Here is a 50,292-nt window from a genome sequence, read left to right on the forward strand (position 1 = left end):
GGTCCGGGTAGCGAAGGATTGGAAGTAAAGCCATTGAATGGGGATGCCAGTAGGAATGCTTGTTCGAGAGTTTAATTCATTAGAGTCTTGATTTCTAATAGTTTTCGGCTAATTCCGGCATTGCGGACATTGCTACGGCACCCATTTTTCAGGCATTCCAGCGACGGGCTCACTAGACGCATATCCATCCACCCGTCGCCCGCGGCCGCGCGCGGCGCATGCGACACTCTCGGACCCCCGGCGCCTTTTCCGCGTCCTTTTCCGCCCGTTTCATGCCGCTGACGCAAACCTCCGAAGAACTCGCCGCCTGGCTGCGACTGTCCCTCGAACCCAACATCGGTTCGGCCACCGCCTGCATGCTGCTCAGCGCGCTGGGTCTGCCCGACCAGATCTATGCGCAACGCGCCACCGCGCTGTCGCGGCACGTGCCCGAAGCGCTGGCGCGGCAATTGGCGGCGCCCATGCCGGCCGACATGGCGGAACAGGTGGAGCGCGCGCTGGAATGGGTGCAGGCGCCCGGCCGCCACATCCTGACGCTGGCTGAGCCCACCTATCCGCAAAGCCTGCTGACGATCGCCGATCCGCCGATCCTGCTCTACGTCGCGGGCGATCCCTGCTTTCTGCAGGGACCGTCGCTGGCGGTCGTGGGCGCGCGCAACGCCACGCCCGGTGGCCAGGAAAACGCGCGCGCCTTTGCCCGGCATCTGGCGGGCAACGGCTGGCGCGTCGTCAGCGGCCTGGCGCTGGGCATCGACGCCGCCGCGCACGAGGGCGCGCTGGATGCCGGCCCGCAAGGCGCCGGCACCGTGGCGGTCATGGGGACGGGCATCGACCGCATCTATCCGGCCAGCCATCGCGATCTGGCGCATCGCATCGCGGCGCACGGCGCGCTGGTGTCCGAGCTGCCGCTGGGCACCGGCGCGCGGCCCCAGCATTTTCCCAAGCGCAACCGCATCGTGGCGGGCCTGGCGCGCGGCGTACTGGTGGTGGAGGCAGCCAAGCAGAGCGGATCGCTGATCACGGCGCGGCTTGCCGGCGAATGCGGGCGCGAGGTCTTCGCCATCCCGGGTTCGATTCATTCGCCGCTGTCGCGCGGCTGCCATGCCTTGATCCGCCAAGGCGCCAAGCTGGTCGAAACCGCCATGGACATCACCGATGAACTCGGCGGCGGGCCCACGCCGGCGCGGCCCTCGCCCAAGGAGGCCGTGCCTGCCGCCCCCCCGTCGCATCCGGTGCTGGACGCGTTGGGGTTCGACCCGCTGCACCTGGATGCCATCCAGGCGCGCTGCGGGCTGGAAACCGCCGCCCTGCAGACGCAACTGGTCGAACTGGAATTGCAGGGCCACATCGCCCGGCTGGACGATGGCCGCTACCAGCGTTTGCACTAGCACTGCAACGGGGCCGGATGCGATGGCGCTAATATGTTCGGCAGCGCCGCAGCCTTGTAGCGCCGGTCACCCAATACCGATACAGGAAGAGACATGGCATTGCCCTCCCGCGTGAAGATCGTCGAGGTATCGCCTCGCGACGGACTGCAGAACGAAAAGGAATTCGTCCCCACCGACATCAAGGTGGAACTGGTCAACCGCCTGGCCGCCGCGGGCTTCCCCAATGTGGAAGCCGCGTCGTTCGTGTCGCCCAAATGGGTGCCGCAGATGGCCGACGGCGCCGACGTGATGGCGCGCATCGAGCGCCGTCCCGGCACCATCTATTCGGTGCTGACGCCGAACATGAAGGGCTTTGAAGCGGCGCTGGCCGCCCGCGCGGACGAAATCGTGATCTTCGGCGCCGCCAGCGAGGCCTTTTCCCAGAAGAACATCAATTGCTCCATCGCCGAATCCATCGCGCGCTTTGAACCCGTGGTGCAAGCCGCGCGCGAAGCCGGCATCCGCGTGCGCGGCAGCATCAGCTGCGCGCTGGGCTGTCCCTACCAGGGCGAAGTCCCCGTCGAAGCCGTGGTGGACGTGGCGCAACGCTACCTGGCGATGCAGGTGGACGAGATCGACGTGGCCGACACCATCGGCGTCGGTACGCCCAAGCGCGTGCGCGAAGTGATGGCCGCCGTCACGCGCGTCGTGGACCCGGCGCATGTGTCCGGCCATTTTCATGACACCTATGGCCAGGCGCTTGCCAACATCCTGGCAGCGCTGGAGAGCGACATTTCCATCTTCCACACCTCGGTGTCCGGCCTGGGCGGCTGCCCCTACGCCAAGGGCGCCACTGGCAACGTCGCGACGGAAGACGTGCTGTACATGCTGCGCGGCCTGGACATCGACACGGGTGTGGACTTCGACGCCGTGGTCGACATCGGGCAATGGATGTCCGCACATCTGAACCGCAAGGGTTCCAGCCGCGCCGGCAACGCCATTGCCGCCAAGCGCGCAGCTTGATCCCGGCTGCATGACCCGCACCGCATGACCACACAGAATGCCCCCTCCGCGCCCGAAGACCTCGCGGCGCTGCTCCGCGCCATCGGCCCGTTGCCCCTGTCGGGCCAGGCCTGGCCGGACTGGGTGCGCATTCTGACGTGGGTGTTGCTCGCCGTGCTGGGCGTGCAGGTGGTGACCACCGCGATCCGCGCGCCCTCGCAGCCTTTCGACACGCTATTGGCAGTGGCCGTGGTGCTGTGCTTCGTGGCGCTGCTGTTCGTGTCGTGGCACATGCAGACGTCCATCACCACGATCGACGACCGCGGCATTAGCCAGACCTGGTTCACCCGGCGCGAAGTGGCCTGGGAAGACGTGCGCCTGGCGCGGTTTGTGCCGATGGTGTTTTCGAAGCGGCTCGTGGTGTTCACGCACCGGGGCAAGCCGGTGATTTTTCAGGGCGGCACGCGGGAACTGCGGGCGGCCTTTGTGAAGATCGCCCAGTTGTATAAAAGTTCTTAAGCCCTGCGTGTCTGACAAGCCCCATTTTCTGCGTGTCTGACACCTTGCGTGTCTGACACCAGCCATACCTAAACTCTGCGTGTCTGACACCTTGCGTGTCTGACACCAGCCATATCTAAACAACCGTCAAGACAAAGACGACCGTCAACACCATGACGGCCGTCCAAAGTTAGCCGGTGTCAGACACACAAGGTGTCAGACACGCGGGGTTATCTGATAGGCAACGCGTACATCAACCCGCCTTGCGTCCACTGCGCATTCAATCCGCGCTTGATCTTCAGCGGACTTCCCTCGCCCACGTTCCGCTCAAAACTCTCGCCGTAATTACCCACCTGCTTGACGATGTTGTAAGCCCACTTCTCGTCCAGCCCCAGATTGGCGCCGCTACCCGGCGTAACCCCCAGGATGCGCTTGATGTTGGGGTTGGCGCTCTTGGCCTGTTCGTCCACGTTCTTGGACGTCACGCCGTATTCCTCGGCTTCGATCATGGCCGACAGCGACCAGCGCACGATGTTCAGCCACGCGTCGTCGCCCTGGCGCACGAAGGGGCCCAGCGGCTCCTTGGAGATGATTTCGGGCAGCACGACGTAATCGTCGGGATTCTGCAGCTTGGAAATCCGGATCGACGCAAGGCCCGACGCATCGGTCGAAAACACGTCGCAGCGGCCGGACGCGAACGCGTTGACGACTTCGTTGAAGGTTTCGATGACGACCGGCTTGTAGGTCACGTTGTTGGCGCGCGCCCAGTCGGCCAGGGTGTTTTCGTTGGACGTGCCGGTCTGCAGGCAGACCGTGGCGCCGTTGATTTCCTTGGCGCTTTTGACGCCTAGTGACTTGGGCACCAGGAAGCCCTGGCCGTCATAGAAGTTGATGCCGGCGTGGATGATGCCCAGCGCCGTGTCGCGCTGCTGCGTCACGGTGGTGTTGCGCGTCAGCACGTCGACCTCGCCGGACTGCAGCGCGGTGAAGCGTTGCTGCGAATTGAGCGGGACCACCTTGATCTTGTTCGCGTCGCCGAACACCGCGGCGGCAATGGCGCGGCACAGGTCCACGTCCAGGCCCTGCCACTTGCCCTGCGCATCAGGGGCGGAAAAACCCGCAAAACCCGTGGTCGTGCCGCAAGCCACGGCGCCGCGCTGTTTCACGACGTCCAGCGTTGCCGCCTGCGCGCCCTGCGCTGCCGCCATCAAGAGCGCCGCGCCCACCAACCCTTTTGCAATGTTCATGACCTCAATTCCTTTCTGCTACCGGGCGCGAAAGCCCGCCAAGGCAAGAAGCTTATAGACATGAAGCGCCCCCGCCAAATAACGAGCGCTTATTTAGGTATGCCGCCGGCGGGTGCCGGCGGCCTGCGCAGAAAGGATAGCAATGCGGGGCGGGCGTGGCGCTGCGCGCCGTCAAGCCGCCAGCGAGATCGACACCGGTTCGTTGGCCTGGCACGCGTCCAGCGCGCGGCCCAGGCGGACCATGCCCTGCGCGATCTGGCTTTCGTTCATGGTGGCAAACGACATGCGCATGGCGAAGAGATCCGCCTTCGCCGCGTCGGCGTAAAACGCCTTGCCGGGCACATAGACCACCTCGTGCTCGATGGCGTAGGGCAAGAGACGCGTCGCATCCACATCGCCCGTCAGCCGCGCCCAGAAGAACATGCCGCCCTCGGGCTTGCTGAACGTGATGCGGCCGTCGAGCTCCCGCGCCAGCGCGTCGGCCATGGCAGCGCAGCGCAGGCCATAGGCGGCGCGGATGCGCGGCACGTGTTCGTCGTAGCGGCCGTTGGCCAGATATTGGGCGACGATTTCCTGGATCCAGGCCGAGGACGCCATGTCGTCAGCCGCCTTGGCGCCAACGCAGCGGCGGCGGATCTCGGGCGGCGCGACCAGCCAGCCGATGCGCAGCGCGGGCGCCATCGTCTTGGACATGCTGGCCATGTACACCGCCCAGTGGCGGGCTTCGCCCTCGGCCAGCGCCGCGATGGGCGGCACGGCTTCGCCGGCAAAGCGCAGTTCGCTGTAGGGGTCGTCCTCGACGATCAGGAAGCGGTGCTTGACGGCCAGCTCCAGCAAGCGCAGCCGGCGCTCGCGCGTCAGGGTGGCGCCGCAGGGATTCGAGAACGTGGCGACGACGCACACCATCTTGGGTTTCACGCGCGATGCCAGTTCGTCCAGCGCGTCCACGTCGATGCCATCGGGGCCCGACGGCACGGTATGCACCGTGGCGCCCGTGTAGCGCAAGGCCTGCACGGAGTTCGGGAACGCCGGCGACTCGATGATGGCGTGGTCGCCCGGCTGCAGCATCACGCGGGTCAAGAGCGCCAGCGCCTGCTGCGAGCCGCCCGTCACAACCAGTTCCGTGTCGGCATTGCAGTGCAGGCCGCGCGCCGCGGACAGGCGCGCCAGCTCGTGCCGCAGGCTGGCCTGGCCGTCGATGTTGGAATATTGCAGGCAAGCGCCCAGCCGGGCCGTGACCTGCGACGAAGCGATCGACAAGCCGTCGACGTCGAACAATTCCTGGGCCGGATAGCCGCCGGCCAGCGAAATGGTGCCCGGACGCATGGCGTAGGGCATGAGCGATCGGATGGGCGAGGCGGGGGGATTCAGGAAGGGCGTGGCAAAGACGTATTCGGGCGCTGCACTGGACATGGCGTGGGGGCTGAGTAGGAGGGAAACGTGTCGCCCGAATGGGCGGCGCCGGACGGCATAGAACTTTGAAATATAAACAAATCTCCGCAAATTCTAAGCCTGCCAATCAGACAGGGTCAACGGCGGGTTTGAAGGCGGCGGATACCCGTGCGGCAGCAGGCCCGAAACACGTCCTACACTATGGGACTTCCTGTTTTTGCCAGAGAACCGCATGACCGCCGAAGACACCATGGCCGGGCGCCTCGCCCAGATCCAGCAACGCATCCGAGAGGCCTGCGAGCGCGCGGGCCGCGCCCCCGGCAGCGTGAATTTGCTTCCCGTCAGCAAGACCTTTGGCGAGGACGCCATCCGCGAGGCGATGGCGCTGGGCCTGAAGCGCTTTGGCGAAAACAAGACACAAGAGATCCGCCAGAAGGCCGCCGCGTTCGAAGGCGACGGGCTGCAATGGGTACTGATCGGCCACCTGCAGACCAACAAGGCCAAGGACGCCGCCCGCGACGCCGCCGAAGTGCAATCCCTGGACCGCGTGGAGCTGGCCGACGCCCTGCACCGGCGTCTCCAAAATGAGGGTCGCACCCTGGACGTGCTGGTGCAGGTCAAGACCTCGTCCGAGCCCAGCAAGTTCGGCATGGAGCCCCAGGAGGTATCCCCGTTCCTGCGCCGCATTGCCTCGGAATACCCGACGCTGCGCGTGCAGGGCCTGATGACCCTTGCGGTCAACTCGCCTGATGCCAACGAAGTCCGCGCGTGCTTTCGCGCGCTGCGCGAGCTGCGGGATGGACTGGTCCGGGAGAACATTCCCGGCGTGTCGCTGGATCGCCTGTCGATGGGCATGAGCGGCGACTTTGAACTGGCTATCGAGGAAGGCTCGACGGAGGTCCGCATCGGTTCGGCCATCTTCGGCGCACGGCATTATCCCGACCCGCAATAGGGCAGACGGGCGGTGAGCGGAAGGGGCCCAATGCACGGGCCCCTTTTTGCGTAGGCGCGAGGCATAATAGCGACGCAAAAAATGCGGCGAAAGTTGACGTCGATCAACACGCGGACGCCGCGCTCACGATACCCCGCACGAGGAGACACTTCATGCACAAGCACGCAAAGCGCCTGCTGGCGCTTGCCGCCCTGTCGCTGGCCGCCACCGCGGCCGCAGCCCAATCCTGGCCCACGCAACCGGTCCGCTGGATCGTTCCCTACCCCGCCGGCGGCGGCACCGACGTGGTCGCACGCACGGTCGCGAGCAGCCTGGAAAAGACGCTCGGCCAGACCATCGTGGTCGAGAACCGTCCGGGCGCCGGCACGATCATCGGCGCCACGGCCATCGCCCAGGCGGAACCGAATGGCTACCTGGTGGGCACCGCCGACTCCGGCACGCTGGCGTTCAATTCGTCGCTGTACGCCAAGCTGTCCTACGACCCCGCCAAGTTCACCTACATCGGCGGCATCGCCAAGTTCCCGCTGCTGCTGGCCGTGAACGTCAACTCGCCGTACAAGACGGTCGAAGACGTGCTAGCCGCGGCCAAGAAGGAACCGGGCAAGCTGACGTCGGCCTCCGCCGGCGCGGGCTCGCCGCATCACCTGGCGCTGGAGCTGTTCAAGCAGCGCACCGGCGCTAACGTCCTGCACGTCCCCTACAAGGGCGCCGCGCCCGCCATCCAGGATCTGCTGGGCGGCCAGGTGGACATGATGTTCATCGATCTGGGCTCGGGCCTGCCCAACGTCAAGGCCGGCAAGCTGCGCGTACTGGCCGCCGCCACGCCCGAACGCGTGACGGTGCTGCCGGATGTCCCGACGATGGCCGAACAGGGCGTCGCCAACTTCACGGCCTACGCCTGGCAAGGCCTGGTTGGCCCGACCGGTCTGCCTGAAGCGGTGGTGAAGAAGCTGTCCGCCGATCTGGACGCCACGCTCAAGTCGCCCGCGGTGTCGCAGAAGATGCTGGACATGGGCGTCATCCCCATGCCGATGTCGGCGCAGGACTTCAAGACGTATGCCGATCAGGAGCGCAGCGCCTGGGCGGACGTCATCAAGAAGGCGAACATCAAGCTGGAGTGATCGCCCCCGGCGTCATCCGGCAAGGCAAAAAGCCGCGGTCAGTCGACTGCGGCTTTTTCGTGGGCGTGCTTGGGACGGTGTCAGACACCCGGCGGAGACGGTCGTCAAATTGTGACGCCATCTCAACGGGTGTCTGACACCTGGGTCGCAAATGACGCCCTGATGCCCGGATCAGCCAGCCACTACAGGAATCTGCCGCGGCTGTGCCTCACGCACGCGCGGGATGCGCAGCGTCAGGAGGCCCTGCTTCAGGCTGGCGCTGATCTGCGCGCGGTCAAACTCCTGCCCCAGCCGGAACGACCGGCGATAGAGCGGCGCACGCATTTCGCCCAGCACCAGCCGCAGGTCGCTCGGCGTGTCGACCGAGGCTTCGCCTTCTATCTGCAGCACGTCGGCCTCGACGTTGATGCGCAGCCTTTCCTTGGACACGCCGGGCAGGTCCGCCAGCAGCGTGATGCCTTCCTTGTCCTCGAAGATATCCACGGTTGGCACGGTCACGCTGCGCCCGTCGCGCTTCTCGGAAACGGCCGCTTCGGCGGGCACGGTCAGGTCTTTGCGTTCATTCATGATCGATACTCCTATGCGGTTGCGTTAGCGGGTCACTGCACGGTCACGGTGCGCGGCTTGGCCGATTCGCGGCGCTTGATGGAAATGGCCAGGCAGCCATCCGTATAACGCGCCTGCACATTGTCGGGATCCGCGTCCGCGGGCAGTTCGATGATGCGCGTGTAGCGGCCCTGCGTGCGTTCCCGCGCGTAATAACGGGCGCCTTCGGGCAGCGCCTGCGGCTTGCGTTCGCCGCTGATGGTCAGCAGGCTCTTCTCGATGGACACGTTCAGGCCTTCGGGTTCCATCCCGGGCACAAAGGCCACGACTTCTATGGAATCGCCCGACACGCCCACGTTGACTGGCGGAAAGTACGCCTGCGGCGTGGCCCGCAAGGCGGCAGGCACGCCGGCATTGCGCAGCACGCGGCCCATGTGTTCCTGGATCGCGTCGAACGCGCTGGCAAAGCCACTATCGTTGAAGGGAAAGTTGCTCATGAAGATCTCCTCGAACGAAAAAAGGGACCGACGCAGACCCATCACAGCCGCGATGCCGGCGACCGCAGGTCTGATCGCTTCAGTCCGAGTATGGGATCGGTTTTTGGCGTTTCAAGAGGTCTATGCGACCCGGCTGAACACGCGACGCCCGCTGCCCGGAAGCACAAAAAAAACCGCGGCCATCGCTGGCCGCGGTTTCTGTTTGGCGCGTGCTGACGCCTACACCAGGACCCGTTCGATCCCGCCCGCGTTCGCACGGCGCACGTAGTCTTCCATCCAGCCTTCGCCCAGGATGTGGCGGGCCATCTCAACCACGATGTAGTCGGCCTCCATCTTGGTGTCGCCCTCGTAGCGCGACAGGCCCTGCAAGCACGACGGGCACGAAGTCAGGACCTTCACGTCCCCCGTGAAGCCATCGCTGCGCATCGCGGCGTCGCCCTTGAGCAGTTCTTCCTGCTTGCGGAAGCGCACCTGCGTGGAAATGTCGGGACGGCTGACCGCCAGCGTGCCCGACTCGCCGCAGCAGCGGTCGCTCTTGACCGCGCCATCGCCCACCAGCGCGCGCACCGTCTTCATGGGCTCCTGCAGTTTCATCGGCGTGTGGCAGGGGTCGTGGTACATGTAGCGCACGCCCTTGGCGCCTTCCAGCTTGATGCCCTTTTCCAGCAGGTATTCGTGGATGTCGATCAGCCGGCAGCCCGGGAAGATCTTTTCGAACTCATACCCGGCAAGCTGGTCGTAGCACGTGCCGCAACTGACCACCACGGTCTTGATGTCCAGGTAGTTCAGCGTGTTGGCCACGCGATGGAACAGCACCCGGTTGTCGGTGATGATCTGCTCGGCCTTGTCGGTCATGCCGTTGCCGCGCTGGGGATAGCCGCAGCACAGGTAACCCGGCGGCAGCACGGTCTGCACGCCCGCATGCCACAGCATCGCCTGCGTGGCCAGGCCGACCTGCGAGAACAGGCGTTCGGAACCGCAGCCCGGGAAATAGAACACCGCTTCCGTGTCGGCCGTGGTGGCCTTCGGGTCGCGGATGATCGGCACGTAGTTCGCGTCTTCGATATCCAGCAGCTTGCGCGCGGCCTGCTTGGGCAATCCGCCGGGCATCTTCTTGTTCACGAAGTGCACCACCTGCTCGCGCAGCGGCGGCTTGCCCACCGTGGCCGGCGGCTTGGCGGTCTGCTTCTTGACCAGGCCGGAGAACAGGTCGTGCGCGGCGCGCTGCACCTTGTAGCCCACGCCCACCATCGCCTTGCGGGTGGCGTTGATGGTGGCCGGATCCTTGGCGTTCAGGAAGAACATGGCGCTGGCCGTGCCCGGATTGAACGACTTGCGGCCCATGCGGCGCAGCACGGCGCGCATGTTCATCGACACGTCGCCGAAGTCGATATCGACCGGACAGGGGTTGTAGCACTTGTGGCAGACGGTGCAGTGGTCGGCCACGTCCTCGAACTCTTCCCAGTGCTTCAGGCTGACGCCGCGACGGGTCTGTTCTTCGTACAGGAAGGCCTCGACCAGCAGCGACGTCGCCAGGATCTTGTTGCGGGGCGAATACAGCAGGTTCGCGCGCGGCACGTGGGTGGCGCACACGGGTTTGCACTTGCCGCAGCGCAGGCAGTCCTTGATCGACTCCGAGATGGCGCCGATGTCGCTCTGCTGCATGATCAGCGACTCGTGGCCCATCAGGTTGAAGCTGGGCGTCCAGGCGTGGCGCAGGTCCGCGCCGGGCATGAGCTTGCCGGCGTTGAAGTGGCCGTTGGGGTCCACACGCCGCTTGTAGTCCTGGAACGGGGCCAGTTCGGCTTCGGTCAGGAACTCATACTTCGTCAGGCCGATGCCGTGCTCGCCCGAAATCACGCCGTCCAGGTCGCGCGCGATCTGCATGATGCGCTCGACGGCGGCATGCGCCTCGCCCAGCATTCCGTAGTCGTCCGAGTTGACCGGAATGTTGGTGTGCACGTTGCCATCGCCGGCGTGCATGTGCAGCGCGACGAACACGCGGCTCTTGAGCACGCGGCCATGGATGGCGACGAGCTCGTCGACGATCTTCTTATAGGCCGCGCCCGAGAAGGCGCGCTGCAGGCCGGCCAGCACTTCGGTCTTCCACGACACGCGGATGGTGCGGTCCTGCACCACGTCGAAGACGCGGGCGGCGGGTTGAGCGGCCAGGCGTGCGGTCAGCGTGGCGTGAAGCTCACCCAGGCCAAGGCCTTCGAGCTGCGGCAGCGCGTCGCCCAGCGGCAGGTCCAGATTGTCCAGCAGCCACTGCCAGCGCTGGCGCGTCGCGGCGATCAATTCGATCGCCTGACGCGTGCGCTCGGCCAGCACCTCGGCGCGCGTGGTTTCGATGTCGGCGTCGTCGATCTTGCCGACCGGCAGCGGCGTGCACAGGTAGGCATCCAGCTCGCCCAGCAGCTTGAGCTTGTTGCTGGTCGACAGTTCGATGTTGATGCGCTCGATGTGATCCGTGTATTCGCCCATGCGGGGCAGCGGGATCACGACGTCTTCGTTGATCTTGAAGGCGTTGGTGTGACGCGCGATCGCGGCGGTGCGCGAGCGGTCCAGCCAGAATTTCTTGCGCGCCTCGGGGCTGACGGCGACAAAGCCCTCGCCGTGGCGCGTGTTGGCCAGACGAACGACTTCGCTGGCGGCCGCGGCCACCGCGTCGTCGTCATCGCCGACGATGTCGCCGATCAGGACCATCTTGGGCAGCACGCCGCGCTTGCTCTTGGTGGCGTAGCCCACCGCGCGCAGATAGCGTTCGTCCAGGTGCTCCAGGCCGGCCAGGATGGCGCCGCGCGCCTTGCCCTCGCCGTCCAGATAGCCCTTGACCTCGACGATCGACGGGATGGCGTCGCGTGCCTGCCCGAAGAATTCCATGCAGACGGTGCGCGTGTGGCGCGGCATGCGGTGCAGCACCCAGCGCGCCGACGTGATGAGACCGTCGCAGCCTTCTTTCTGGATGCCGGGCAGACCCGCCAGGAACTTGTCGGTGACGTCCTTGCCCAGGCCTTCCTTGCGGAACACGCGGCCCTGGATTTCCAACGTTTCGGTCTTGAGGAGGCGCTCGCCGGGCTTGCCCTTGCCGTCGAACCACTTGAGCTCGAAGCGGGCCAGCTCCACGTCATGGATCTTGCCCATGTTGTGGTCCAGGCGCGTGACTTCCAGCCAGTTGCCGTCCGGATCGACCATGCGCCACCAGGCCAGATTGTCCAGCGCGGTGCCCCACAGCACGGCCTTTTTGCCGCCGGCGTTCATGGCGATGTTGCCGCCCACGCACGAGGCCTCGGCGGACGTCGGGTCCACGGCGAACACGAAGCCGGCCGCCTCGGCCGCCTCGGACACGCGCTTGGTGACCACGCCGGCGCCGGCGTGGATGACCGCAACGGGCTCGGTGAGCCCGGGCAAAATACAGGACTCGACCTTGCCCAGCTTGTCGAATTTTTCGGTGTTGATGACCGCCGACTTCCAGGTCAGCGGAATGGCGCCGCCGGTGTAGCCGGTGCCGCCGCCGCGCGGCACGATGGTCAGGCCCAGTTCAATACAGGCGGTGACCAGCGCGGCGATCTCATCCTCGGAGTCGGGCGTCAGCACGACGAAGGGATACTCCACGCGCCAGTCGGTCGCGTCCGTTACGTGCGATACGCGCGACAGGCCGTCGAACTTGATGTTGTCGCGCGCCGTGATGCGGCCCAGCACCTTCTGCGCCTGCTTGCGCATCATGGCCGTCTGGTCGAATTCGCCTTCAAAGGCAGCGATGGCGGAACGCGCGCGGGCCAGCAGACCGACGACCTTTTCGTCGCGATGCGGATCGTGGCCGGCTTCAGCCGGCGCGCTGGGGTCCCGGCGCTTGTCGATTTCGCCCAGACGGTGATGCAGCGCTTCAATGAGCTGCTTGCGGCGCTTGGGATTGTCGAGCAGGTCGTCCTGCAGATACGGATTGCGGCGCACGACCCAGATGTCGCCCAGCACTTCGTACAGCATCCGGGCGGAGCGGCCGGTGCGCCGTTCGCCGCGCAGGTCACTCAGCAGGCTCCAGGCGTCTTCACCCAATAACCGGCCCACGATTTCGCGGTCGGAAAACGACGTGTAGTTGTAGGGGATTTCGCGCAGTCGCGCGGGTGCGGCGGGCGGCATCGCCCCGTTCAAGATGTGGCTGGCGAGTGGGGCGTTCATGGCGGCAAGAAGGGGGCCCTTAAAAAAGTATTTTATGCCATTGTCCCGACTTGACCCCTAATAAGTCTGGAAAGGCGTCCAAAAGCGCGACGGGGTCGGCATGTAACGTCCCCGTTTAAGACCGGTGTCAGGGCTAGATTTTTCCGGGAAAGAACCAGAGCAGCCCGGCGGTCATGAACAGATAGCGCATGAATTTGCCGATGGCCATGTAGAAAACGCAGGGCCAGAACGGCAAACGGAGCCAGCCGGCAACCGCGCACAGGGGATCGCCCACGGCGGGCAACCAGGACAACAGCAGCGCAGGCGGTCCCATCCGGTGCAGCCAGTCATGGGCGCGCTCGTTCCAGCGCCCGCGCATGCGGCCGCCTTCCGTCGCATCGGGATGCGGATGGGGGTGTTTTTCCTTCCAGCGCTCGACCGCCTTCTCGGCGCCCAGGCCCATGGCGTAGCTGATGGCGCCGCCCACGGTATTGCCTGCGGTGGCCACCAGGATGGCGGGCCAGAACATGTCCGGCGAAAGCTTGATGTAGCCGAACACCGCCGGCTCGGAGCCCAGCGGCAGCAGCGTCGCGGACACGAGCGAAACGGTGAAGATGGCCGACAGGCCCACCGAGGGCAGCGCCAGCACCCCCAAGAGCCAATGAACTGCGGATAAGAGACTTTCTTCCATGGTTGCGGCAGTGTAGCCGCGGGAAACCCGGAAGGCGACACGCATTCCCTGCAATAATCCAGGCCAGTCCCCACTCTTGCCCTGTCGCGCGGTCCATGTCCACTGATTATCTGAAACGCATCCTGACTTCCAAGGTTTACGACGTCGCGGTCGAATCCCCGCTCGAGGCAGCGCCCCTGCTGTCGCAGCGGATGTCGAACACGATGCTGCTCAAGCGCGAGGATACGCAGGCGGTGTTCAGCTTCAAGCTGCGTGGCGCGTACAACAAGATGGCCAACCTCGCTCCGGCGGCGCGCAATCGCGGCGTCATCGCGGCCTCGGCCGGCAACCACGCGCAGGGCGTCGCCCTGGCGGCCGCCCGCCTGGGCTGCCGCGCCGTGATCGTCATGCCCACGACCAGCCCTCAGGTCAAGATCGACGCCGTGCGCCGCCTTGGCGGCGAAGTCGTGCTGGCCGGCGAAAGCTTTTCGGACGCCTACGCGCATGCGCAGGTGCTGGAAAAGAAAGAAAAGCTGACCTTCGTCCATCCCTTCGACGATCCCGACGTGATCGCCGGTCAGGGCACCGTGGGCATGGAAATCCTGCGCCAACATCCCGGCCACATCGACGCGATCTTCGTGGCGATCGGCGGCGGCGGCCTCATTGCCGGCGTGGCGGCCTACATCAAGCAGTTGCGGCCCGAGATCAAGATCATCGGCGTGCAGACCGAGGACTCCGATGCCATGCTGCGCAGCGTGCGCGCGGGCCGGCGCGTTCAGTTGAACGACGTGGGCCTGTTCTCGGACGGCACGGCGGTCAAGATGGTGGGCGCTGAAACCTTCAAGCTGGCGCGCAAGTACGTGGACGATTACGTGGTGGTCAACACCGATGCGATCTGCGCCGCCATCAAGGACGTCTTTCAGGACACGCGCAGCGTGCTGGAGCCGGCCGGCGCCATGGCCGTGGCGGGCGCCAAGCAGTACGTTGCCGAACACCACCTGAAGAACAAGACGCTGGTGGCCATTGCGTGCGGCGCCAACATGAACTTCGACCGGCTGCGCTTCGTGTCCGAGCGCGCCGAGGTCGGCGAAATGCGCGAGGCCGTGTTCGCCGTCACCATGCCCGAGCAGCGCGGGAGCTTTCGACGCTTCTGCGAATTGGTGGGCGAACGCAGCGTCACCGAATTCAACTACCGCATCTCGGATGCGGACCGTGCCCACGTGTTCGTCGGCATCCAGGTCTCTTCCGCCGCGGAACCCGACAAGATCGCGGCGAACTTCCGCCGACACGGGTTCGACACGCTGGACCTGACCCACGACGAAATGGCCAAGACCCACCTGCGGCACATGGTGGGCGGCCGCTCGGCGCTGGCGCGCAACGAACTGCTGTACCGCTTTGAGTTCCCCGAGCGGCCGGGCGCGCTGATGCGCTTTCTGAACGCGATGAATCCCGACTGGAACATCAGCCTGTTCCATTACCGCAATCAGGGCGCGGACTATGGCCGCATCCTGATCGGCATCCAGGTGCCGCCGGCGGACAAGAAGCAGTTCCGCAACTTCGTGGCGGAACTGGGCTATCCGCATTGGAACGAAACCGACAACCCGGCGTACAAGCTTTTCCTGTAACGGGCGGGATTCAGCTGTCCTGAATGCGAGAGGGCCTCCTTGCGGAGGCCCTTCCCTTCTGTGCGCGAGGCGCGCCCGGCTGAACCCGATCTAGGGGGGGGTTCGCTGTCACTCAGCGGGCCACGGAGAATGGCCCGCACATTCAGCAAGGTTCAGCCGGACGTCCCGTTGCTTAGAAACGGTGACGCAGGCCGACGGCGACAGCCGTGTCGGTCGCGTCGTGCTGGAACGCGTAGTTGTCGCCATACGAGGCGTACGCGTACAGGTTCGTGCGCTTGGTGAAGTCGTACGTGTAGCCAAGGCTGTACACGTTGAACGTCGCGTCGTCGCCCGTCAGCTTGTCGTTGCTGGCGGTGGCGCGCTGCCACGAACCGAACACGGCGTGGCGGCCCAGCGGCACGGTGGCGCCGATCATGTACGAGTTGGCGCGGAAACCATCAGCCAGCTTGAACGAACCCAGCTTGTTCATGCCGTCGGGCGTGGTGCCCATGTTCTGACCGACGAACCAGCCGTCGCGGGTCTGACCGAACGCAGCCGCGACCTTCACGACTTCAAAGTCGTACGAACCGCCGACGATGTATTCCTGGATGCGCGCCGCGTCCTTGCCGCCAACGCGGTCGTTGGACGGATTGAAGCGGTCGTAAGCAGCCGCCAGGTTCAGCGGGCCGTTGACGTATTGCACACCGGCGGTGATCACGCGGTTGTTGTCGCCCGTGGCGAAGCCCTTCTGCGTCGTATCCGTGACGGTGTCGTCCGCGCTGAACGCGTAGCCGAGGCCGACCTTCAAACCGCCCAGGCTCGGGGTTTGATACAGGACCATGTTGTCCAGGCGCATCGTGTTGGCGCTGCCGAACGTGGTACCCATGTTGGCGTTGTTGTAGCTGATCGAGAACGGGTCGATCGAGCCGAAGTACTTCGACGCCAGGTTCGTCTGACGGCCGAATTCCAGACGGCCCCACGAATCGCTGTCCAGGCCAACCGTTGCTTGGCGGCCGAACAGGCGGTCGTTCTGCAGCGAGTTGCCGTTCAGGGGACCAAAGCCGCCTTCCAGCGTAAACACGGCGCGCAGGCCGTCGCCCAGATCTTCCGTGCCGCGCAGGCCAAAGCGCGAACCGCTGCTCACGCCCTGAACCGCACCGATACGGCTTTGCGAGTTGCCCTTGAACTTCACTTTTTCGTAGCCGAGGCCAGCATCGATCAAGCCGTACAGCGTCACGGAATCGGCGGCCTGCGCGGCGCCGGCAAAGCCGGTCAGCAACGCGACGGCCAAAAACGTCTTCTTCATTTGAATCCCCAAAATGGCGAGATGAAAGGCGCATTGCGGGGCGCCGGCAAACACCGCGAGCCCTCGCATGCCGCAACGTTGAATCGAGCGGCGATGCACTGGGCGTAGTGTCCGGCTTGTAGCAGTTCGTAGTAACCCGGATTTCGACGAACTACTTTCCATGGTTGGGATAATGACGCGAAGCTGAAGCCCCGGCTTGATCCAAAACGCTTGCTAAGGCCTTGATCTCAAATATGAATCATTGCTCGCATCACGGAACAGTAAGGCCGGATGCGGCGTTCGGCGCCATGCCCACCGCCAACACATGTGGCGCAGGCGGAATAATTTTTGCGGCGTAAACGCCACACTGTTTCGGCAGGCGACAAAAACGCGAGGCGCAAAAAAACCCCTCGGCGTCACAAGGGGTTCTTTCGGTGACCTGCCGGGCGGCGCTGCGCGCCAGCGCTGGAACTCAGCGGCCCTTGGGCGGGTAGTCCAGTTCGCCAAACGTGTATTCGCCGCGCGCCTTGGCGTCGGCCAATTCCTGGCGGACTTCTGCACGGCTCTTGCCGGCGGTCTGCGCCACGGCCTTGGGCGGGTAATCCAGTTCGGCGCTCGTCACCTGGCCTGCGGCCTTGGCGCTTTGCAGTTCCTGCTGCACCTGTTCGCGCGACAGGCTGGTGGTCTGGGCGACGGCGGGCGGATAGTCCAGCTCGCCAAAGGTGACGGTGCCGGCGGCCTTGGCGGCTTGCAGTTCCTGCTGGACCTGTTCACGCGTCTTGCCATCGGCGTGAGCGGCGGACATGCCGACGAGGGTAGCGGTAACCATGAGTGCGGTTGCTAGGGCTTTCATTTTGATGACTCCATCCTAAACGTTGCACATCGTCTTGCGCCGGGTTGGCGGCATTCGATATGACAATTTGATGCTGGGACGAAGTATCTGGTTATTAGCGCCTAGTAAAAACCCTTAATTTGGTGAACATATTTGCACGGATGGGACAATTGCAAGTCGTATCCGCGGCGGGCGCCGCGCATGAAGGCCTTTGCGTGCGCATGCACTATGGTGAAGGCCCTTGCCGCCATTCAGTTTCCCGCAAGCTAGGTAACGCAATCGCAACGCGCCACGCAAGGGCCCTGTTGTGCAAGGTGGAGAAATAGACATTTCTACTGGCGGGACAATAATTCCATTTATGATACGAATCTGCCAGAAATGGAAATTTGAGTCTCGAGGGCATTCATGGACATCCAGCTTAACGACATCGCGCTATTCGTCGAGGTCGCCAAGCGCAAGAACTTCAGCCACGCCGCCGAAGCCCTGAATATCCCGACCTCCACGCTGTCGCGCCGGGTCAGTGAGCTGGAACGCAGCGTTGGCATGCGGCTGCTCAATCGCAGCACCCGCAAGATCGACCTGACCGAAGCGGGCGCCATTTATTTCGAACGCTGCCGGCACATCGTCGAAGAGGCGCGCATCGCCCATGACCAATTGCTGGACATGGCCGTGCAGCCCAAGGGCCGCCTGCGGATCTCGCTGCCCACCAGTCTTGCGCAATTGTTCCTGCCCGCCGTGATCCGCGAATTCCGCGAGCAGCATCCCGACATCGAGTGCGACTTTGACCTGAGCATGCGCCCGATCGATCCCATCAGCAATCCGTTCGACCTGATCCTGCGCTTCGGGCAACAGCCCGATTCCAGCCTCATCTCGCGCAAGATCGTGCTGATGGCGCACCAGCTCTATGCGTCGCCGGAATACCTGGCCCGCCACGGCGAACCGCGTGTGCCGGCGGACCTGACGCACCACGAATGCCTGCGCCCGACCATGCGCGAGGAGTCATCCTTCTGGATGCTCCATTCGGGCGACAAGGTCGAGCGCGTGCAAGTATCTGGCCGTCTGTCGGCCAATAACGTTGGGATGCTGGGGCGATTGGCCGGCCAAGGGCTGGGCATCACGCCGCTGCTGGTGTTTGATGCGATGGAGCGCGCCATCAAGCAGACGGGCCTGGTTCGCGTGTTGCCGGAATGGAGCCTGACTCCCCTGCCCTTGTTTGCGCTGCTGCCTTCGCGCATGCTGCCCGCCAAGACGAAGGCGTTTCTGGATTTCATCCAGCCTCGCCTGTCCGACGCGTAAGCCAGGGAAGTCGTCAGGGACGGCGTCGAGTTACGGCGTCGTGTCCGCGCCGTACTGACAGACCGTGTAGAGCGGCGTGCCGGTGGCGGCCACCTTGGCGGAACCGCCGAGATCCGGCAGGTCGATGATGGCGGCCGCTTCCACCACGTTGGCGCCCAGGCGCTGCAGCAGCTTGATGGCCGCGAGCATGGTGCCGCCGGTGGCGATCAGGTCGTCCACCAGCAGAACGCGCTGGCCCGTGCGGACCGAATCGGTGTGCATCTCGACGGCGGCATTGCCGTATTCCAGGGAGTATTCCTCGGCCACCGTGCGGTAGGGCAGCTTGCCCTTCTTGCGCACGGGCACGAACCCGAGGTTCAGTTCATAAGCCAGCACGCTGCCCACGATGAAGCCACGCGCGTCCACGCCCGCCACCAGATCCAGGCGCTGGCGCATGTAGCGATAGACGAAGAGATCGATCAGGACACGGAACGCACGGGGGTCCTGCAGCACCGGCGTGATATCGCGGAACGTGACACCGGGTTGGGGCCAGTCCGGAACGCTGCGGATGGTGCGCCGGATGAACTCGGCGTTGTCGGTCTGCATGGATACGGCCCTGAAGAATTGAAGCAAGGCGAACTATAACCGCGCCGCCGCGCTTAAGCCAGGATTGCCGCGCGCGATGACATGTCATGCAATTGCCCGTCACGCAACACATGGCAACGATGCACCGCGCCTTCAGGCAACGCCGCATGCGTGGCCAGCACAACCGTGCGCCCGCGCACCGCCTGTTCCAGGTCCGCGAAGAACGCGGCTTCAGCCGCGGCGTCCAGTCCCGCGGTCGGCTCGTCCAGCACGATGACCGCGGCAGGCGCCAGCAAGGCTCTGGCCAGGCACAGGCGCCGCGCCTGTCCGGCCGACAACTGCGAGCCCGTCTCGCCCGCCCACGTGTCCAGGCCGTCGGGCAGGCCGCGCACGAATTCGCCGAGCCTTGCCGCATCCAGGGCGCGCCACAGGGCGGCATCGTCGGCTGTGGCATCGCCGATCAATAGATTGGTGCGCAGCGTGCCCAGGAACACGGGCGCATCCTGCGACAGCAGAACGATCCGCCGATGCCAGTCCGCCTGCGCGCATTCGCGAGCATCGCAACCGCCGAACCGCACGTGTCCACCCTGCGGATCCTCCAGCCTGAGGATCAGATGCAGCAGCGTGGACTTGCCCGCGCCGCTTGCACCCACGATCGCCACGCGTTCACCCGGTTCGATGCGCAGGTTGATGTCCTGCAGCACCGGCGCGCTGTCGCCAGCCGCGCGCGCCGGGTAGGCAAAGCGCACGCCTTCCAGTTCCAGCGCCCCGTGATTGGGCAGCGGGCGCGGCACAACCGGATCCTGCATGTCGGGTTCGCATTGCGTGATCTCTCGGATGCGCGCGGCTGCCGACATCGCGGATCCCATCCGGGAAGCGCCGCGCATGATGGGGCCCGCAACCTCGAAGATGCCGATGACGGCCAGCAGCAGGCCGGCCAGGACGGGGCCTTCGATCCGCCCCGCCTCATGCTCGGCCAGACCGAACCACAGCAGCGCCATCACCGCGGCGCCCGCGGCCACCTGCAGGAACCATTGCCCGCGCACAGCCACCCGCGCCTGACTGCGCCGCGCCAGGGCGCTGGCTTCGCACAGGCGCTCGAAGTGCGCCAACGTCTGGTCCTGCGCATGCAGCGCGACCATGTCCGCGTGGCCGTCCACCGCGTCCAGCGTGGCGGCGCGCAGCCCTGCCGCGCTTTCCTGTGCTGCCACGCCGGGCTTGCGCGCCGCGCGCAACAGCCACAACGGCACCACCGCGCACGCCGTCAGCAGCGCCAACGCAAAGACCAGCGCCGCGGCGGGCACCCATTGCCCCAGCACGGCGGTGAGCACCGCGCCGGCAATGATTGCGGTGGCCAGCGGCGCGAGCACAAACAGAAAGACCGTATCCAGCGCGTCGACGTCATTCGTCATGCGGGCGACCAGGTCGCCGCTTCGATAACGCGCCAACTGGCGCGGTGTCAGCCGGATCAGCGCCGCGAACACCATGGCGCGCAGATCCGCCAGCAGACGCAAGGTGGCGGCATGCCCGACCACGCGGTCGGCGTAGCGCGACACGATGCGCAGGAACGACAGCCCGCGCACCAGCGCGGAAGGCGCGAACAGGTTGAAGACGCTGCCTGCGCCGGCCAGGAACGCGCCGGTCAGGAACCAGCCCGACACGCCCAGCAGACCCACGCCAGCGGCAACGGTGGCCAGCGCGCAGAACAATGCGAGCAAAAGCCCGCCTTTTCGGCGCGCGTACAGGGGCAGGAGCAACAACAGGTTCTTCATGCGTCTATTACCGTGCCGTTGGCGACGCGCGCCACGCGGCCAAATCTTGCCGCCACCGCGGGCGAATGCGTCGCCAGCACCAGGGTGCGGCCGGCGGAAAACTGCAGAATCTCGTCCAGCACGCGGGCCTGCGTTGCTTCGTCCAGATGGGCGGTGGGTTCGTCCAGCAGAATCAGGCCGGGGTCGCGCAGGAACAGACGGGCCAGCGCCACGCGCTGCGCCTGGCCGCCGGACAGACCATGGCCGCGGCTGCCGAGCGCAGTGTCCAGGCCTTGCGGCAGGTCCTGCGTGAATTCCAGCACGCACGCGCGGCGCGCGGCGTCCTGCACCTGCGCATCCGTGGCGCCCGGCTGCCCCAGCCGGATGTTGTCAGCGATCGAACCGGCCAGCAACTGCGGCCGCTGGCCGATCAGCGCCACGCGCTGGCGCAAGGCGGCCTCATCCCATTGCGCCAGGGGCAGGCCATCGATGCGGATGTCGCCGTCGGCTGGCCGCAGACGCGCGATGGCCTCGATGAATGTGGATTTGCCGACGCCGCTGGGTCCCATCAGCGCCACGTGTTCGCCCGGCGCCAGATCAAAAGCGGCATCCGCCAGCACTGGCTGGCCACGGCCCGGCGCCTCGACGCGCAGACCGCCGATGGCGAGCGCAGCGCCCGGGCCGGCGTGCGCGGGCCGGCCGCGCAATGCGGACGTGTCCTCGGCTTCGGCTTGCGGCAGGCCATCGAACAGCACGGCGATCTGCGTCACGGCGGCAAGCGCTGTCGCGCGATCGTGATAGTGGGCCGCAAACTGGCGCAGCGGGGCATAGACCTCGGGCGCCATTAGCAGGCAGAAGAGCCCGGCCTGCAAGGTCAGAGGCGACCAGCGCACGTCCAGGAATCCCAGGTAGGTCAGGCCGATGTAGACGGCAACGCCCGCCACGCCCAGCGCGGCAAAGAATTCCAGCACGGCCGACGACAGGAACGCGATGCGCAGCACCGACATCGTCCGCTGGCGCAGCGCATCGCTGGCCGCCACGACGGACTGGGCCTCGGCCTGCGCGCGTCCATACAGCTTCAGTGTGGACAGCCCGCGCAGCCGGTCAGCAAAAAAGCCCGACAGGCGAGCGAAGGCGCGCAAGTGGCGGCGGCTGGCGCCTTGCGCGCCCCACCCTACCAGCGCCATGAAGAGCGGAATCAGCGGCGCGGTGATCAACAGCACCAGGCCGGCAATCACGTCAACCGGCAGCAGCACCACCGAAAACGCCACGGGAAGCATTGCGGCCGCGGCCATCGCGGGCAGGTACTTGGCAAAGAAGCCATCCAGCGCCTCCACCTGGTCGACCACCGCACTCGCCAGTTCACCCGACGCCTTGCCGCGGCTCCAGTAAGGACCTTTCTGCACCAGCCGCTGAAACAGGGACTGGCGCACGTGGCGCTTGATGCGCTCGGAAGCATCCGCGCCGGCGCGCTCGCCGGCCCACGTGATGCACGCGCGCACCAGCATCAGCCCCGCGATGGCGGCGATGCTGCCCAGCAGTTCAGCTCGCGGGAAATGGCCGACGATCGCCGAATCGAGCACCCTGGCAAGCAGCCAGGCCTGCACGACCAGCAAGACGCCGCTTACCAGCGGCGCGGCGCCCGCAAAAATGAGCGGAAACCGCGCCGACCGGGCCAGCCCCATCAGCCACCGCGACTGCTCGCGCGGCGGCTTCTGCAGGGACGCCGACGGGTCGTGCTCGAGGCTGCTTGCGCCGCCGCTCACTCGTCGCCGCGGCTGGCGCGCGGGTCATGGCTCTGACCTTCACGCAACTCGAACCACATCGCATTAAGAATGGCGAAAGCGCACGCCAGGCCCAGGCCGAGGATCCATGAGAAATACCACATGGTGTTGGTTCCTTTATCAGTACGAGTTGGGCGTATCGCCAACCGAATCATGGGTGACCTTGCCGCGCATGACGCGATACACCCAGGCGGTGTAGAGGGTCACGATGGGCAGGAATACGGCAACCGCGATCACCATGATCCACAGCGTCAGATGGCTGGACGAGCCGTCCCATACCGTCAGGCCTGCCTTCGGATTGACCGAGGACGGCATGATGAACGGGAAGAGCGAGAAGCCCACCGTCAGGATCACGCCGGCGATGGACGCCGAGGACGACAGGAACGCCAGCATGTTGGCGCGCACGGTCAGCAGCAGCCCCGCGAGCAAGGCGCCGGCCACGCCCAGCGCGGGCGCGATCCACATCCACGGCCACTTCGCGTAGTTGGCCATCCAGGCGCCGGTCTGCACCGACACGGACTTGAGCATCGGGTCCGACGGCGCGGCCGGGTCGACCACACTGGTGATCGCATGGCCCGGCACGCCGCCCGCGACCCAGAAGCCACCGGCCACGAAGAGCACGGCGGTGAGCATTGCGCACAGCCGGCCCCAGTTGCGCGCCCGCGAGGACACGGGATCATCCGTGCGCCAGGCCAGCAGCACCGCGCCGTGCATGGTCAACATCACCACGCTCAGTACGCCTGCCAGCAAGGCGAAGGGCATGAAGAGCTGGAAGAAATGCCCTTCGTACATCGGACGCAGCGTCACCGCGTCATACGTGAACGGTACGCCGAGGATGACGTTGCCCATGGCCACGCCAAACACCAGCGACGCCAGCACGCCCGAGAAGCACAGCACGGCATCCCAGCGGTTGCGCCAGCGCGTGCCTTCCATCTTGCTGCGGTACTTGAAGCCGACCGGCCGCAGAATCAGCGCAAGCAGCACCAGCATCATCGCCAGGTAAAAGCCCGAGAACGAGGCGGCATAAAGCAACGGCCACGCGGCGAAGATGGCGCCGCCCGCGGTGATGAGCCAGACCTGGTTGCCTTCCCACACCGGCCCCACCACGTTAATCACGATGCGGCGCTCGGCGTCGGTCTTGGCGACCACCGGCAACAGCGCGGCCACGCCCAAGTCAAAGCCATCCATGACGGCAAAGCCGATGAGCAACGCGCCCATCAACGCCCACCACACCACGCGCAGCGTGCCGTAGTCGAAAGGAATAAGGGTATCCATTTGCGTTTCTCCCCTTAGGCGCGCACGGCGGCGTGGACGGGATCGGCGGCGGCATCACCCGGCGCCGGCCCGTCGGATTTCGGTCCGGCCTTGATGGCATGCAGCATGACCTTCACGCCGATGATGAGCAGGATCGTGTACAGCACCAGGAAGATCGTCAGACTGATGACGAGGTCGGTGATCGTGAGGCCCGATGCCGCGTAATACGTGGGCAGCACGCCTTCGATCACCCAGGGCTGGCGGCCGTACTCGGCGACGAACCAGCCGCTTTCGATGGCGATCCACGGCAGCGGCAGGCTCCACAGCGCCACCTTGAGCAGACGGGGACTGCTATCCAGGCGGCCGCGAGACGCAAGCCAGAACGCCACGCCGAAGAACAGGATCAGGTACATGCCCACTGCGACCATGATGCGGAACGCCCAGAACAGCGGCGCCACGGTCGGCACGGTATCGATCGCGGCCTGCTTGATCTGCGCCTCGGTGACCTTGCTGAGGTCCTCCTCATGGCGCTTGACGAGCAGCGCATAGCCCAGGTCCGGCCAGGTCTTGTCGAACACCATGCGGGCATCGACGTCCTTGGGATTGGCGCGGATCTTCTGCAAGGCTTCATAGGCCACGAGGCCGTCGCGGATGCGATTTTCGGCGCGCAGGATCAGGTCGTTGATGCCCAGCAGCGGCGTGGTCAGCGACCGCGTGCCGATGATGCCCATGACATAGGGAATCTCGATCGCGAAATCGTTGCGGCGCTCGGCCTGGTTCGGGATGGCGAATAGGTTGAACGATGCGGGCGCGGGCTCGGTGTGCCACATGGACTCCATGGCCGCGATCTTCATCTTCTGGTGTTCGGTGGTGAGGTAACCGCTTTCGTCACCCAGCACGACCACCGACAGCGCCCCGGCCAGACCGAAGCTGGCGGCCACCGCCATCGAGCGCTTGGCCAGGTCGATATGGCGGCCGCGCAGCAGATACCAGGCGCTGATCGACATGACGAACATGGCGCCTGCCACGTAGCCGGCGCTGACGGTGTGCACGAACTTGGCTTGCGCGACAGGGTTGAAGATGACCGCGGCGAAGTCGGTCATTTCCATGCGCATCGTGTCCGGATTGAAGATCGCGCCGACCGGGTTCTGCATCCAGCCGTTGGCGATCAGGATCCACAGGGCCGAGAAGTTGGTGCCAAAGGCCACCAGCCAGGTCACGGCCAGGTGGCTGACCTTGGACATGCGGTTCCAGCCGAAGAAGAACAGGCCGACGAAGGTGGCTTCCAGGAAGAACGCCATCAGCCCTTCGAGCGCCAGCGGCGCGCCGAAGATGTCGCCCACGTAGTGACTGTAGTAGGACCAGTTCATGCCGAACTGGAACTCCATCACCACGCCGGTCGCCACGCCCAGCGCAAAGTTGATGCCGAACAGCGTGCCCCAGAACATCGTCATCTTTCTCCAGATGGGGCGGCCGGTCATGACGTACACGCTTTCCATGATGGCCAGGATGAACGACAGGCCAAGCGTGAGCGGGACAAAGATGAAATGGTAGAGCACGGTCGCGGCGAACTGGAACCGCGAGAGATTCACGACATCGATATCAATCATGAGGCTGCTCCCAAGGCGTCGACGCGCTGCGGCAACCGGCATGGTTCCCAGGCCGTCTGACGCGCCATGTTAGGGGCGTTGCATACAACTTCATAGAGGTTTCCTGAAAAATCGAGGCGTGACGGGTCAGCCCTTGCCCCGCAATTTGCCGGCGAATCCCAACACCTTCTGCACCTTGGAACCAAGTTTCATGAGGCTTTGCAGGGTTTCGGGCGGCAGCCGTTGAACCTCATCGAACCACCCCGTGGATAGTTCGATGAGCTCCAGCATTTCGGTCATTCGTTGTTGCGCGTAAGCCTCGTCGGGCCCGGACGGCGACTCCAGCAGCGTGTCGCGCAGGAGCGTAAGGGTGGGGTCGACTTCGCGCTTGCGCTTCTCTTCCATGAGGATGCGGAAGATTTCCCAGACGTCCTTGGGGGTCTCGAAGTAGTCGCGGCGGTCGCCCACCTGATGCATCAGCCTGACCAGGCGCCAGGACTGCAGCTCTTTCAGCCCGAGGCTGACGTTCGAGCGCGAAAAGCCCAGGGCCTCGGCGATATCGTCGGCGTTGAGCGGCTGCGGCGCCAGGAACAGCAGTGCGTAGATCTGGCCGACGGTGCGATTCACGCCCCAACGGCTGCCCATCTCACCGAAGTGCAGGACGAAACGTTCAATCTGGGGGGAAAGCGCCATGAGGATCAGCCAGTCACACAACGAATCCTGCACGACATATGCAGTTACGTTGATTTCAGAAATTTCTGAAATTATCGAACAAACGATGAGAAAGCGCAAACCACACCTGCAGCAGGGGCAAGAGCGCAAACCAACGCCATTCAGAGGGCGCGCACGGCAAATTAGCCGTTCAACGTGACAGCCATACAACACTTGGCGGAGGCGGCGGACGGCAAAAACGCCACCGGCCGGTGAGGCGGGTGGCGTTCAAGGGGAGGAAAAGCTGGGGGTTGCCGGGGGCTTTTACCCCGTCAGCGACGCAGGGTTCAGGGCGATCAGCCGGCCTTGACGGTCACGGCGGCGGACACGCGCTTGGCCTTGGCGCGGGCGGCGGCTACGTCCTCGGCCACGGCCAGGCCCACGCCCATGCGGCGCTTGACGAACGATTCGGGCTTGCCGAAGAGACGGATGTCCGTGCCGGGCTCAGCCAGGGCCTCGGCCACGCCATGGAACGACACAGCACCGGCTTCCACGCCACCGTAGATGACGCTGCTGGCGCCCGGCTGGCGCAGGCTGGGATCGACCGGCAGCCCCAGCAGCGCACGGGCGTGCAGTTCGAATTCGTTCTGCACCTGGGTAATCATGGTGACCATGCCGGTGTCGTGCGGACGCGGACTGACTTCCGAGAACCAGACCTGGTCGCCCGCCACGAAGAGCTCGACGCCGAAGATGCCCAGGCCGCCCAGCTCGGACGTGACGGCCAGCGCGATGTCGCGGGCGCGCTGCAGCGCCGCCGGCGACATCGGGTGCGGCTGCCAGCTTTCGACGTAGTCGCCGTCGACCTGCTTGTGGCCGATGGGCTCGCAGTACCGGGTCTCGACCTGGCCGTCGGCGCCACGGGCGCGCACGGTCAGAAGCGTGATTTCGTAGTCGAAGCGGATGAACCCCTCGACAATGGCGCGGCCGCCCCCGACCCGGCCCCCTTCCTGGGCATAGCGCCAGGCGGAGGCCACGTCGTCGGCGCTCTTGATGACCGACTGGCCTTTGCCCGACGACGACATGACCGGCTTGATGACGCACGGATAGCCGATGCCGCCGTCAATGGCCCGGCGCAATTCTTCCTCGGTGTCGACGAAGCTGTAGGGCGAAGTCGGCAGGCCCAGGGTCTCGGCCGCCAGGCGGCGGATGCCTTCGCGATTCATGGTGAGCTGGGCCGCGCGGGCCGTCGGGGTGACCCGCGCCACGCCGGCCGCTTCCAGTTCCACCAGCAAGCTGGTGGCAATGGCCTCGATTTCAGGGACAATAACGTGCGGCTGCTCCTGCTCGATGACCTGCCGCAAGGCCTGCGGGTCCGTCATCGAGACCACATGCGCCCGGTGCGCCACCTGATGGCCCGGGGCGTCGGCATACCGATCCACCGCAATGACTTCGACGCCCAGGCGCTGCAGGGCGATGATGACCTCTTTGCCCAGTTCACCGGACCCCAGCAGCATGACGCGGGTGGCCAGGGGGGACAGTGGCGTGCCAAGGACGGGACTGGAAATGCTGGACATGGAGCGGGCCTGGAAGGAAAGTTTGAAAGCCATTGAAAGACTCGCCAGCATGCCATACGCCCCTGCGCGGGGCAAACTAGCATACTGAGATTAAAATCCGCCCCATGACCGACCATCCCACCTCATCGTCCGGCACCGCGCTGGCATCTGCGCGCAGAACGCTACAGATTGAATGCCAGGGCCTGCAAGACCTGTCCGCCCGGCTGGATGACAGCTTCACGCGGGTCGTCGACCTGCTGCTTGCCTGCCGCGGCCGGGTGGTCGTCAGCGGCATCGGAAAAACGGGACACATCGCCCGCAAGATCGCCGCGACGCTGGCGTCCACCGGCACCCCCGCCTTCTTCGTGCACGCCGCCGAGGCCGTCCATGGCGACCTGGGCATGATCACCCGCGACGACGTGCTCATCGCCATCTCCTATTCGGGCTCGGGCGAGGAACTGCTGACCATCCTGCCCGTGGTGCGTCGCATGGGCGCCGGGCTGGTGGCGATCACCGGCAACCCGCAATCCGAACTGGCCCGCCAGGCCGACATCCATCTGGATGCCAGCGTGGCCCAGGAAGCCTGCCCCCTGAACCTGGCCCCCACCGCCAGCACCACGGCCGCACTGGCGCTGGGCGACGCCCTGGCCGTCGCCTGCCTGGAAGCGCGCGGTTTCGGCCCGCAGGACTTTGCCCGCTCGCACCCGGGCGGCGCGCTGGGCCGCCGGCTGCTCACCCACGTGCGCGACGTCATGCGCCAGGGAAACGCCTTGCCCATCGTCACGGCGGACACCCCGGTGTCGCAGGCCCTGGAGGTCATGTCGGCCAAGGGCATGGGCATGACGGTCGTGACCGACGCACAGCACCGCCCGCTGGGCATCTTCACCGACGGCGACTTGCGCCGTCTGATCGCGCGGCACGGCGACATCCGCAGCCTGACCGTCGAGGCGGGCATGACGCGATCGCCGCGCAGCATCAACCCCGAGGCACTCGCCGTCGAGGCCGCCCGGCAGATGGACGAACAACGGCTCAATCACATGCTGGTGATGGACAATGACGGCGCGCTGGTCGGTGCATTGCACATGCACGATCTGATGGCCGCTAAAGTGGTATGACTATGAATCTCTCTGCTTCCGTGAATCACCCGGCCGAAGCGCTGGTGCTTGCCCGTATCCCCGCCATCGTGCGCGAACGCGCCGCGGCCGTGCGGCTGATGGTTTTCGACGTGGACGGCGTGCTGACCGATGGCAGCCTCTATTACGGCGAAGGCGGCGAACTGCAAAAACGCTTCCACGCGCTGGACGGCCACGGGCTGCGGCTGCTGATGGAAGGCGGGCTGAAAGTCGCGCTGATCACCGGCCGTTCCGGCCCCATCGTCGCGCGCCGCGCGGCCGAACTCGGCATCGCCGAAGTGATCCAGGGCGTGCGCGACAAGGGCACCGCCCTGACCGAACTTGCGCAGCGCTGCGGTGTCCAACTGAATCAAACCGGCTACATGGGCGATGACATCATCGACCTGCCGGCCTTGCAGCGCGCGGGTTTTGCCGCCAGCGTGCCCAACGCCCCCGGCTACGTCAGCCAGACCGCGCACTGGGTTTCGACCCTGCCCGGCGGAAGCGGGGCCGTGCGCGAATGCTGCGATCTCCTCCTGGCCTCGCAAGGCCGCCTGGGCGCCTTCCTGGCTGCGCCGGGCCTGCTGGGCCCCGGGGCGATCCAGTGATTCCGCCCTCAACGAATACGCCCTCGCGGCGCACCCGATGAAAGAACGTTTTCCCTCACTGATCGCGCTGTTCCTGCTGCTGGTGCTGGTCACCAGTTCGTGGTGGGCGGCCGATTACGCGCAGCGCGCCATCCAGGTGGACCCGCCGCGCCGCGTCACCCACGAAATGGATGCGTGGTCGCGCGAATTCGTGATGCTGCGCACCGATCCCACGGGCAAGCCCATCAACCGCCTCGAAGGCGACTATATGGAGCATTTTCCCGACGACGACTCGTATCACGTCACGGCGCCGCGCGCCGTGGGCCAGCGCGAGTCCAATCCGATCACGGTGGCCGTTTCCAAAACGGCCGTGATGGAACAGGGCGGCAAGCGCATCGTCATGCAAGGCGATGCCCATGTGCTGCGCCAGCCCGACGCCGAGAACGACATGCTGGACGTGCGCAGCCAGCAGCTCATCATCCTGCCCGACGAAGACGTGGTCTTCACCGACCTGCCCGCCACGGTCCTGAAGGGCCGCTCGCGCATGCAGGGCACGGGCATGCACTACAACAACAAGACTCGCCAATTGCAGGTTTCGGCATCGACCGACGTGGAAATTGCCGGTTCGGAAGGCAAGCAGCAGCGCCGCACCGAAATTCCTGCCAACAACTCTAACCAGAAAAAGCCATGACCGACCTTCGGACCTTCCTCGCCCCGACGACCCGCCTGATGGGCGCCGTGCTGTTGACGGCCTTCGCGCTTGCGCCGGCGCACGCGGCGGAACCGAAAGCGGCCACGCCGGCCGAAGAGCCCAGCACGCTGATCCTGTCGGACACGCTGCACTACGACGACGTGAAGAAACAAAGCGTGTTCACCGGCAACGTCAACCTGACGCGCGGGCTGATGACGCTGTCGTCAGACACGCTGCAAATGAACGAGGATGCGCAGGGCAACCAATACGGCACGGCCATCGCCGACAAAGGCAAGGTGGTCACGATCCGCCAGGAGCGCCCCGACAGCTTCGAACTCATCGAAGGCAAGGGCCTGCGCGCCGAATACGACGGCACCAACAGCACGTTCGACCTGATCGGCCAGGCCGTCATCGTCCGCTACGTCTGTGGGAAACCGTTCGATACCATTCGCGGCGAGCGGGTACGCTACAACGAGAAGTCCGGCACCTACGAAGCGCAAGGCGGCCCGAACTCCGCCGCGGCTGGCGGACGCGTGCGGTCCCTGGCCGAACCGCGCGCCAAGCTGGACGCCGCCGTCGCTGAATGCCGCAAGCAGCAGGCAACCAAGAAAGGGCGCTGAAGCGCTTCCCCCGCCACACCAATCGCAGCCACGATGAATCAACCTTCAGTGCCGACCCCCGTGACCTCCGCCCCTTCGGGCGTCAAGCAGGGCAGCCTGCGCGCAACCGGACTGCGCAAGACCTACAACGGCCGCACCGTCGTGCAGGATGTGTCCCTGTCCGTGGTCAGCGGCGAAGTCGTCGGCCTCTTGGGCCCCAACGGCGCAGGCAAGACCACCAGCTTTTACATGATCGTCGGCCTGGTGCCGGCGGACGCGGGCCGCATCGAAATCGACGGCTCCGTCATCACCGCGATGCCCATCCACAAGCGCGCGCGCATGGGCCTGTCGTATCTGCCGCAAGATGCCTCCGTGTTCCGCCGCCTGACGGTGGAGCAGAACATCCGCGCGGTATTGGAATTGCAAGTGGGTCCGGATGGCCGTCCGCTGACGACGCCCAAGATCAACGAACAGATGGAATCGCTGCTCGAAGAGCTGCAGATCGGGCACATTCGCAGCAACGCCGCGATCTCGCTGTCGGGCGGTGAACGCCGGCGCGTGGAAATCGCGCGCGCGCTGGCCACCAGCCCGCGCTTCATCCTGCTGGACGAACCGTTTGCCGGCGTGGATCCCATCGCCGTCATCGAGATCCAGCGCATCGTGCGCTTCCTGAAGGGCCGCGGGATCGGCGTGCTGATCACCGACCACAACGTGCGCGAAACCCTGGGCATCTGCGATCGCGCTTACATCATCAGTGAAGGCAAGGTCCTGACCGACGGCCACCCCGAGGAAATCGTGGGCGACCCCGCCGTTCGCCGGGTATACCTGGGCGAACACTTCCGTATGTAACCACCGCCTGAAAGACCCCGTAACGCATGAAAAAAGACCGCCATACGCTCTCGGGCTCAGCCATAAAAATGCCATGAAGTTGCGGTAGGTCAGCTTGTTTTATCGGCCCGAGTCTATACACTAGAGCTAAACGAACCCTGCTTATTGAAGGAGAACGCCTACGAACTTACCGCGCCTTTTGCGCACTTTTTTCCTCTTTTAGAAGGAGAGCACACTATGAACCTGAGCATCTGCGGTCGTCACCTCGACGTCACCCCGGCCATCCGGGAATATGTCATGAACAAACTGGCGCGAGTGCTGCGGCATTTCGATCACGTCATCGATACCCAGGTCATGCTCTCAGTAGAGCCCCTGCGGCATAGAGCCGAAATCACCATGCGTCTGAGCGGCAAGGACATTCATTGTGAAGCAACCGATGAAAACCTCTATGCAGCCATCGACCTTCTTGCTGACAAAGTCGACCGTCAGGTCATCAAGCACAAGGACAAGGTAAGAAGTCATTCAGCAGAGTCCGTGAAGCGGCAAGCGGCGACCCTCTCGCCACCCCAGCAGTAACGCGCTTCATGACCGCTCACCTGAGCGACTAGCAGTACAGCGATCCCACGATCCTGCCTAAGTCCCGGTGTCCCGCTAGACCTTACGTCCAGCTGGGGCATCGGCAAACTCCCCTCCTGCACCACCCAATCCCCTGTTTCATCTCGCTGCCGCCTGTCGGCCACTTGGCGTTTTCCCTGCGTTTGTCCGATACGGGCGTCTGCGGGAACCCTGCCAGGCCCAGAATGTCCACAAGGTATCGCGATCAGACTATGCTGTCGCTCTTGTGGTCCCGTTGGCTCCTCGGTCCTCCGAAGCACGGGGCGGTTGATTGTTGCAGTGCGTCATATAACCATATAATGACCTGATGAATCATTTGTCGCGCATCCTCCCCGCCGGCAACGTCGTGCTCGATATGCTCGCCACGAGCAAGAAACGTGCGTTCGAACAGGCCGGTCTGCTTTTTGAAAACAACAACGGCTTGGCACGCGCCCTCGTGTTCGACAGCCTCTTTGCCCGCGAGCGCCTGGGGTCTACCGCCCTGGGTCAGGGCGTTGCCGTGCCGCACGGCCGCGTGAAAGGTCTGGAGCAAGCACTGGCGGCGTTCATCCGCCTTGCTCAGCCCATCACCTTCGACGCGCCCGACGGACAGCCCGTGTCGATGCTGCTGTGTCTGCTGGTGCCTGAAACCGCCACGCAGCAGCACCTGGACATCCTGGCCGAACTCGCCCAGCTCATGTCCAACAAGGCATTGCGCGAGGCCCTGGCCACCGAGCCGGATGCGGCCATCGTCCACAGAATGCTCACGACCGGCCAACTCTGATCCCACGCGGAATCGCTGCCATGCTCACGGTGCAGGAACTCGTCGACGACAACGCCGACAAAATCCCCTTTAACTGGATCTCGGGCCAGGGCGCCGCGGACCGCGCGATTCCCGATGACGGCATGGCGGCCGCCGATCTCGTCGGCCACTTGAACCTTATTCACCCGTCGCGCATCCAGGTGTTCGGCCAGGAAGAGCTGGCGTACTACACGCGCTTCGACCTGCGCCGCCGCATGCACCACATGGACGAGCTGCTGATCGGCGGCGTGCCGGCGATTCTGCTGGCCGATGGCCTGACGCCGCCGCAGGATCTGGTCGACCAGTGCGACCAGCACCAGGTGCCGCTGCTGTCCACGCCGGTTGCCGCCGCGCAGCTCATTGACCTCTTGCGCATCTATCTCGGCAAGAAGCTCGCGCCCACCACCACGGTGCACGGTGTGTTCCTGGACGTGCTGGGTCTGGGCGTCCTGATCACGGGCGAATCGGGTCTGGGCAAAAGCGAACTGGCGCTCGAACTGATTTCGCGCGGCCACGGCCTGGTGGCCGACGACGCGGTCGAGTTCTCGCGCACCGCGCCCAACATGATCGAAGGCCACTGTCCGCAACTGCTGCAGAACCTGCTGGAAGTCCGCGGCCTGGGCCTGCTCGACATCCGCACGATCTTTGGCGAAACCTCGGTGCGCCGCAAGATGCGGCTCAAACTCATCGTGCACCTGGTGCGCGCCACCGCGCAGGACAAGTTCGAACGCCTGCCGCTGCAGGACATCACGCAGGACATGCTGGGCCTGCCCGTACGCAAGGTGATGCTGCAAGTGGCCGCGGGCCGCAACCTGGCTGTGCTGGTCGAGGCGGCGGTGCGCAATACCATCCTCAAGCTGCGCGGCATCGACACGCTGGGCGAATTCATGGAACGCCAGGCCATGGCGATCCTCCAAAGCAGCAAATGAGCCCGCAACGTCGCCCTGCGGCATCGTGAGCCTTTACGAAACCCTGGCCGACGAGATCGCCTCGTCGATCGCAAGCGGCGTCCTGCGGGCCGGCGACAAGCTGTCCTCGGTGCGCGACGCGTGCGCCGCGCGCGGCGTCAGCCCCTCCACCGTCTTCCAGGCCTACTACCTGCTCGAAGCCCGCGGCCTGATCCGCGCGCAGCCGCGCTCGGGCTACTACGTCAACGCCCCCGCCGAATCGCTGCCGCCCGAACCGGGCGCCTCGTGCCCCGACGGCGAATCCACCGAACTGGCAATCAGCGAGCGGATCTTCGACATCCTCGGCTCGGTCCGCAATCGCGACGTCACGCCGCTTGGTTCGGCCTTCCCCTCCCCGCTGTTGTTTCCGTTACCGCGATTGGCGCAGGCCATGGCCGCGCATCTGAAGCGTCAGGATCCGCGTGACACCGTCGAAGACCTGGCGCCCGGCAATCCGCGCCTGCGACGGCAGATCGCGCTGCGCTACCTGATCGGCGGCATCAACCTGCCCGCCACCGATATCGTCGTCACCAACGGCGCCCTGGAAGCGTTGAATCTCTGCCTGCAAGCGGTCACGCAACCGGGCGACACCGTCATGGTCGAGGCGCCCACCTTTTACGGTGCGCTGCAGGCGCTGGAACGCCTTGGGCTGAAAGCGCTGGAAGTGCCTACCCATCCGCGCACCGGGATCGACCTGGACGCGATGCAGGCCGCCATCCAGCGGCACTCGCCGCGCGCCTGCTGGCTGATGACGCAGTTTCAGAACCCGCTGGGCTGCCTGATGCCGGACGACAGAAAGCGGCAGCTGGTCGAACTGCTTGCGCGGCACGACATTCCGCTGATCGAAGACGACGTCTATGGCGAGCTGTACTTTGGCACGACGCGGCCCGTGCCCGCAAAGGCCTACGACACGCGCGGACTGGTGCTGCATTGTTCGTCGTTCTCGAAATGCCTGGCGCCCGGCTATCGCATTGGGTGGGCCAGCGCCGGACGCTATGCCCAGCAGGTGCAGCGCCTGAAGCTGTCATCGACGCTGTCGGCATCAGGCCCCGCGCAGGGTGCGATTGCCGAATACCTGGAACAAGGCGGCTACGACCGCCACCTGCGGCGCCTGCGCCAAACCTTGCAGGCGCAGCAGGAGCGCATGGCCGACGCCATCGCGCAGGCCTTTCCCGCCGGCACGCGCGTGACGCGGCCGCAGGGCGGATTCTTCCTGTGGCTGGAACTGCCCTCCGCCGTGGATGCGCTGTCGCTGCACCGCCAGGCGCTGGCGCGCGGCATCAGCGTGGCGCCCGGCCCGATCTTCTCGGCCAGCGGCCAGTTTGGCAGCGCGCTACGCCTGAACTACGGGCATCCGTGGGAAGCCGGCATCGAAGCGGCGATCCGCACGCTGGGCGACCTGGCGCACGAGGCCTGCCGGGCGGCTGCCGCAGCGCGCTAGCCGGCGCTAATTCAACGTTGACGACGCCCGCGCGCGTTTGACCTCCAGCGCGCTCGTCCCGCCCGCCTCGTTGCCCCAGCTATTGCGGATGTATGTCACGAGCATCGCAATGTCGTTGTCGTTGAGCACCTGGCCGAACGGCGGCATGCCGTGGGGACGCGGGTTCGCGGCTGTGGCGGGCGCATACCCGCCGTCCAGCACCATGCGGATGGCGTTGACGGACGACGGCGCGGTCACCGACGGATTGCCGGCGAGCGCGGGCCACGCGGTGCCGCTACCCTTGCCGTCGGCCTGATGGCATTGCGCGCATTGCTGGCTGTACAGCTTGCCGCCCAGTTCCATGGCCGCGGGCGCAGGGGCAGCCGCACGCGCGTCCGTCGCGGGCGGCGTGGCGGGCAGCGATTTCAGATAGACGCCGATGGCCAGCGCGTCGTCGTCGGTCAGGTGCTGCGTGCTGCCCAGCACGACTTCCGCCATCGGCCCGCTGACCGTCGAATGCGCGGCAATGCCGGTCTTGAGCAGCGTGGCAATATCCTGCGCGGTCCAGCGTCCCATGCCGGTCTGCGTGTCGTTCGTGAGCGGCGGCGCGTACCAGTCCAGCACGGGAATCACGCCGCCGGCCAGCGCATCGCCCGCGCGCGTCGCGCCCAGGCTGTTGCGTGGCGTATGGCAGGCCGCGCAATGACCCAGCCCTTCGACCAGATAGCGGCCGCGATTCCACTGGACAGACTGGCCGGGGTCCGCATCTTGCACACCCGGCTTGAAATACAGCGCGCGCCACGCCGCCAGCAGTATCCGCTGGTCATACGGGAATTCCATCTCGGGCGGACGGTTGGCCTGCTTGACGGGCGAAATGCTGCGCAGATAGGCATACAGCGCGTCGGAATCGCTGCGCGTGACACGCGTGTATTCGGTGTACGGAAACGCCGGATACAGCAGCGTGCCGTCCTTCGATTTGCCGTTGTGCAGCGCCTGCCAGAAGTCGTCGGCCGTCCACGCACCGATGCCGGTATCCGGGTCGGGCGTGATGTTCGGGCCGTAGACCGTGCCGAACGGCGTGGGAACGGGCGTGCCGCCGGCAAACGCCTTGCCGCCCCGGCTGGTATGGCAGGCCATGCAGTTGCCGGCCAGCGCCAGGTAGCGGCCGCGCTCGATCTGCGCGGCGCCCTCGGCCGCCGCCGCGGCGGGGCCGGTGCTGGCATCGTCGCGCGTGCCCAGCCAATACAACCCGCCGGCGGCCACCACGACCACCAGCAGCAGAACAACCAGGATTCTTTTCATCAGCGTCATTCGCGGCCCCGTTCAGCGTTGCGCCTGGCTGCCGCATTCCGCGGGCAGCCGGACCGAGTTCGCGGCGTCGGGCACGTAGGGCTCGACCACGGGCTGTGACGACAGCCACGCCGTCAGGGCGCCGATGTCCGAAGGGGTGAGCTTGTGGGAGATGTCGGCCATGCAGTCCGGCGCGGCGGCGCGGCGCAGGCCGTTCTTCCAGCCGCCGATCTGCGCGCCGATGTAGTCGCGCGGCAGGCCCAGCAGGCCCGGGATGGCGGGCAGCATGCCGGAGAGGGCCGCGCCGTGACAGGATGCACAGGCCGGCAGACCGCGCGCCGCATCGCCCTCCTTGGCAAGCTTGCGTCCGGCCTCCAGCGTGGCGGCGGACACGTCCGCGCGAACGGGCGCCGGATACGGCACATGCTGCTCAGAAAAGTACGCGGCCATGTCGCGCAGGTAGTCGTCGGGCAACCCAGCCAGCAGGTGCGTCATGGGCCGGTACTGCCGACGCCCGTCGCGAAAGTTCAGAAGCTGATGATAGAGATAATCCTGCGGCTTGCCGGCCAGCCGCGGATAGTAGCCGTCGGCGCCCGCCCTGCCCTGCGCGCCGTGACACGCCGTACAGGCCGCAACACGGGCCGCCATGGTGTCCGGCTGCAGGGTCGGCGGCGCCGCCTGCTGCGCCAGCGACGGCGCGGACATAAACACAACAGCCGCAGCGGCAAAGGCGCTGCGGAAGGCCCAAAACCGCGGCAGTGAAACACTACAAGAGGAAATGAGGGCTAACATCTAGGTCAAATTCCCACACCCCGAATCGTGACGGCGGGGCGCGTAAAAGTGGAACTGCGATGGAACTGCGGCGTCTGCGGCCCCAAGCTTACGTCAGGGCGTGCAGCAGGGAACAGGCGCAGATCCTGAGTTTATGGCCATATCAGATGCTATCCCGCCGGCATCGTCCTGGAAAAGCGTGCCACAATCATGTCCATGTTGAAAGTCGTCCTCGTCACCGGCATTTCCGGCTCCGGCAAATCCGTCGCGCTGCGTATGCTCGAGGACGCAAGCTACACCTGTGTCGACAATCTTCCCGTCCGCTTCCTGACCGAATTCATTGCGCAGGCGCGCGATGACGGCATGGAACGCGTCGCCGTCGCCATCGACGTGCGCTCGCCGGGGGAACTCGCCGAACTGCCCGACGTGGTCACCGCGCTGCGCGCCATGGGCACGAGTCTGCGGGTCGTCTTCCTGGATGCCAACACGGCCACGCTGGTGCAGCGCTACTCCGAATCGCGCCGCCGCCATCCGCTGACCGACCGCCTGCAACGCGGCGGCACGGCGCCGTCGCTGACCGAATGCATTGCGCTGGAAAGAGAGCTGCTGGCGCCGCTGCGCGAGCAGGAACACGTCATCGATACGTCAGAGCTGACGCCCGGCCAGCTTCGCGCCTGGATCCGCGATCTCATCAAGGCAGACCGCGCGCCGCTGGTGCTGACGTTCGAATCGTTTGCCTACAAGCGCGGCGTGCCGGGCGACGCGGACCTGGTGTTCGACGTGCGCTGCCTGCCCAACCCCCATTACGACCGCAACCTGCGTCCGCTGACGGGCCGCGACGAACCCGTGGCCACGTGGCTCGCCGGGTACGAGCAGGTCGGCCTGATGATTGACGACATCGCAGGCTTCCTGAAGCGCTGGCTGCCGCTGTACACGCAGGACACCCGCAACTACCTGACCGTGGCCATCGGCTGCACCGGCGGCCAGCACCGCTCGGTGTATGTCGTGGAGCAACTGGCGCTGCGCTTTGCCGACCACGACCCGCTGCTGGTGCGCCACCGCACCCAACTGCCCGACGAAACCGCATGACGAGTTCCCGCCCCCTGCATTTCCTCTTTGTGCTGCTGCTCGCGATCGCGGTGGCAGGCTGTTCCTCCACCGGCGGACGCAAAAAGGGCGGCTATTACAAGGACGACGGGCCGGACGCCAATCCGCCGTCCAACCTGGATCAGATCCCCGACGCGGTGCCCAAGCTGGAACCCTACGCCAGCGGCGCGAACCGGCCCTACGTCGTGTTCGGCCAGCGCTATGTGCCGGACACCAGCGGCCAGGCCTACAAGAAGCGCGGCATCGCCTCGTGGTACGGCAAGAAATTCCACGGCAACTCCACGTCGATCGGCGAGACCTACGACATGTACGCCATGACGGCCGCGCACACCACGCTGCCGATCCCCAGCTACGCGCGGGTGACCAGCATGGTCAACGGCAAGACGATCATCGTGCGAGTGAACGACCGCGGCCCCTTCCACAGCGACCGCATCATGGACCTGTCCTACGTCGCGGCCTACAAGCTGGGCATCATCGGCCCGGGCAGCGGGCAAGTGGTCGTGGAAGCCATCCAGGCCGAAGAGATCCGGCGCCTGGCCTCGCAAGGCGCGCCCGCGGCCTCTGCGCCAGAACCCGAATCCGCCACGGGCTCCACGCCAGTGATGGCGCCGGTGGCGTCCACCCCCGTGGCGCTGGCCCCGGAACCCCTCGCGCCGGCTTCACCCAGCCCCGCTCCGATGCGGCCGGCGGCCGGCGCCGGTACGGGTACAGGCAGCATCTACCTGCAGGTGGGCGCGTTCAGCCAGCCCGGCAATGCGCAATCGCTGGTCAGCCGCATCAACACGCAGCTCGGCGCCGAAGGCGCGCCGCCGGCGTCGGTGGAACAGGCCAACAATCTGTACCGCGTGCGGATCGGCCCGTATCCCGATCGCCAAAGCGCGCTGAATGCCGTGCCGATGGTTTCTGACCGCATCGGCATCCTGCCGACGATCGCGTCGCAGTAAGCGGCAAGACGGCTACCAGGGCAGCTCCGCCTGCCCGTCGCACACGCGGCGCGCGTGCGCGCTGCGGCTGAGGTAACGGTTGCCTTCATGCGCCAGCAGCGCCTGCTTGCGCGGCAATCCGCCGCCGAATCCCGTCAGCGAAGTGTCCGCGCCGATCACGCGATGGCACGGAATGATGATGCTGATGGGATTGCGGCCCACCGCGCCGCCCACCGCCTGCGCGCCCTTGGGCCGGTTCACCGTGCGGGCCAGTTCGCCATAGCTGGTCAGCGTGCCGAATTCCAGCGCACATAGCGCATGCCAGACCTCGTGCTGGAACGTGGTGCCGACCGGGTCGAGCGTTACGTCGAACCCGCGGCGCTCGCCGGAAAACCATTCTTCCAGCTCGCGCCGCGCCTGTTCCAGGAACGGATCGCTGTCGGTCAGCGTCCATCCATCCGGCAACGGCAACAGCGCCTGATCGGTGAACCACGCGCCGCGCAATCCCTTCGGGCTGGCCACCAGGCGCAGATCTCCCAGCGGGGTGGGCATGTCGCGGTAGGTCAACCGCTCTTGCGGGTCGGCGGGCTTGTTGGACACGACAGTCGAATACACCATGGCTTACTCCTGCGCCTTCTTGCGGGTCAGGGCCCGGTTGTAGAGCACGTCGCGCGGCTGGCCGGTGACCTTGGCCGCAACGCGCGCGGCGTCGCGCACGGACAGCGATTCCAGCAAGGCGTCCAGCAGGACGTCGTGGGCGGGATCGACATCGCCGGTCTCGGGCGCGTCCGCCTCGGCATGGACGATCAGCACGAACTCGCCCTGTTCGCGATGCGCATCGGCGGCCAGCCATGCCGCAGCCTCGCCCAGCTTGACGGTGCCGATCTCTTCGAAGCGTTTGGTCAGCTCGCGCGCGACGGTCAGTTCGCGTTCCGGGCCACAGACCTCGAGCAGGTCGGCAAACGTGGCCGCCAGGCGGTGGGGCGATTCGAACATCACGACCGGCGCGGGCAACGCGCACCACTGGCGCAGCCAACGCTGCCGGGCCACCGCCTTGGGCGGGGCAAAGCCCGCGAAGGCGTAGGCGGGGTTCTCGTCCGTGGTGACGCCGCTCCCCATCAGGGCGGCGATCACGGCGCTGGGGCCGGGTACCGGCACGACGGCAAAGCCGGCGGCGCGCACGGCCCGGACCACACGGGCGCCGGGGTCGCTGACCGCGGGCGCGCCGGCATCGGACACCAAGGCCACGCGCTGGCCTTGCGCCAGGCGCTCGCAAATGGCCTGCGCCGCGGCGGCCTCGTTGTGGCGATGCGCCGCCATGAGCGGCGTGCCGACACCCCACGCATCGAGCAGCGTGCGGCTGGCGCGCGTGTCCTCGGCAGCGATCACGTCAGCCCGCTGCAGGGCGTGCCAGGCGCGCAGGCCCAAGTCGCCCAGATTGCCGATGGGCGTGGCCACGACATACAACGTCGAGGCTGGCCAATGCTGGCCGGCCACACGTTCCGACACGCGGGACCAGGCATCGCCGGCAGTGGGGGGTGAGACGTTTTGATTCATTGCTGCCTGCTGACACGGAAAACCATGTCAGTGTAGCCGCCTATGCACGCTGCTTTTGGATTCCCATGACGGACGACACCCTGCGCCTGGCCTGCGAACTTGCCCTGGCCGCCCGCCGCCGCGCCGCAAAACGCAAGCGCCGCGCGGGGCGCCTGCCTGCCGACCGTCCGCCCCCGCGCCGCTCCCCCGCCCAGCGTCGGGGCGATCACCATGAAGCAGCTGCGCTGCGCCTGCTGGCGGCGCGGGGCCTGACGCTGCTGGCGCGCAACCTGGCCTGCCGCGCCGGTGAAATCGACCTGGTCATGCGCGACGGCGACACGCTCGTCTTCGTCGAGGTCCGGGCGCGCGCAAGCATCCGCTTCGGCGGCGCCGCCGCCAGCATCGGCCGCGAAAAGCAGACGCGGCTTGCCCGGGCGGCGGCGTATTGGCTGCCCGAACTCGCCCGCCGGCACTGGGGCGGCTCGGCCCCGCCCGCCCGCTTCGACGCCGTGGTTTTCGACGGCGGCGACCCGGCCTGGCTGCGCGGCGCATTCTGGCTGCCGTGATGCGGCAGGCCTTGCCCGGCGCCCGCCCCCGCCCTCGTTGCGCAAGGACAGAACCGCAGCCCGGCCCGTGAGATAATCGCGCCCATGGATATGACCTCTCGCATGACGTCGCACTTTCGCGATGCCATGGCCGCTCACGAACAAAGCATGAACGTCCTGGCCGAACCCCTGGCGGTGGCCGTGGACGTGCTGTTCGGCGCCCTGGCGAACAACGGCAAGATTCTGGCTTGCGGCAATGGCGGATCGGCTGCCGACGCGCAGCATTTCATCGCGGAACTGGTGGGCCGCTTCGAACGCGAACGCCTGCCGCTCGCGGGCATTGCGCTCAACACCGACACCTCGATCCTCACGGCGGTCGGCAACGACTACGGCTTTGACGAAGTCTACGAACGGCAGGTCAACGCCTTCGGGCAGGCCGGCGACGTGCTCGTGGCCATCTCGACCAGCGGCAATTCGCCCAACGTGGTCCGCGCCATGGAAGCCGCCAGCGCGCGCGAGATGCACGTACTTGCCTTGACCGGCAAGGGCGGCGGCGTCATGGGGGAACTCATTACCCCGATGGACGTCCATCTATGTGTTCCCAGCGATCGCACCATGCGCATCCAGGAAGTCCATATTCTGCTGCTGCACGCGCTGTGTGACGGCATCGACGCTCTTCTGCTTGGAGACACCGAATGATTCTTGACGCCAGACCCGCAGTCCGCCCGCTGATGCTTGCCGCCGCGCTATCCACCGCGGCGCTTTCGCTGACGGCCTGCGCGCCCTTGATCGTGGGCGGCGCCGCCGCCACCACGGCGGTCGTGGTCACCGACCGCCGCACGTCCGGCGTCCAGCTCGAAGACCAGAACATGGCCTTCAAGGCGCAGAGCCAGATCGCTCAAAAGCTGGGCGACGCCGCGCGCGTCAATGCCATGGCCTACGGCGGCCACCTGCTGCTGACGGGCGACGTGCCCTCGGAAGAAGCCAAGAGCCAAGCCACCGCCATCGCGCAAAGCGTCGAAAACGTGAAGCAGGTCATCAACCAGCTCAACGTCGGCCCTATCGCGTCGTTCGGCCAGCGCTCCAACGACACCTGGCTGACCTCCAAGGTCAAGACCGCGCTCCTGAACACCAAGTACGTGCCCTCCGGCACCATCGCGGTCACCACCGACCGCGGCGTCGTCTACCTGATGGGCAAGGTCACCCAGGCCGAAGGCGACTACGCCGCCAATGCCACTGCGGACGTCGGCGGCGTGACCAAGGTGGTCAAGCTCTTTGAAACCATCAGCCGCGAAGAAGCCATCCGCCTGTCTGGCAGCGGCTCCAAACCTGCCACCACCGAAAGCAAGGCGCCCATCGAAAGCGGCACCGGTCCGGCCACCGACAACGCGGCTGGCACCGGCGGCACGAGCAGCGGCGTCGAGGCAATGCCCATCAAATGAAAAAAGCCATCGTAGCCCTCGCAGTTCTCGTGGCGGTCGGCATCGGCGCCTGGTTTGCCATGCGCCCGGCCCAAACCGCGCCCGACGTTACTTTCACCACGCTCGAAGGCAAGACCTTCTCCATGCAGGACCTGCGCGGCAAGGTCGTGCTGGTCAAATTCTGGGCGACCAGCTGCGTGACGTGCGTGAAGCAGATGCCCGACACCATCTCCGCCTACAACGAGTACGCGGACAAGGGGTATGAAGCCATCGCGGTCGCCATGAACTACGACCCGCCCAACTTCGTGCTCAACTTCGCCGAAACGCGCAAGCTGCCGTTCCCGGTTGCGCTGGACACCAAAGGCGAGATCGCGCGCGCCTTCGGAGACATCCGCCTGACGCCCACGGCGTTCCTCATCGACAAAGAGGGACACATCATCAAGCGTTATCTGGGCGAATACGACAAGGCCGAGTTCCACGCCACAGTGGAAAAGGCCCTGGCCGCCGGCTGATCTGCCGTCTCGGCGCGCCCCCAAGAATCGCCCGCCGCTTGCGGGCGATTTTTTTGGGCGGTTCGGGGATCCGGCACCCGCGTGGGACGGGGCACTGCGGGGTCAGTGTCAGACACCCGGGTGAGCGTGTCGTCAGCATGTGACATGCGGTTCTGCGGGTGTCAGACACCTCGGTATGCCGGAAGGGCCTTTGACACCTTTCCATGCAAAAAGCCGCCCGCTTATGCGGGCGGCTTTTCACTTAGGGCATGGCGATTGCCGGGCTCGGGCAGTTCAAACCACCCGCGCTCCGCACATCAAAACGCGGGAACGACCGCGCCCTTGTACTTTTCCTGAATGAAGGTCTTGACCTCCGGCGAGTGCAGCGCGTCGACCAGCTTCTTGATTCCCGGCGCGTCCTTGTTGTCGCTGCGGGTCACGAGCACGTTGGCGTACGGCGAGTCGGCGCCTTCGATGAACAGCGCGTCCTTGGTCGGCACCAGACCCGCTTCCAGCGCGTAGTTGGTGTTGATCAGCGCCAGATCCACGTCGTCCAGCGCACGCGGCAGCATGGCGGCTTCGAGTTCACGGAACTTCAGCTTCTTGGGGTTCTCGACGACATCGGCGGCGGTCGCCAGGATGTTGGCCGGATCCTTGAGCTTGATGACGCCCTGCTTTTGCAGCAGCACCAGCGCGCGGCCGCCGTTGGACGGGTCATTGGGGATGGCGACCGTGGCGCCGTCCTTCAGGTCGGACAGGCTCTTGATCTTCTTGGAGTAGCCACCGAACGGCTCGACGTGGACCAGGGCCACCGGCACGAGGGTCGCCTTGCGGTCCTTGTTGAAGCTTTCCAGGTACGGCTTGTGCTGGAAGAAGTTGGCGTCCAGTTGCTTGTCCGCCAGTTGCAGGTTGGGCTGCACGTAGTCGCTGAACACCTTGATGTCGAGCTCCACGCCTTCCTTGGCCAGCTTGGGCTTGACCACTTCAAGGATCTCGGCATGCGGCACCTGCGTGGCGCCCACGACGACCTTTTCGGCGTGGGCCGCGTTGGCGGCAACCAGGAGGACCGACGCCGCCAGGGCGGAACGGACAAAGTTCAAACGCATGTCTTGCCTCTTTTATGGTGAAAATCGGGGATCGATGTCCCGCAGGTTCGGGCAGGCCCCCTTTTGCGAGGCGTGCCGTTGTGAAAACGCCCCCAATTTACCTGAATGCCCGTTATTTGTCGGGCATATGGACATAGGTTTGCAGCATAAGAAACCTGTGGGTACTACAATCCGTCGTATGCTTGCGCTAGCCGCGTTCCAACCGCGTTCTTGTGCAGGCATTTTTTTAACGCCCATCAACTTTTCTGTTATTTATCTGCCGACTTAGCTGCCATGACCGACACCCCCGACCCTGCTGCCGTTTCGTCTCCCGCCGTCAAAGCCGCCGTGCTGTCCGAGGCTCTGCCGTATATCCGACGATTTCACGGCAAGACCATCGTGGTCAAGTACGGCGGCAACGCCATGACGGAAGAGCGATTGCAGCGCAGCTTCGCGCACGATGTCGTGCTGCTCAAGCTGGTGGGTCTGAACCCGGTGGTGGTCCACGGTGGTGGTCCGCAGATCGATGACGCCCTGCGCCGCATCGGCAAGCAAGGCACCTTCATCCAGGGCATGCGCGTCACCGACGCCGAGACCATGGAAGTCGTTGAATGGGTGCTTGGCGGCCAGGTCCAGCAGGACATCGTCATGATGATCAACGAGGTCGGCGGCAAGGCCGTGGGCCTGACCGGCAAGGACGGTGGCCTGATCCAGGCCCAGAAAAAGCTGATGGCCAACAAGGACAACCCGTCCGAACCCATCGACATCGGCTTCGTCGGCGACATCACGATGGTGGAACCGGCCGTCGTGAAGGCCCTGCAGGACGACCAGTTCATCCCCGTCATCTCGCCCATCGGTTATGGCGAGGACGGCACGGCCTACAACATCAACGCCGACGTCGTCGCCGGCAAGATGGCCGAAGTGCTGGGCGCCGAGAAGCTGCTCATGCTGACCAACACCCCGGGCGTGCTGGACAAGGGCGGCAAGCTGCTGCGCAGCCTGTCGGCCCAGACCATCGACGAGCTCTTCGCCGACGGCACGATCTCCGGCGGCATGCTGCCCAAGATCTCGTCCGCGCTGGATGCCGCCAAGAACGGCGTGAACTCGGTGCACATCGTCGACGGCCGTGTGCCGCACTGCCTGCTTCTGGAAATCCTGACCGACCAGGGCGTCGGCACGATGATCAGCTCGCACTGATGAAGCTCACCCCCGCAGCACGGCGCGCCGCGCAAGCCTCATGATGCAAGTGCGACGCCAATTGCTGCGGCCCGCAGTGCGGATGCGCCGCTCCCGCGGGATTGCCACAGGCGCGCCCGAGCGCCTGTGGCTGTTCGATCTGGACAACACGCTCCACGACACGTCGCACGCCATCTTCTCCAAGATCGACCACGGCATGACGATGGCGGTGGCCGAGGCGCTGAACGTGGACGTGGACGCCGCCAACCTCGTGCGGTCGCAATACTGGAAGCGTTACGGCGCCACCATGATCGGCATGGTGCGCCACCACGGCGTCGACGCCCACGAGTTCCTGCATCGCAGCCACGACTTCGACGTCGCGCCGCTGTTGCGCTCGGAAAAGGCGCTTGCCTACAAGCTGCGCCGCCTGCCTGGGCGCAAGGTGCTGCTGACAAACGCGCCGCTGCACTATGCGCGCTCTGTCCTGTCGCACCTGGGTATCCTGCGCCAGTTCGACAGCCTGTGGGCCATCGAGCACATGCGGCTGCACGGCGAGTTCCGGCCCAAGCCCTCCGCGGCGCTGCTGCGCTACGTGCTGGCGCGCGAAGGCGTGCCCGCCCACCGCGCCGTGCTGGTGGAAGACACGCTGGCCAACCTGCGGGGCGCCCGCCTGGCAGGCCTGAAGACGGTCCACGTGTATCACCCCGGCACCCCCTTCGGCCGCGGACGCTCGCACCGCCCGGCCTACGTCGACTTGCGGGTAAACTGCGTCAGTGATTTATTGTTACGCCGGCGCCCCCTGCGGGGCTGACGGCACGCAGTATCCCCTCCACCCGTCATCCTGCGCGAAGCAGTCCCTCCCATGGCGAGCAAACCCGGCGAGCGCAAGACCCAGATTCTGCAGACTCTGGCCGAAATGCTGGAGCAGCCGCACGCGTCCCGCATCACCACGGCCGCCCTCGCCGCGCGCCTCGAAGTCTCCGAAGCCGCCCTCTACCGGCACTTTGCGAGCAAGGCGCAGATGTTCGAAGGGCTGATCGAGTTCATTGAAACCAGCATCTTCACGCTGGTGAACCAGATCGCCACCGCCGAGCCCTATGGATTGCCGCAGGCTCACAAGACGGTCTCCATGCTGCTGACCTTCTCGGAGCGCAACAAGGGCATGACGCGCGTGCTGACTGGCGATGCGCTGGTCACGGAAGACAACCGGCTACAGGAACGCATCAATCACATCAACGACCGCATCGAGGCATCGTTGAAGCAATCGCTGCGCATCGCCATCACCGACGGCGGCCTGCCGCAGGAAGCCAACGTCGCCGCGCATGCCAGCCTGCTCACGCATCTGGTGCTGGGCCGCTGGCTGCGTTACGCGCAGAGCGGATGGCGGGTCACGCCCACGCTGCATCTGGACGAACAGCTACGCCTGGCCCTGGGTTGACGCGCCGGCATTAGCGCCATTTCGCGGAACAATCCCGGTGGTGTGCAGGGGCAAAACGAACTTTATCGTGTCCCGATTGGTTCGCGCCGACGCAACACTCGTACGCTTGCCCCGCCATGGGGGCGACGAGCATAATGCCCAGAACGAGTTTTCTACAAGCGCTGTTTTCCACCTTCTTGACGCTCATCAATACGGGTTTTCCACAATGCCGTCACGATCATCCTGTAGCGTCGAAACACCGGACTGATTTACCCCGTGCTCGCGGGCGGTGTTTCGTCAGTTTGACCTCAACTGGAGAAGGATATGGCTGCGGAAACCGCTGTCCCCGCCTCGCAAGCCCCCCAAAAAACCAAGATTCCCATCGGGCTCATCGCCGGCATCCTCGTGATGATCGGCGTTTTAATGATGCCCTTGCCGGCAGACCTGCCCGTTGCAGGCCATCGCATGCTGGCAATCCTGGCGTTTGCCGTGGTCGTCTGGATCACCGAAGCCGTCTCGTACGAAGCCAGCGCCATCATGATCACGACGCTGATGGCTTTCCTCCTGGGCACCGCGCCCACCATCAAAGATCCCAACGTTCTCTACGGCACGTCCGCCGCCATCAGCATGGCGCTGACCGGCTTTGCGAACTCGGCGCTGGCGCTCGTCACCGGCGCCTTGTTCATTGCCGCCGCCATGACATTCACCGGACTGGACCGGCGCATCGCGCTGGTGACGCTGTCCAAGGTGGGCACCAGCACGCGCCGCATCCTCATCGGATGTATCGCCGTGACGATCGTGCTGAGCCTGGTCGTGCCCAGCGCCACCGCGCGCAGCGCCGCCGTGGTTCCGATCATGATGGGCGTGATCGCGGCCTTCGGCGTGGACAAGCGCTCGAACATCGCGGCCGGCATCATGATCATCGTGGCCCAGGCCACCAGCATCTGGAACGTCGGCATCCAGACCGCCGCCGCGCAGAACCTGCTGACGGTCGGCTTCATGGAAAAGATGCTGGGCGAACGCGTGGCATGGTCGGACTGGCTGATCGCCGGCGCCCCTTGGTCTCTCATCATGTCGGCCGTGCTGATCGTCGTCGTGCTCAAGCTGCTGCCGCCTGAAAGCAACAGCATCGCCGGCGGCAAGGAAGCCGTCGAGAAATCGCTGCTCGACCTAGGTCCCATGACCGGCGCGCAAAAGCGCCTGATGGCCGTGTCGGTCATGCTGCTGCTGTTCTGGTCGACCGAAGGCAAGCTGCACAAGTTCGACACCACCTCGACCACCTACTTCGGCCTGGTGCTGCTGATGCTGCCGCGCTTTGGCGTGATGACGTGGAAAGACGTGCAATCGCGCATCCCATGGGGCACGGTGATCGTGTTCGGCGTGGGCATCAGCCTGGGCACGGCGCTTCTCACGACGCAGGCCGGCCAGTGGCTGGGCAACCAGGTGGTGCATCACACCGGCCTGGACCACCTCGGCCCGCTCGCCATCTTCGCCATCCTGGCGGCCTTCCTGATCGTGATCCACCTGGGCTTTGCCAGCGCCACCGCGCTGACCTCGGCCATGCTGCCCATTCTGATCTCGGTGCTGGCAACGCTGCCGGGCGACTTCAGCCGCCTGGGCATGACGATGCTGCTGGGCTTCGTGGTCAGCTATGGCTTCATCCTGCCCATCAACGCGCCGCAGAACATGGTGTGCCTAGGTACCGAAACCTTCAACGCCAAGCAATTCGCCAAGGTGGGCATCATCGTGACCATCGTGGGCTACCTGCTGATGCTGCTGATGGGCATGACCTACTGGCGCTGGCTGGGCTGGCTGTAAGGAGTCGTCATGAAAATCACGATTGCCCAAGCTAACGAATACGGCCGCCGGGTGCTGATGGCACAAGGCGTTCCGGAAGACATCGCGCGTGATGTCGCCGAACATCTGGTGGAATCGGACCGCGTGGGATACACGAGCCACGGCCTGTCCATCCTGACGAACTACCGCCGCGTGCTGTCCGAGGGCCTGGCCCAACCCGACGGACGTCCCGAACTCCTCAACGACCGCGGCGCAATGCTGGCCTACGACGGCCACCACGGACTGGGCCAGTACGTGGGTAAGGTCGTCATCGAAAAGGCGATTGAGCGCACGCAGGAACACGGCCAGTGCATCCTGACCCTGCGCCATAGCCATCACCTTGGCCGCATGGGCCATTTCGGCGAGATGGTGGCAGCCAAGGGACTGATCCTGCTGGCTTTCACCAACGTGATCAACCGCTCGCCCACCGTCGCCCCGTTCGGCGGCGCCCAGGCGTGCCTGACCACGAATCCGCTGTGCTTCGCCGGCCCCCTACCCGGCGGCCGGCCGCCGTTCATCGTGGACATGGCCACCAGTTCGATCGCGGTGAACAAGGCGCGCGTGCTGGCGGCCAAGGGTGAGCAGGCGCCGCCGGGGTCGCTGATCGACGCTGACGGCAACCCGACTACTGACCCGGGCGCGCTCTTTACCGATCCTCCTGGCGCATTGTTGCCATTCGGCGGCCACAAGGGCTACGCACTGGGCCTGGTGGCCGAACTGCTCGCGGGCGTCCTGTCCGGCGGCGGCACCATCCAACCCGAACATCCGCGCATCGGCGTGGCGACAAACAATATGTTCGCGCTGCTGCTGGATCCGCAGGTGGACTTCAATACTGATTGGCGGTCGATGGAAGTCGGCGCATTCATCGACTACCTGCACGCGTGCAAGCCGCAGCCTGGGGTGGAATCGGTGCAGTATCCGGGTGAGTATGAGGCCCGGAATCGGGCGGTCAATGCGGATTCGGTGGAGTTTGATAGTCGAATCTGGGATGGGTTGACGAAGTTGGCCGTGGAGCTTGGGGTGCCTGAAGCGTTGCCGTGAGGGAGTTTCGGGGACGGGATTTAGGCTGGCATTCATGCGCGTTCTTTTGACGCCCGCCGTAGCGGGGGCTGGGGAGCGCGGGGCTACGATTGCGGTCCGGAGCCTTCGCTCCGGACTGCCCCGTCCTCAACCTTGTACGCCTTCGGCTCCCTTCGGTTTCCGTCGGGCGCATCTACACGCCCCGCGCTCCCCAGCCCCCGCTACGACGTACTCCAGTCGCTTCAGCTTTGCCGACGGCGGGGGCGAGTTGGGTTCTTTAGGTTCTTGCCCACGGTGGGGGAAAGAGAGAGATCTTGCGGTGCCCGCCCCCGGCCGGCCGCGCGGGCGGCCTTCGGGGGCTTACGCGGCGTCTTGCGTCGTGRCGATGACGCTTCGCGTGTGGCTGCGACTGCTCCAGGTGTCTGACACCCTGGTGCGATCCACGTCATGCCAAGCGCATCTCCCTAGGGTGTCAGACACC

Annotated in this window: 49 protein-coding genes (1 of these 49 cut by a window edge); 27 read left to right on the forward strand and 22 right to left on the reverse strand. The window is 65.6% G+C overall.

All coding sequences use genetic code 11. From position 1 onward, the window contains the following. On the reverse strand, window positions 1–34 hold the 5' portion of the coding sequence (gene def, locus ASD71_RS04315) for a peptide deformylase (protein WP_056560192.1). The gene continues 479 nt to the left of window position 1, outside the view; only the first 34 of its 513 coding nucleotides appear in the window; it begins with the start codon at window positions 32–34; its stop codon lies beyond the left edge, outside the window. Between the two features lie 238 nt (window positions 35–272). On the opposite strand from def, the gene dprA reads away from it, so the two are divergent. The 3 genes from dprA (at window position 273) to ASD71_RS04330 (ending at window position 2,888) form a co-directional block, all read left to right on the forward strand. Then, window positions 273–1,388, forward strand: a complete 1,116-nt coding sequence (gene dprA, locus ASD71_RS04320) for a DNA-processing protein DprA (RefSeq protein ID WP_056560195.1) — start codon at window positions 273–275, stop codon at window positions 1,386–1,388. A 93-nt stretch (window positions 1,389–1,481) separates the two neighbouring features. Next, window positions 1,482–2,390 carry a hydroxymethylglutaryl-CoA lyase gene (locus ASD71_RS04325; protein WP_056560198.1) on the forward strand — a complete coding sequence of 303 codons (909 nt, stop codon included), beginning with the start codon at window positions 1,482–1,484 and terminating at the stop codon, window positions 2,388–2,390. A gap of 24 nt (window positions 2,391–2,414) precedes the next feature. Beyond that, the gene (locus ASD71_RS04330) at window positions 2,415–2,888 is read left to right on the forward strand and encodes a hypothetical protein (RefSeq protein ID WP_056560201.1); all 474 of its coding nucleotides are present in this window, start codon (window positions 2,415–2,417) and stop codon (window positions 2,886–2,888) included. A 209-nt stretch (window positions 2,889–3,097) separates the two neighbouring features. Here ASD71_RS04330 and ASD71_RS04335 read toward each other — a convergent pair whose 3' ends face one another. Both ASD71_RS04335 and ASD71_RS04340 read right to left on the reverse strand, forming a co-directional pair. Beyond that, window positions 3,098–4,114 (reverse strand): amino acid ABC transporter substrate-binding protein, encoded by a 1,017-nt coding sequence (locus tag ASD71_RS04335; protein WP_056319656.1) that lies wholly within the window; start codon window positions 4,112–4,114, stop codon window positions 3,098–3,100. A gap of 171 nt (window positions 4,115–4,285) precedes the next feature. After that, a complete protein-coding gene (locus ASD71_RS04340) occupies window positions 4,286–5,527 on the reverse strand; it encodes a PLP-dependent aminotransferase family protein (protein WP_056560203.1) in 1,242 nt (413 codons plus the stop codon). 211 nt (window positions 5,528–5,738) lie between these two features. Here ASD71_RS04340 and ASD71_RS04345 point away from each other — a divergent pair, with 211 nt between their 5' ends. Continuing rightward, window positions 5,739–6,458: a YggS family pyridoxal phosphate-dependent enzyme gene (locus tag ASD71_RS04345; protein WP_056560206.1), complete on the forward strand. Its 720-nt coding sequence runs from the start codon at window positions 5,739–5,741 to the stop codon at window positions 6,456–6,458. A 152-nt stretch (window positions 6,459–6,610) separates the two neighbouring features. Next, the gene (locus tag ASD71_RS04350; RefSeq protein WP_056560213.1) at window positions 6,611–7,579 is read left to right on the forward strand and encodes a tripartite tricarboxylate transporter substrate binding protein; all 969 of its coding nucleotides are present in this window, start codon (window positions 6,611–6,613) and stop codon (window positions 7,577–7,579) included. A 171-nt stretch (window positions 7,580–7,750) separates the two neighbouring features. Here the strand turns inward: ASD71_RS04350 and ASD71_RS04355 are convergent, their stop codons facing one another. The 4 genes from ASD71_RS04355 to ASD71_RS04370 form a co-directional block, all read right to left on the reverse strand. Next, window positions 7,751–8,146, reverse strand: a complete 396-nt coding sequence (locus ASD71_RS04355) for an Hsp20/alpha crystallin family protein (RefSeq protein WP_056560214.1) — start codon at window positions 8,144–8,146, stop codon at window positions 7,751–7,753. Window positions 8,147–8,178: 32 nt separating this feature from the next. Next, entirely contained in the window at window positions 8,179–8,622 is a 444-nt protein-coding gene (locus tag ASD71_RS04360; protein WP_056560217.1) for an Hsp20/alpha crystallin family protein, read from the reverse strand. 219 nt (window positions 8,623–8,841) lie between these two features. Further along, entirely contained in the window at window positions 8,842–12,801 is a 3,960-nt protein-coding gene (locus tag ASD71_RS04365) for an FAD/FMN-binding oxidoreductase (protein ID WP_056560218.1), read from the reverse strand. 133 nt (window positions 12,802–12,934) lie between these two features. After that, on the reverse strand, window positions 12,935–13,471 hold the full coding sequence (locus ASD71_RS04370; RefSeq protein WP_056560219.1) for a YqaA family protein: 537 nt from the start codon (window positions 13,469–13,471) through the stop codon (window positions 12,935–12,937). 95 nt (window positions 13,472–13,566) lie between these two features. Here ASD71_RS04370 and ilvA point away from each other — a divergent pair, with 95 nt between their 5' ends. After that, window positions 13,567–15,075, forward strand: a complete 1,509-nt coding sequence (ilvA, locus tag ASD71_RS04375) for a threonine ammonia-lyase, biosynthetic (protein ID WP_056560222.1) — start codon at window positions 13,567–13,569, stop codon at window positions 15,073–15,075. 172 nt (window positions 15,076–15,247) lie between these two features. Here ilvA and ASD71_RS04380 read toward each other — a convergent pair whose 3' ends face one another. Continuing rightward, on the reverse strand, window positions 15,248–16,360 hold the full coding sequence (locus ASD71_RS04380; RefSeq protein WP_056560225.1) for a porin: 1,113 nt from the start codon (window positions 16,358–16,360) through the stop codon (window positions 15,248–15,250). A 451-nt stretch (window positions 16,361–16,811) separates the two neighbouring features. Beyond that, on the reverse strand, window positions 16,812–17,192 hold the full coding sequence (locus tag ASD71_RS04385) for a DUF4148 domain-containing protein (RefSeq protein WP_056560229.1): 381 nt from the start codon (window positions 17,190–17,192) through the stop codon (window positions 16,812–16,814). A 384-nt stretch (window positions 17,193–17,576) separates the two neighbouring features. On the opposite strand from ASD71_RS04385, the gene ASD71_RS04390 reads away from it, so the two are divergent. Then, window positions 17,577–18,467 carry a LysR family transcriptional regulator gene (locus ASD71_RS04390; protein WP_056319627.1) on the forward strand — a complete coding sequence of 297 codons (891 nt, stop codon included), beginning with the start codon at window positions 17,577–17,579 and terminating at the stop codon, window positions 18,465–18,467. Between the two features lie 30 nt (window positions 18,468–18,497). Here ASD71_RS04390 and ASD71_RS04395 read toward each other — a convergent pair whose 3' ends face one another. The 8 genes from ASD71_RS04395 to purT form a co-directional block, all read right to left on the reverse strand. Further along, entirely contained in the window at window positions 18,498–19,052 is a 555-nt protein-coding gene (locus ASD71_RS04395; protein ID WP_056319625.1) for an adenine phosphoribosyltransferase, read from the reverse strand. A 53-nt stretch (window positions 19,053–19,105) separates the two neighbouring features. Further along, window positions 19,106–20,803: a thiol reductant ABC exporter subunit CydC gene (gene cydC, locus ASD71_RS04400; protein WP_056560230.1), complete on the reverse strand. Its 1,698-nt coding sequence runs from the start codon at window positions 20,801–20,803 to the stop codon at window positions 19,106–19,108. Further along, complete coding sequence (cydD, locus tag ASD71_RS04405; protein ID WP_235512167.1) at window positions 20,800–22,467, reverse strand: thiol reductant ABC exporter subunit CydD; 1,668 nt, start codon at window positions 22,465–22,467, stop codon at window positions 20,800–20,802. Before cydD ends, cydC begins: the two co-directional genes overlap by 4 nt. A 77-nt stretch (window positions 22,468–22,544) precedes the next feature. Then, window positions 22,545–22,670: a cytochrome bd-I oxidase subunit CydX gene (gene cydX, locus ASD71_RS04410; RefSeq protein WP_056560232.1), complete on the reverse strand. Its 126-nt coding sequence runs from the start codon at window positions 22,668–22,670 to the stop codon at window positions 22,545–22,547. A 16-nt stretch (window positions 22,671–22,686) separates the two neighbouring features. Next, window positions 22,687–23,841: a cytochrome d ubiquinol oxidase subunit II gene (gene cydB / locus ASD71_RS04415; protein WP_056560233.1), complete on the reverse strand. Its 1,155-nt coding sequence runs from the start codon at window positions 23,839–23,841 to the stop codon at window positions 22,687–22,689. 14 nt (window positions 23,842–23,855) lie between these two features. Continuing rightward, window positions 23,856–25,430, reverse strand: a complete 1,575-nt coding sequence (locus ASD71_RS04420) for a cytochrome ubiquinol oxidase subunit I (protein ID WP_056560244.1) — start codon at window positions 25,428–25,430, stop codon at window positions 23,856–23,858. Window positions 25,431–25,556: 126 nt separating this feature from the next. Then, a complete protein-coding gene (locus tag ASD71_RS04425) occupies window positions 25,557–26,102 on the reverse strand; it encodes a GbsR/MarR family transcriptional regulator (RefSeq protein WP_056566393.1) in 546 nt (181 codons plus the stop codon). Window positions 26,103–26,416: 314 nt separating this feature from the next. After that, entirely contained in the window at window positions 26,417–27,634 is a 1,218-nt protein-coding gene (purT, locus tag ASD71_RS04430) for a formate-dependent phosphoribosylglycinamide formyltransferase (protein WP_056566395.1), read from the reverse strand. 104 nt (window positions 27,635–27,738) lie between these two features. On the opposite strand from purT, the gene ASD71_RS04435 reads away from it, so the two are divergent. The 9 genes from ASD71_RS04435 (at window position 27,739) to ASD71_RS04475 (ending at window position 35,214) form a co-directional block, all read left to right on the forward strand. Continuing rightward, on the forward strand, window positions 27,739–28,728 hold the full coding sequence (locus ASD71_RS04435; RefSeq protein WP_056560248.1) for an SIS domain-containing protein: 990 nt from the start codon (window positions 27,739–27,741) through the stop codon (window positions 28,726–28,728). Further along, complete coding sequence (locus tag ASD71_RS04440; RefSeq protein WP_082578795.1) at window positions 28,725–29,333, forward strand: HAD family hydrolase; 609 nt, start codon at window positions 28,725–28,727, stop codon at window positions 29,331–29,333. The genes ASD71_RS04435 and ASD71_RS04440 overlap by 4 nt, the downstream gene beginning before the upstream one ends. Window positions 29,334–29,370: 37 nt before the next feature. Beyond that, entirely contained in the window at window positions 29,371–30,003 is a 633-nt protein-coding gene (gene lptC / locus ASD71_RS04445) for an LPS export ABC transporter periplasmic protein LptC (protein ID WP_056560260.1), read from the forward strand. Next, the gene (gene lptA, locus ASD71_RS04450; protein WP_056560263.1) at window positions 30,000–30,623 is read left to right on the forward strand and encodes a lipopolysaccharide transport periplasmic protein LptA; all 624 of its coding nucleotides are present in this window, start codon (window positions 30,000–30,002) and stop codon (window positions 30,621–30,623) included. The genes lptC and lptA overlap by 4 nt, the downstream gene beginning before the upstream one ends. Window positions 30,624–30,656: 33 nt before the next feature. Beyond that, a complete protein-coding gene (gene lptB, locus ASD71_RS04455; RefSeq protein ID WP_056560267.1) occupies window positions 30,657–31,451 on the forward strand; it encodes an LPS export ABC transporter ATP-binding protein in 795 nt (264 codons plus the stop codon). 216 nt (window positions 31,452–31,667) lie between these two features. Then, window positions 31,668–32,006: a ribosome hibernation-promoting factor, HPF/YfiA family gene (gene hpf, locus ASD71_RS04460; RefSeq protein WP_056319592.1), complete on the forward strand. Its 339-nt coding sequence runs from the start codon at window positions 31,668–31,670 to the stop codon at window positions 32,004–32,006. 346 nt (window positions 32,007–32,352) lie between these two features. Then, a complete protein-coding gene (locus ASD71_RS04465) occupies window positions 32,353–32,808 on the forward strand; it encodes a PTS sugar transporter subunit IIA (RefSeq protein WP_056560272.1) in 456 nt (151 codons plus the stop codon). 20 nt (window positions 32,809–32,828) lie between these two features. Beyond that, window positions 32,829–33,755: an HPr(Ser) kinase/phosphatase gene (hprK, locus tag ASD71_RS04470; RefSeq protein WP_006216298.1), complete on the forward strand. Its 927-nt coding sequence runs from the start codon at window positions 32,829–32,831 to the stop codon at window positions 33,753–33,755. Between the two features lie 25 nt (window positions 33,756–33,780). Further along, a complete protein-coding gene (locus tag ASD71_RS04475; protein WP_056560276.1) occupies window positions 33,781–35,214 on the forward strand; it encodes a PLP-dependent aminotransferase family protein in 1,434 nt (477 codons plus the stop codon). Between the two features lie 6 nt (window positions 35,215–35,220). Here ASD71_RS04475 and ASD71_RS04480 read toward each other — a convergent pair whose 3' ends face one another. Continuing rightward, on the reverse strand, window positions 35,221–36,504 hold the full coding sequence (locus ASD71_RS04480; RefSeq protein ID WP_056560279.1) for a cytochrome c: 1,284 nt from the start codon (window positions 36,502–36,504) through the stop codon (window positions 35,221–35,223). 12 nt (window positions 36,505–36,516) lie between these two features. Then, window positions 36,517–37,275 (reverse strand): c-type cytochrome, encoded by a 759-nt coding sequence (locus tag ASD71_RS04485; protein WP_156395078.1) that lies wholly within the window; start codon window positions 37,273–37,275, stop codon window positions 36,517–36,519. 195 nt (window positions 37,276–37,470) lie between these two features. Here ASD71_RS04485 and rapZ point away from each other — a divergent pair, with 195 nt between their 5' ends. Both rapZ and ASD71_RS04495 read left to right on the forward strand, forming a co-directional pair. Continuing rightward, on the forward strand, window positions 37,471–38,343 hold the full coding sequence (rapZ, locus tag ASD71_RS04490) for an RNase adapter RapZ (RefSeq protein WP_056566400.1): 873 nt from the start codon (window positions 37,471–37,473) through the stop codon (window positions 38,341–38,343). Continuing rightward, complete coding sequence (locus tag ASD71_RS04495) at window positions 38,340–39,305, forward strand: septal ring lytic transglycosylase RlpA family protein (RefSeq protein ID WP_056560282.1); 966 nt, start codon at window positions 38,340–38,342, stop codon at window positions 39,303–39,305. The genes rapZ and ASD71_RS04495 overlap by 4 nt, the downstream gene beginning before the upstream one ends. A 12-nt stretch (window positions 39,306–39,317) precedes the next feature. On the opposite strand, the gene ASD71_RS04500 is transcribed toward ASD71_RS04495, so the two are convergent. Both ASD71_RS04500 and rsmI read right to left on the reverse strand, forming a co-directional pair. Beyond that, on the reverse strand, window positions 39,318–39,902 hold the full coding sequence (locus ASD71_RS04500; RefSeq protein WP_056560285.1) for a methylated-DNA--[protein]-cysteine S-methyltransferase: 585 nt from the start codon (window positions 39,900–39,902) through the stop codon (window positions 39,318–39,320). Window positions 39,903–39,905: 3 nt separating this feature from the next. Next, entirely contained in the window at window positions 39,906–40,841 is a 936-nt protein-coding gene (gene rsmI / locus ASD71_RS04505) for a 16S rRNA (cytidine(1402)-2'-O)-methyltransferase (RefSeq protein WP_056560288.1), read from the reverse strand. A gap of 65 nt (window positions 40,842–40,906) precedes the next feature. On the opposite strand from rsmI, the gene ASD71_RS04510 reads away from it, so the two are divergent. From ASD71_RS04510 to ASD71_RS04525, 4 genes are all read left to right on the forward strand, one after another. Beyond that, on the forward strand, window positions 40,907–41,386 hold the full coding sequence (locus tag ASD71_RS04510) for a YraN family protein (protein WP_056560290.1): 480 nt from the start codon (window positions 40,907–40,909) through the stop codon (window positions 41,384–41,386). Window positions 41,387–41,470: 84 nt separating this feature from the next. Beyond that, entirely contained in the window at window positions 41,471–42,064 is a 594-nt protein-coding gene (locus ASD71_RS04515) for a phosphoheptose isomerase (RefSeq protein ID WP_056560293.1), read from the forward strand. After that, the gene (locus ASD71_RS04520) at window positions 42,061–42,807 is read left to right on the forward strand and encodes a BON domain-containing protein (protein WP_056560297.1); all 747 of its coding nucleotides are present in this window, start codon (window positions 42,061–42,063) and stop codon (window positions 42,805–42,807) included. Before ASD71_RS04515 ends, ASD71_RS04520 begins: the two co-directional genes overlap by 4 nt. After that, entirely contained in the window at window positions 42,804–43,298 is a 495-nt protein-coding gene (locus tag ASD71_RS04525) for a peroxiredoxin (protein ID WP_056560300.1), read from the forward strand. The genes ASD71_RS04520 and ASD71_RS04525 overlap by 4 nt, the downstream gene beginning before the upstream one ends. A 296-nt stretch (window positions 43,299–43,594) precedes the next feature. Here ASD71_RS04525 and ASD71_RS04530 read toward each other — a convergent pair whose 3' ends face one another. Next, window positions 43,595–44,383, reverse strand: a complete 789-nt coding sequence (locus tag ASD71_RS04530) for a MetQ/NlpA family ABC transporter substrate-binding protein (RefSeq protein WP_056560303.1) — start codon at window positions 44,381–44,383, stop codon at window positions 43,595–43,597. A gap of 273 nt (window positions 44,384–44,656) precedes the next feature. Here ASD71_RS04530 and argB point away from each other — a divergent pair, with 273 nt between their 5' ends. From argB to ASD71_RS04555, 5 genes are all read left to right on the forward strand, one after another. After that, a complete protein-coding gene (argB, locus tag ASD71_RS04535; RefSeq protein WP_013396740.1) occupies window positions 44,657–45,559 on the forward strand; it encodes an acetylglutamate kinase in 903 nt (300 codons plus the stop codon). A gap of 43 nt (window positions 45,560–45,602) precedes the next feature. Next, window positions 45,603–46,349: a pyrimidine 5'-nucleotidase gene (locus ASD71_RS04540; protein WP_056566402.1), complete on the forward strand. Its 747-nt coding sequence runs from the start codon at window positions 45,603–45,605 to the stop codon at window positions 46,347–46,349. A gap of 51 nt (window positions 46,350–46,400) precedes the next feature. Continuing rightward, window positions 46,401–46,976 carry a nucleoid occlusion factor SlmA gene (gene slmA, locus ASD71_RS04545; protein ID WP_056560305.1) on the forward strand — a complete coding sequence of 192 codons (576 nt, stop codon included), beginning with the start codon at window positions 46,401–46,403 and terminating at the stop codon, window positions 46,974–46,976. 303 nt (window positions 46,977–47,279) lie between these two features. Beyond that, window positions 47,280–48,773 carry a DASS family sodium-coupled anion symporter gene (locus ASD71_RS04550; RefSeq protein ID WP_056560307.1) on the forward strand — a complete coding sequence of 498 codons (1,494 nt, stop codon included), beginning with the start codon at window positions 47,280–47,282 and terminating at the stop codon, window positions 48,771–48,773. Window positions 48,774–48,782: 9 nt separating this feature from the next. Next, the gene (locus ASD71_RS04555; RefSeq protein WP_056560311.1) at window positions 48,783–49,832 is read left to right on the forward strand and encodes an Ldh family oxidoreductase; all 1,050 of its coding nucleotides are present in this window, start codon (window positions 48,783–48,785) and stop codon (window positions 49,830–49,832) included. Window positions 49,833–50,292 lie beyond the last annotated feature (460 nt).

This window comes from Achromobacter sp. Root565 (assembly GCF_001427425.1).
In the GTDB taxonomy this organism is placed as follows: Bacteria; Pseudomonadota; Gammaproteobacteria; order Burkholderiales; family Burkholderiaceae_B; genus Achromobacter; species Achromobacter spanius_D.

Excerpts from the sequence above, each read along its gene's own strand:
- dprA (WP_056560195.1), top strand. The coding sequence starts at position 273 with ATGCCGCTGACGCAAACCTCCGAAGAACTCGCCGCCTGGCTGCGACTG.
- ASD71_RS04325 (WP_056560198.1), top strand. The coding sequence starts at position 1,482 with ATGGCATTGCCCTCCCGCGTGAAGATCGTCGAGGTATCGCCTCGCGAC.
- ASD71_RS04330 (WP_056560201.1), top strand. The coding sequence starts at position 2,415 with ATGACCACACAGAATGCCCCCTCCGCGCCCGAAGACCTCGCGGCGCTG.
- ASD71_RS04335 (WP_056319656.1), bottom strand. The coding sequence starts at position 4,114 with ATGAACATTGCAAAAGGGTTGGTGGGCGCGGCGCTCTTGATGGCGGCA.
- ASD71_RS04340 (WP_056560203.1), bottom strand. The coding sequence starts at position 5,527 with ATGTCCAGTGCAGCGCCCGAATACGTCTTTGCCACGCCCTTCCTGAAT.
- ASD71_RS04345 (WP_056560206.1), top strand. The coding sequence starts at position 5,739 with ATGACCGCCGAAGACACCATGGCCGGGCGCCTCGCCCAGATCCAGCAA.
- ASD71_RS04350 (WP_056560213.1), top strand. The coding sequence starts at position 6,611 with ATGCACAAGCACGCAAAGCGCCTGCTGGCGCTTGCCGCCCTGTCGCTG.
- ASD71_RS04355 (WP_056560214.1), bottom strand. The coding sequence starts at position 8,146 with ATGAATGAACGCAAAGACCTGACCGTGCCCGCCGAAGCGGCCGTTTCC.
- ASD71_RS04360 (WP_056560217.1), bottom strand. The coding sequence starts at position 8,622 with ATGAGCAACTTTCCCTTCAACGATAGTGGCTTTGCCAGCGCGTTCGAC.
- ASD71_RS04365 (WP_056560218.1), bottom strand. The coding sequence starts at position 12,801 with ATGAACGCCCCACTCGCCAGCCACATCTTGAACGGGGCGATGCCGCCC.
- ASD71_RS04370 (WP_056560219.1), bottom strand. The coding sequence starts at position 13,471 with ATGGAAGAAAGTCTCTTATCCGCAGTTCATTGGCTCTTGGGGGTGCTG.
- ilvA (WP_056560222.1), top strand. The coding sequence starts at position 13,567 with ATGTCCACTGATTATCTGAAACGCATCCTGACTTCCAAGGTTTACGAC.
- ASD71_RS04380 (WP_056560225.1), bottom strand. The coding sequence starts at position 16,360 with ATGAAGAAGACGTTTTTGGCCGTCGCGTTGCTGACCGGCTTTGCCGGC.
- ASD71_RS04385 (WP_056560229.1), bottom strand. The coding sequence starts at position 17,192 with ATGAAAGCCCTAGCAACCGCACTCATGGTTACCGCTACCCTCGTCGGC.
- ASD71_RS04390 (WP_056319627.1), top strand. The coding sequence starts at position 17,577 with ATGGACATCCAGCTTAACGACATCGCGCTATTCGTCGAGGTCGCCAAG.
- ASD71_RS04395 (WP_056319625.1), bottom strand. The coding sequence starts at position 19,052 with ATGCAGACCGACAACGCCGAGTTCATCCGGCGCACCATCCGCAGCGTT.
- cydC (WP_056560230.1), bottom strand. The coding sequence starts at position 20,803 with ATGAAGAACCTGTTGTTGCTCCTGCCCCTGTACGCGCGCCGAAAAGGC.
- cydD (WP_235512167.1), bottom strand. The coding sequence starts at position 22,467 with ATGGGGCTGGCCCGGTCGGCGCGGTTTCCGCTCATTTTTGCGGGCGCC.
- cydX (WP_056560232.1), bottom strand. The coding sequence starts at position 22,670 with ATGTGGTATTTCTCATGGATCCTCGGCCTGGGCCTGGCGTGCGCTTTC.
- cydB (WP_056560233.1), bottom strand. The coding sequence starts at position 23,841 with ATGGATACCCTTATTCCTTTCGACTACGGCACGCTGCGCGTGGTGTGG.
- ASD71_RS04420 (WP_056560244.1), bottom strand. The coding sequence starts at position 25,430 with ATGATTGATATCGATGTCGTGAATCTCTCGCGGTTCCAGTTCGCCGCG.
- ASD71_RS04425 (WP_056566393.1), bottom strand. The coding sequence starts at position 26,102 with ATGGCGCTTTCCCCCCAGATTGAACGTTTCGTCCTGCACTTCGGTGAG.
- purT (WP_056566395.1), bottom strand. The coding sequence starts at position 27,634 with ATGTCCAGCATTTCCAGTCCCGTCCTTGGCACGCCACTGTCCCCCCTG.
- ASD71_RS04435 (WP_056560248.1), top strand. The coding sequence starts at position 27,739 with ATGACCGACCATCCCACCTCATCGTCCGGCACCGCGCTGGCATCTGCG.
- ASD71_RS04440 (WP_082578795.1), top strand. The coding sequence starts at position 28,725 with ATGACTATGAATCTCTCTGCTTCCGTGAATCACCCGGCCGAAGCGCTG.
- lptC (WP_056560260.1), top strand. The coding sequence starts at position 29,371 with ATGAAAGAACGTTTTCCCTCACTGATCGCGCTGTTCCTGCTGCTGGTG.
- lptA (WP_056560263.1), top strand. The coding sequence starts at position 30,000 with ATGACCGACCTTCGGACCTTCCTCGCCCCGACGACCCGCCTGATGGGC.
- lptB (WP_056560267.1), top strand. The coding sequence starts at position 30,657 with ATGAATCAACCTTCAGTGCCGACCCCCGTGACCTCCGCCCCTTCGGGC.
- hpf (WP_056319592.1), top strand. The coding sequence starts at position 31,668 with ATGAACCTGAGCATCTGCGGTCGTCACCTCGACGTCACCCCGGCCATC.
- ASD71_RS04465 (WP_056560272.1), top strand. The coding sequence starts at position 32,353 with ATGAATCATTTGTCGCGCATCCTCCCCGCCGGCAACGTCGTGCTCGAT.
- hprK (WP_006216298.1), top strand. The coding sequence starts at position 32,829 with ATGCTCACGGTGCAGGAACTCGTCGACGACAACGCCGACAAAATCCCC.
- ASD71_RS04480 (WP_056560279.1), bottom strand. The coding sequence starts at position 36,504 with ATGACGCTGATGAAAAGAATCCTGGTTGTTCTGCTGCTGGTGGTCGTG.
- ASD71_RS04485 (WP_156395078.1), bottom strand. The coding sequence starts at position 37,275 with ATGTTAGCCCTCATTTCCTCTTGTAGTGTTTCACTGCCGCGGTTTTGG.
- rapZ (WP_056566400.1), top strand. The coding sequence starts at position 37,471 with ATGTTGAAAGTCGTCCTCGTCACCGGCATTTCCGGCTCCGGCAAATCC.
- ASD71_RS04495 (WP_056560282.1), top strand. The coding sequence starts at position 38,340 with ATGACGAGTTCCCGCCCCCTGCATTTCCTCTTTGTGCTGCTGCTCGCG.
- ASD71_RS04500 (WP_056560285.1), bottom strand. The coding sequence starts at position 39,902 with ATGGTGTATTCGACTGTCGTGTCCAACAAGCCCGCCGACCCGCAAGAG.
- rsmI (WP_056560288.1), bottom strand. The coding sequence starts at position 40,841 with ATGAATCAAAACGTCTCACCCCCCACTGCCGGCGATGCCTGGTCCCGC.
- ASD71_RS04510 (WP_056560290.1), top strand. The coding sequence starts at position 40,907 with ATGACGGACGACACCCTGCGCCTGGCCTGCGAACTTGCCCTGGCCGCC.
- ASD71_RS04515 (WP_056560293.1), top strand. The coding sequence starts at position 41,471 with ATGGATATGACCTCTCGCATGACGTCGCACTTTCGCGATGCCATGGCC.
- ASD71_RS04520 (WP_056560297.1), top strand. The coding sequence starts at position 42,061 with ATGATTCTTGACGCCAGACCCGCAGTCCGCCCGCTGATGCTTGCCGCC.
- ASD71_RS04525 (WP_056560300.1), top strand. The coding sequence starts at position 42,804 with ATGAAAAAAGCCATCGTAGCCCTCGCAGTTCTCGTGGCGGTCGGCATC.
- ASD71_RS04530 (WP_056560303.1), bottom strand. The coding sequence starts at position 44,383 with ATGCGTTTGAACTTTGTCCGTTCCGCCCTGGCGGCGTCGGTCCTCCTG.
- argB (WP_013396740.1), top strand. The coding sequence starts at position 44,657 with ATGACCGACACCCCCGACCCTGCTGCCGTTTCGTCTCCCGCCGTCAAA.
- ASD71_RS04540 (WP_056566402.1), top strand. The coding sequence starts at position 45,603 with ATGCAAGTGCGACGCCAATTGCTGCGGCCCGCAGTGCGGATGCGCCGC.
- slmA (WP_056560305.1), top strand. The coding sequence starts at position 46,401 with ATGGCGAGCAAACCCGGCGAGCGCAAGACCCAGATTCTGCAGACTCTG.
- ASD71_RS04550 (WP_056560307.1), top strand. The coding sequence starts at position 47,280 with ATGGCTGCGGAAACCGCTGTCCCCGCCTCGCAAGCCCCCCAAAAAACC.
- ASD71_RS04555 (WP_056560311.1), top strand. The coding sequence starts at position 48,783 with ATGAAAATCACGATTGCCCAAGCTAACGAATACGGCCGCCGGGTGCTG.